The organism is Pseudomonas sp. RIT-To-2, from assembly GCF_029623465.1.
Classification (GTDB): domain Bacteria; phylum Pseudomonadota; class Gammaproteobacteria; order Pseudomonadales; family Pseudomonadaceae; genus Aquipseudomonas; species Aquipseudomonas silvicola.
Window position 1 is genome coordinate 229,660 of the sequence record NZ_JAPYKM010000004.1, and the last position, 45,308, is coordinate 274,967.

Annotated in this window: 37 protein-coding genes and 2 pseudogenes (1 of these 39 running past the window's edge); 21 read left to right on the forward strand and 18 right to left on the reverse strand. The window is 65.0% G+C overall.

Annotated elements, in window-relative coordinates; all coding sequences use genetic code 11:
• Both QBK88_RS05750 and QBK88_RS05755 read left to right on the forward strand, forming a co-directional pair.
• Positions 1 to 413, forward strand: partial view of a cellulase family glycosylhydrolase gene (locus tag QBK88_RS05750; RefSeq protein WP_277961323.1) — the end only. 712 nt of this gene lie to the left of the window's left edge; the window shows 413 of its 1,125 coding nt (coding positions 713–1,125); its start codon lies beyond the left edge, outside the window; the stop codon is at positions 411 to 413.
• Between the two features lie 116 nt (positions 414 to 529).
• Positions 530 to 1,549: a branched-chain amino acid aminotransferase gene (locus QBK88_RS05755; protein ID WP_268141937.1), complete on the forward strand. Its 1,020-nt coding sequence runs from the start codon at positions 530 to 532 to the stop codon at positions 1,547 to 1,549.
• An 89-nt stretch (positions 1,550 to 1,638) separates the two neighbouring features.
• Here the strand turns inward: QBK88_RS05755 and QBK88_RS05760 are convergent, their stop codons facing one another.
• Positions 1,639 to 3,804: a TonB-dependent siderophore receptor gene (locus QBK88_RS05760; RefSeq protein WP_277961286.1), complete on the reverse strand. Its 2,166-nt coding sequence runs from the start codon at positions 3,802 to 3,804 to the stop codon at positions 1,639 to 1,641.
• Between the two features lie 242 nt (positions 3,805 to 4,046).
• Here QBK88_RS05760 and QBK88_RS05765 point away from each other — a divergent pair, with 242 nt between their 5' ends.
• Positions 4,047 to 4,448, forward strand: coding sequence for a hypothetical protein (locus tag QBK88_RS05765; RefSeq protein ID WP_277961287.1), 402 nt, complete (start codon positions 4,047 to 4,049; stop codon positions 4,446 to 4,448).
• Positions 4,449 to 4,496: 48 nt separating this feature from the next.
• Here the strand turns inward: QBK88_RS05765 and QBK88_RS05770 are convergent, their stop codons facing one another.
• Positions 4,497 to 5,498 carry an aldo/keto reductase gene (locus QBK88_RS05770; protein ID WP_277961288.1) on the reverse strand — a complete coding sequence of 334 codons (1,002 nt, stop codon included), beginning with the start codon at positions 5,496 to 5,498 and terminating at the stop codon, positions 4,497 to 4,499.
• Between the two features lie 135 nt (positions 5,499 to 5,633).
• Positions 5,634 to 6,941, reverse strand: coding sequence for an MFS transporter (locus QBK88_RS05775; protein WP_277961289.1), 1,308 nt, complete (start codon positions 6,939 to 6,941; stop codon positions 5,634 to 5,636).
• Positions 6,942 to 7,095: 154 nt separating this feature from the next.
• Here QBK88_RS05775 and QBK88_RS05780 point away from each other — a divergent pair, with 154 nt between their 5' ends.
• The gene (locus tag QBK88_RS05780; protein WP_277961290.1) at positions 7,096 to 8,199 is read left to right on the forward strand and encodes a sugar diacid recognition domain-containing protein; all 1,104 of its coding nucleotides are present in this window, start codon (positions 7,096 to 7,098) and stop codon (positions 8,197 to 8,199) included.
• 92 nt (positions 8,200 to 8,291) lie between these two features.
• Positions 8,292 to 9,428 carry a glycerate kinase family protein gene (locus QBK88_RS05785; RefSeq protein ID WP_277961291.1) on the forward strand — a complete coding sequence of 379 codons (1,137 nt, stop codon included), beginning with the start codon at positions 8,292 to 8,294 and terminating at the stop codon, positions 9,426 to 9,428.
• Here QBK88_RS05785 and QBK88_RS05790 read toward each other — a convergent pair.
• Positions 9,372 to 10,691 carry a hypothetical protein gene (locus tag QBK88_RS05790; RefSeq protein ID WP_277961292.1) on the reverse strand — a complete coding sequence of 440 codons (1,320 nt, stop codon included), beginning with the start codon at positions 10,689 to 10,691 and terminating at the stop codon, positions 9,372 to 9,374. The genes QBK88_RS05785 and QBK88_RS05790 overlap by 57 nt on opposite strands.
• A gap of 303 nt (positions 10,692 to 10,994) precedes the next feature.
• Between QBK88_RS05790 and QBK88_RS05795 the strand changes: the two genes are divergently transcribed.
• From QBK88_RS05795 to QBK88_RS05805, 3 genes are all read left to right on the forward strand, one after another.
• Complete coding sequence (locus QBK88_RS05795) at positions 10,995 to 13,388, forward strand: glucose/quinate/shikimate family membrane-bound PQQ-dependent dehydrogenase (RefSeq protein ID WP_277961293.1); 2,394 nt, start codon at positions 10,995 to 10,997, stop codon at positions 13,386 to 13,388.
• A 291-nt stretch (positions 13,389 to 13,679) separates the two neighbouring features.
• Positions 13,680 to 13,916, forward strand: a complete 237-nt coding sequence (locus QBK88_RS05800; protein WP_268141948.1) for a DUF2790 domain-containing protein — start codon at positions 13,680 to 13,682, stop codon at positions 13,914 to 13,916.
• 45 nt (positions 13,917 to 13,961) lie between these two features.
• Positions 13,962 to 14,846 (forward strand): LysR family transcriptional regulator, encoded by an 885-nt coding sequence (locus QBK88_RS05805; RefSeq protein ID WP_277961294.1) that lies wholly within the window; start codon positions 13,962 to 13,964, stop codon positions 14,844 to 14,846.
• A gap of 43 nt (positions 14,847 to 14,889) precedes the next feature.
• Here QBK88_RS05805 and QBK88_RS05810 read toward each other — a convergent pair whose 3' ends face one another.
• A complete protein-coding gene (locus QBK88_RS05810; protein WP_277961295.1) occupies positions 14,890 to 16,089 on the reverse strand; it encodes an MFS transporter in 1,200 nt (399 codons plus the stop codon).
• A gap of 115 nt (positions 16,090 to 16,204) precedes the next feature.
• On the opposite strand from QBK88_RS05810, the gene QBK88_RS05815 reads away from it, so the two are divergent.
• Positions 16,205 to 17,107 carry a LysR family transcriptional regulator gene (locus tag QBK88_RS05815; protein ID WP_277961296.1) on the forward strand — a complete coding sequence of 301 codons (903 nt, stop codon included), beginning with the start codon at positions 16,205 to 16,207 and terminating at the stop codon, positions 17,105 to 17,107.
• 96 nt (positions 17,108 to 17,203) lie between these two features.
• Here the strand turns inward: QBK88_RS05815 and QBK88_RS05820 are convergent, their stop codons facing one another.
• Complete coding sequence (locus QBK88_RS05820; RefSeq protein ID WP_176571014.1) at positions 17,204 to 17,509, reverse strand: hypothetical protein; 306 nt, start codon at positions 17,507 to 17,509, stop codon at positions 17,204 to 17,206.
• A 99-nt stretch (positions 17,510 to 17,608) separates the two neighbouring features.
• Entirely contained in the window at positions 17,609 to 18,448 is an 840-nt protein-coding gene (gene yghU, locus QBK88_RS05825; protein WP_277961297.1) for a glutathione-dependent disulfide-bond oxidoreductase, read from the reverse strand.
• Positions 18,449 to 18,701: 253 nt separating this feature from the next.
• Here yghU and QBK88_RS30830 point away from each other — a divergent pair.
• A pseudogene (locus tag QBK88_RS30830) lies at positions 18,702 to 19,382 on the forward strand (PAS domain-containing protein); the annotation flags it as partial.
• A 111-nt stretch (positions 19,383 to 19,493) separates the two neighbouring features.
• Positions 19,494 to 19,928, forward strand: a pseudogene (locus QBK88_RS30835) (methyl-accepting chemotaxis protein); the annotation flags it as partial.
• A 105-nt stretch (positions 19,929 to 20,033) separates the two neighbouring features.
• Here QBK88_RS30835 and QBK88_RS05835 read toward each other — a convergent pair.
• The 3 genes from QBK88_RS05835 to QBK88_RS05845 are packed head-to-tail and all read right to left on the reverse strand — an operon-like array spanning position 20,034 to position 24,175.
• Complete coding sequence (locus tag QBK88_RS05835; protein ID WP_277961298.1) at positions 20,034 to 21,044, reverse strand: substrate-binding domain-containing protein; 1,011 nt, start codon at positions 21,042 to 21,044, stop codon at positions 20,034 to 20,036.
• Entirely contained in the window at positions 21,041 to 22,075 is a 1,035-nt protein-coding gene (locus QBK88_RS05840) for a substrate-binding domain-containing protein (protein ID WP_277961299.1), read from the reverse strand. Before QBK88_RS05840 ends, QBK88_RS05835 begins: the two co-directional genes overlap by 4 nt.
• Before the next feature lie 15 nt (positions 22,076 to 22,090).
• Entirely contained in the window at positions 22,091 to 24,175 is a 2,085-nt protein-coding gene (locus QBK88_RS05845; protein WP_277961325.1) for a TonB-dependent siderophore receptor, read from the reverse strand.
• A gap of 307 nt (positions 24,176 to 24,482) precedes the next feature.
• Between QBK88_RS05845 and QBK88_RS05850 the strand changes: the two genes are divergently transcribed.
• On the forward strand, positions 24,483 to 24,713 hold the full coding sequence (locus tag QBK88_RS05850; RefSeq protein ID WP_277961300.1) for a hypothetical protein: 231 nt from the start codon (positions 24,483 to 24,485) through the stop codon (positions 24,711 to 24,713).
• Between the two features lie 8 nt (positions 24,714 to 24,721).
• On the opposite strand, the gene QBK88_RS05855 is transcribed toward QBK88_RS05850, so the two are convergent.
• From QBK88_RS05855 to QBK88_RS05880, 6 genes are all read right to left on the reverse strand, one after another.
• On the reverse strand, positions 24,722 to 25,348 hold the full coding sequence (locus tag QBK88_RS05855; RefSeq protein WP_277961301.1) for a glutathione S-transferase: 627 nt from the start codon (positions 25,346 to 25,348) through the stop codon (positions 24,722 to 24,724).
• Positions 25,349 to 25,427: 79 nt separating this feature from the next.
• Positions 25,428 to 26,174 (reverse strand): substrate-binding periplasmic protein, encoded by a 747-nt coding sequence (locus QBK88_RS05860; RefSeq protein ID WP_277961302.1) that lies wholly within the window; start codon positions 26,172 to 26,174, stop codon positions 25,428 to 25,430.
• Between the two features lie 52 nt (positions 26,175 to 26,226).
• Positions 26,227 to 28,626 (reverse strand): TonB-dependent receptor, encoded by a 2,400-nt coding sequence (locus tag QBK88_RS05865; protein ID WP_277961303.1) that lies wholly within the window; start codon positions 28,624 to 28,626, stop codon positions 26,227 to 26,229.
• A gap of 67 nt (positions 28,627 to 28,693) precedes the next feature.
• Positions 28,694 to 29,707 (reverse strand): FecR domain-containing protein, encoded by a 1,014-nt coding sequence (locus tag QBK88_RS05870; RefSeq protein ID WP_277961304.1) that lies wholly within the window; start codon positions 29,705 to 29,707, stop codon positions 28,694 to 28,696.
• A complete protein-coding gene (locus QBK88_RS05875) occupies positions 29,704 to 30,252 on the reverse strand; it encodes an RNA polymerase sigma factor (protein WP_445764892.1) in 549 nt (182 codons plus the stop codon). Before QBK88_RS05875 ends, QBK88_RS05870 begins: the two co-directional genes overlap by 4 nt.
• Positions 30,253 to 30,402: 150 nt before the next feature.
• The gene (locus tag QBK88_RS05880) at positions 30,403 to 32,760 is read right to left on the reverse strand and encodes an EAL domain-containing protein (RefSeq protein WP_277961306.1); all 2,358 of its coding nucleotides are present in this window, start codon (positions 32,758 to 32,760) and stop codon (positions 30,403 to 30,405) included.
• A 580-nt stretch (positions 32,761 to 33,340) separates the two neighbouring features.
• Here QBK88_RS05880 and QBK88_RS05885 point away from each other — a divergent pair.
• Together QBK88_RS05885 and QBK88_RS05890 are read left to right on the forward strand one after the other, a co-directional pair.
• Complete coding sequence (locus QBK88_RS05885) at positions 33,341 to 33,484, forward strand: PSPA7_2676 family Cys-rich small protein (RefSeq protein WP_277961307.1); 144 nt, start codon at positions 33,341 to 33,343, stop codon at positions 33,482 to 33,484.
• A 173-nt stretch (positions 33,485 to 33,657) separates the two neighbouring features.
• Complete coding sequence (locus tag QBK88_RS05890) at positions 33,658 to 35,025, forward strand: MFS transporter (protein WP_277961308.1); 1,368 nt, start codon at positions 33,658 to 33,660, stop codon at positions 35,023 to 35,025.
• Positions 35,026 to 35,040: 15 nt separating this feature from the next.
• On the opposite strand, the gene QBK88_RS05895 is transcribed toward QBK88_RS05890, so the two are convergent.
• Positions 35,041 to 35,343 (reverse strand): cupredoxin domain-containing protein, encoded by a 303-nt coding sequence (locus QBK88_RS05895; protein WP_277961309.1) that lies wholly within the window; start codon positions 35,341 to 35,343, stop codon positions 35,041 to 35,043.
• The gene (locus QBK88_RS05900) at positions 35,340 to 36,317 is read right to left on the reverse strand and encodes a metallophosphoesterase (protein WP_277961310.1); all 978 of its coding nucleotides are present in this window, start codon (positions 36,315 to 36,317) and stop codon (positions 35,340 to 35,342) included. The genes QBK88_RS05895 and QBK88_RS05900 overlap by 4 nt, the downstream gene beginning before the upstream one ends.
• Positions 36,318 to 36,468: 151 nt before the next feature.
• Here QBK88_RS05900 and QBK88_RS05905 point away from each other — a divergent pair, with 151 nt between their 5' ends.
• From QBK88_RS05905 to fdhE, 7 genes are all read left to right on the forward strand, one after another.
• Positions 36,469 to 36,975: a sigma-70 family RNA polymerase sigma factor gene (locus tag QBK88_RS05905; protein WP_277961311.1), complete on the forward strand. Its 507-nt coding sequence runs from the start codon at positions 36,469 to 36,471 to the stop codon at positions 36,973 to 36,975.
• The gene (locus QBK88_RS05910) at positions 36,972 to 37,745 is read left to right on the forward strand and encodes an anti-sigma factor family protein (RefSeq protein WP_277961312.1); all 774 of its coding nucleotides are present in this window, start codon (positions 36,972 to 36,974) and stop codon (positions 37,743 to 37,745) included. Before QBK88_RS05905 ends, QBK88_RS05910 begins: the two co-directional genes overlap by 4 nt.
• Before the next feature lie 108 nt (positions 37,746 to 37,853).
• Positions 37,854 to 38,069 carry a cold shock domain-containing protein gene (locus tag QBK88_RS05915; protein ID WP_277961313.1) on the forward strand — a complete coding sequence of 72 codons (216 nt, stop codon included), beginning with the start codon at positions 37,854 to 37,856 and terminating at the stop codon, positions 38,067 to 38,069.
• A 270-nt stretch (positions 38,070 to 38,339) separates the two neighbouring features.
• A complete protein-coding gene (gene fdnG / locus QBK88_RS05920; RefSeq protein WP_277961314.1) occupies positions 38,340 to 41,405 on the forward strand; it encodes a formate dehydrogenase-N subunit alpha in 3,066 nt (1,021 codons plus the stop codon).
• Positions 41,406 to 42,341 (forward strand): formate dehydrogenase subunit beta, encoded by a 936-nt coding sequence (gene fdxH / locus QBK88_RS05925; protein ID WP_277961315.1) that lies wholly within the window; start codon positions 41,406 to 41,408, stop codon positions 42,339 to 42,341. It begins immediately after the preceding gene.
• Positions 42,338 to 42,991 (forward strand): formate dehydrogenase subunit gamma, encoded by a 654-nt coding sequence (locus QBK88_RS05930; RefSeq protein WP_277961316.1) that lies wholly within the window; start codon positions 42,338 to 42,340, stop codon positions 42,989 to 42,991. Before fdxH ends, QBK88_RS05930 begins: the two co-directional genes overlap by 4 nt.
• Complete coding sequence (gene fdhE, locus QBK88_RS05935; protein WP_277961317.1) at positions 42,988 to 43,914, forward strand: formate dehydrogenase accessory protein FdhE; 927 nt, start codon at positions 42,988 to 42,990, stop codon at positions 43,912 to 43,914. Before QBK88_RS05930 ends, fdhE begins: the two co-directional genes overlap by 4 nt.
• The last annotated feature ends 1,394 nt before the right edge of the window (positions 43,915 to 45,308 follow it).

Consider the following 45,308-nt stretch of genomic DNA (forward strand, 5'->3'; position numbering starts at 1 on the left):
GCGCCACGCCGCTGGGCTATCCAGGCGCCGTGCCCTTCGGCGGCCAGGCGCAGCACTGGGGCGCCGCTCGGGTGGCGGACTACCTGCGGCTGCCGCTGGCCTGGGCCGAACGGGTCGGCGTGCCTCGCCAGCGCCTGGTGGTGGGGGAGTTCGGTTGCATGCGCCGCTTGCCGGGTTGCCGGCAATACCTGGACGACGTGCTGGCCGCCCTGGGCCGCCAAGGCTTGCACTGGGCTTTCTACAGTTTCCGTGAGGATAACTGGGATGGCATGGACTATGAGTTGGGCACCGCCAAGGTGCCATGGCGCTACTGGCAGGCCATCGAGCGCGGGGAACCCGATCCGTTGCCCCGCCAGGCTACCCCGCTGTTCGAGCCCATCCGGCATCGACTGGCCCCCGCGGGCCCCGAGTAGAAGTCAGCTGGCCGGCCCGGCTCGTGCGTCAGATCGCTTGCCGCAAGCCCGCCGGGGCCGTATCTTTGTCGCCTGATCAACGAATTGAATCCTTGCGATCATCTGTAGAGGGCATCATGAGCGGCGCTGGCATAAACTGGGACAACCTGGGTTTCGACTACATCAAGACAGATCTGCGCTTTCTGTCGGTATGGCGCGATGGCGCCTGGCAGGAAGGCACGCTGACTGAAGACAACGTCCTGCACATTGCCGAAGGCTCGACGGCGATTCACTACGGCCAGCAGTGCTTCGAAGGCTTGAAGGCCTACCGTTGCAAGGACGGCTCGATCAACCTGTTCCGTCCCGACCAGAACGCCGCGCGCATGCAGCGAAGCTGCTCGCGCCTGCTGATGCCGCATGTGCCTACCGAGATGTTCATCGAGGCCTGCAAGCAGGTGGTGCGTGCCAACGAGAAGTTCATCCCGCCTTACGGCACCGGTGGCGCGCTGTACCTGCGCCCGTTCGTGATCGGCGTGGGTGACAACATTGGCGTGCGTACCGCCCCCGAGTTCATCTTCTCGGTGTTCGCAGTCCCGGTCGGCGCCTACTTCAAGGGTGGCCTGAAGCCGCACAACTTCTCCATTTCCACCTATGACCGCGCGGCCCCGCAAGGTACCGGCGCGGCCAAGGTCGGTGGCAACTATGCCGCCAGCCTGCTGCCAGGCGCCGATGCCAAGCAGCACAACTTCGCCGACTGCATTTACCTGGACCCGCTCACCCACTCCAAGATCGAAGAGGTGGGCTCGGCCAACTTCTTCGCCATCACCGAGAACAACGAGTTCGTCACGCCAAAATCGCCGTCGGTTCTACCGGGTATCACCCGTCTGTCGCTGATGGAACTGGCTGAAAGCCGCCTGGGCCTGAAAGTGGTCGAGGGCGACGTGTTCGTCGACCAGCTGGACCAGTTCAAGGAAGCGGGCGCGTGCGGCACTGCTGCCGTGATCTCGCCGATCGGCGGTATCCAGTACAACGACAACCTGCACGTGTTCCACAGCCTGGAAAGCGTTGGCCCGGTGACCGTCAAGCTCTACAACGAGCTGACCGGTATTCAGTTCGGCGACGTCGAAGCCCCCGCAGGCTGGATCGTCAAGGCCTGAAGCCTGTAGCAGTGGCCGCAAGGCCGCGTCCCGGGCTGGCGCTGGGTGGCAGGTTCACCCAGTGTGCCCGGAACGCGGCCTGAAGCCTGCTACAGCTTGTAGCTGACCGACACCGTGAAATTGCGCGGGTCGCCGTACAGCGCCTGGTTGTAGAAGCCGATCATGCTGTAGTACTTCTTGTCGAACAGGTTATCCAGGTTAAAGCCCAGCTCCACCTGCTTTGTCAGGTCGTAGCGGGCCATGAGCGAGGTCAGCGCGTAGGCGCCTTGCTCTACCTCGACCGTACTCTGCCCCCTGGTAGCGTTCTGATAGAAACTGCTCTGCCAACGGGTACCGCCCCCCACCGTCAAACGGTTCAGTGCCCCGGGTAGCCGGTAGGTGGTGAACAGCTTTGCCGTGGTGCGTGGCAAGGCACTGCTCAACCGTGAGCCGTCGCCCTGGCTGGCGGTGTAGTGGGAGTAGCCGAACATCAGGTTCCAATCCTGGGCCAATTCACCCTGCAGATCGAAATCGAAGCCCTGGGACTTGGTGCCGCTTGCGGCATAGTAGGCTTGCGCGCCGGTGACCGGTACGTAGTGGCCGGTATCGCTCTGCGCCACATTGTCCAGGCGCACATCGAATACTGACAGCGATGCATTGACCCGCCCGTCCAGGTAACTGGCCTTTAGCCCTACTTCTCGGTTCTTGCCCGTGGTGGGCTCCAGGATCTTGCCGCTGCTGTCGCTGTAGCTTTGCGGTTTGAAAATCTCGGTGTAGCTGGCGTAAGCCGAATAGGTATCGTCGAGGGCGTAGATCACCCCGGCGTATGGCGTGAAGCGCCCGCGGGTCTTGTAGGCGAACGGGGTGCCGGCGCTGTCCTGGCTGATTTCGTATTCACTCACCCGGCCTCCGATGATGACCTTCAGCGGGTCGGTCACGGACAGGCGCACCGCCCCATAGGCGCCGCGTTGCTTGATCAGGGAATCGGTGGCGCTCCAGGTGGCGGCACCGAAGTCCGGCATGGGGAATTCGCCGTTGGGCTCCAGCACGCCGCCTGGGTACACGAAGCCGGTGCCCAGGGCGTGCTCCTTGCGGCGTGAATCCATGTAGCCGATCACCGCCTCGTGCTCACGGCCCAGCAGGCTGAAGGGACCGCTGGCCATCAGGTCGACGCTGTTCTGACGGTCGGTGTCCTTCTCGGCCAGGGCCAGCGGGTACAAGCCGGCACTGGTGTAGCCGAGCGTGGAGAGCAACCGCTCATCGCTGGTGGTCTGGCTATGCTCCAGGGCCAGGCGCACCTTCCAGTCATTGTCGAAACGGTGTTCGAGGTTGGCGAAGGCGGTCTGCAGGCGCGTGTCCCAGCGGCTCCAGTCTGCCGCCAGCGAGGCCGAGCGCGAGTAGTGGGTCTTGGAGCCGTCGCTATTGAACAGTGGCATGCCGCCCCAGGTGACGCCCGTAGGGGTATTGTCCTGGTCTTCGTAGCCGACGCTGAGCGTGGTCTCGTCAGTGAGGTCGGCGTCGACCACACCGTAGTACGCCTGCTTTTTCCCCTGGTAGCGGTCCAGGTACGAGTGGCCGATCTGCTCCACGGCCACGAAGCGCCCGCGCACCCGGCCGTCTGGGGTCAAGGGCGTGGACAGGTCCACGGTACTGCGGTAGTTGTCCCACGAACCGCCACTGACACTGGCCTTGAGCGAGAAGTCCGGGGTGGGGTGCTTGCGCACCAGGTTGATCGAGGCCGACGGGTTGCCGGCTCCGGTCAGCAGCCCGGTGGCGCCGCGCACCACTTCGACGCGGTCGTACAGGGCCGTGTCCAGGAAGCTGGTGCCGGGTTCGAAGGTGGTGGGGATGCCGTCGAACTGAAAACTGTTGATCTGAAAGCCGCGGGCGTAGAAATAGGCTCGGCCGGTGTCGAAGGTCTGCGTCGACAGCCCCGTGGTGCGTGCGACCACCTGGTCCACCGAATTGAGCTGCTGGTCGTCCATTTCCTGGCGGGTGATCACGGTCACGCTCTGTGGCGTCTCCTTGAGCGACAGCGGCAGGCGCGTGGCAGCGGCGGTCTGACCCGTGGTGTAGGCGTGGGTGCCTTCGGTGGTCGTCGTCCCCGCAACGCTCTGGGCGTCAATGGTGGTGCTGGGCAGGTCCAGGGCGGTAGCGGTAGTGGTCGAACTGGCCAGTTCCTCGGCTGCTCGGGTGGGCAGGGGGGCCGCGAGGGCCACGAACAGGGCAATGGACAATGGGGTGAGCCCATGGGGGCAGGGCGCGGACAAGCGCATCTTCAGTTCCTTCAGCGACGGTGGGAGAACACAGGAGAGGGTCAGGGTGCCCGTCGGCCGGGCGCCGTTTCACGAAGCCGTTCCGCGGAGGATGGTGGCGTGATGATGTTGCGACGCATTCTCATTGTGATCGTCCTGCAGGTAAATGCCGCCCCGCGCACTTATGAAGTGCATCGCCTGCACTTCCGCTGCGCTGCGCTGCGCGGCTACCCTGCCCGTGACACAAGACAAGGAGTACTCACATGTCACTCGACGCTACCCGCTTCGCCGTTCATGACGTCAGCCGCTTTCCGCTGGTTTATTTCCGTGAACAGGCGGTGACGCCTGGTTACGCCAGCCAGTGGGAAACGGAAACCACCGCGCTGGTGGAGAATGGCCGGCCCTTCGTGCTGATCTACGACCAGTTGCGCCAGGAAGAAACGGCCGAAGACCGCCGTCAGCGCGGTGTCTGGCTCAAGCACAACAAGATTCCGCTGGCCACGGTGTGCAAGGCGATGATCAGCATCGAACCTGACGAGCAGCAGCGCGCCGAGGCTCGGGCGCGCGGGGAAATGGCGGTCAAGGCCTTCGGCATCGCGCACCTGGCCGTGGCTTCGGAACAGGAAGCCGTGCGCCAGGCCCTGCCCCTGGTATGCCTGACCTGAACCTGCCCTGGCTAGCTGCAGGCGCTGGTTTGCCAGCGCCTGCAGGGGTCAGGCGCGGCCGCTGACGAAGTGGCCCGGGTCGTTGTAGCCCGGTGTCGACGGGTGCCCCGGTGCCACCAGGCTGTCGATGAAGGCCTCGTCTTCAGCCGTGATATTCACCTGCAGCGCACCGCCGTAAGTGTCCCACTGCGCCTCGGTACGTGGCCCGACGATGGCCGAGCTGACGCGGGGGTTGTTGAGCACCCAGGCGATGGCGAACTCGACGATGCCCACGCCCTTGTCCTCCGTGTACGCCTGGATCTGCCGGGCGATGTGCAGGGATTCGTCGCGCCATTCGGTTTCCAGAATGCGCTTGTCCTGGCGCCCGGCGCGGCTGCCGGCGTCGGGGGCGGCGCCTGGGGTGTACTTGCCACTGAGCACGCCGCGGGCCAGGGGGCTGAACGGCACCACGCCCAGGCCGTGGTAGGCCGCGGCGGTCAGTTGCTCGGTCTCGACTTGGCGGTTGACGATGTTGTACAGCGGCTGGCTGGCCACCGGCTTGTCCACGCCCAGGCGCTGGGCCACGTTGACGATTTCGGCCAGGCGCCAGCCGCGGAAGTTGGACACGCCCCAGTGGCGGATCTTGCCCTGGCGCAGCAGGTCGCCGATGGCGCTGACGGTCACCTCCAACGGCGTATTGAGGTCATCGCGGTGCAGGTAGTACAGGTCGATGTAGTCAGTGCCCAGGCGGGTCAGGCTGGCTTCCACACCGTTGAAGATATGCTTGCGGCTCAGGCCGCTGCGGTTGGGCACGCCGTCGGCGGGACCGAAGCCGACCTTGGTGGCGACAATCCACTCATGGCGGTGGCGGGCCACGGCTTCGCCGACGATTTCCTCGCTGCGCCCGCCGTTGTAGACGTCGGCAGTGTCGATGAAATTGATCCCCTGGTCCCAGGCCTTGTCGATGATGCGCAGGGCATCCTCGGTGGTCGTCTGCTCGCCGAACATCATGCTGCCCAGGGTCAGGGCGGAAACCTTCAGGCCACTGTGGCCCAATGCGCGGTAAATCATCGGTGACATCCCTTTGCGGTGGAAAACCTCAAAGGTACGCCGGGTGGCCCCGGCCCCGCCACTGTTGATTTGGGCTGCCGGCCTCGGAAGCTCGCTGGGTGCCGGCGAGTTTCCGAGGCGCCGAACGCCCTTGGGTCAGGCGCGCTTGCCAGCGACCTTCCAGGCCACCGCGCTACCGACCACGATCAACCCTGCCAGCGCATACAGCGCCGCGTCGGTGGAGCCGGTCTGGTCCTTGATGAAGCCGACGATGTAGGGGCTCAGGAAGCCGGCCATCTGCCCCACCGAGTTGATGATCGCCAGACCGCCCGCGGCAACGCCTGCGCTCAGGCGCGCGGTGGGCAGTGGCCAGAACATCGGCAGGCCGGTGAGGGCGCCCATGGTGGCGATGCTCAAGCCGACGATGGCAATGGCCGGGGTGGCGGCGAAGTTCACCGCGATCACCAGACCTGCGGCGCCCATCAGCATCGGCACCACCAGGTGCCAGCGGCGCTCGTTGCGCAGGTCCGCCGACCGGCCCACCAGCAGCATGAAGATGCCCGCCAGCAGGTACGGAATGGCGCTCAGCCAGCCAATCACCAGGGCGTCGCTGAACCCCAGGTTCTTGATGATCGACGGCAACCAGAAATTGATGGCGTACACGCCGCTCTGGATGCAGAAGTAGATCAGCCCCAGCACCCAGATCAGCGGCGTGGCGAACACCGCGCCCAGGGTTTCACGCGGTTGCACCGGCTTGCTGCGTGCGTCGTCGGCCAGGTCTGTTTCCACCACCTGGCGCTGTTCGGCGCTCAGCCAGGTGGCCTTGGCGAAACTGTCGCTGAGCAGGAAATAGGCCAGGGCCCCCAGCACCATGGTCGGGATGCCCTGGATCAGGAACATCCACTGCCAGGCGGCCAGGCCGTGCTGGCCTACGGCGAAGTGGTTCAGGATCCAGCCGGAAAACGGGCTGCCCAGCAGGCCCGACACCGGAATGGCAGACATGAACAGGGCCATGATGCGGCCACGTCTGGCATCGGGGAACCACTGCGAAAGGTACAGCACGATGCCCGGGAAGAAGCCCGCTTCGGCGGCGCCGGTGAGCAGGCGCAGCGCGTAGAATTCCATGGGCGTGGTGACGAACAGCAGGCAGGTGGACAGGCCACCCCAGGCCAGCATCATCACCGCGATCCAGCGCCGCGGGCCGAAACGGGTCAGCGCCAGGTTGCTGGGCAGGCCGCACAGCACGTAGCCGATGAAGAAGATCCCCGCCCCAAGGCCATAGGTGGTTTCGCTGAACTTCAGGGCGTCGAGCATCTGCAACTTGGCGAAACCGACGTTCACGCGGTCCAGGTAGTTGAACAGGTAGCAGACGAAGATGAAGGGGATCAGGCGCAGGGTGATGCGCCGGTACACAGCGTCCCTGACGCTGGAAGTGCCATGGTCAAGGGCGGTTGGGGTAGACATGCAATTTCTCTCTGTTTTTATGTTATTCGCGGCTATCGTGAGCCACCCTTGAGTGTCTGTGACGAAGCAGGCACTGTCTTTGTGTGTTTGCACAGGCATCGAGCGCCCCGACTGTGCAATTCTACAGACGCGTTTATCAGGATTTCTCCAGACCATGTTTGAACTTGATCACGACCTTGCGCAAGACATTGTCGACCGCGCGATGGCCATTCTGCCCTGCAACGTCAACGTCATGGACAGCCAGGGGCTGATTCTGGGCAGCGGCGAGCCGGAACGCATCAACACTCGCCACGAAGGCGCCCAACTGGTATTGGCCAACGGCCGGGTGGTGGAGCTCGACGCCCAGGCCGCACAGTGCCTGAAGGGCGTGCAGCCGGGGGTAAACCTGCCGCTGCTGCTGGACGGCCGCCTGATCGGCGTGCTGGGCCTGACCGGTGACCCGGCGCAGTTGCGCACGTTTGGCGAACTGGTGCGCATGACCGCCGAGATGCTGGTGGGCCAACGCCGCCTGCAAGTGGAACAGCACTGGCGGCGCCAGCGTTGTGACGACCTGCTGGCGTTGCTGCTGGAAGGCGACGATTCGCCCCGGCTGCTCGACGAGGCCCGGCAGATGGGCCTCAAACCGCAGTTGCCGCGCACCCCCTGGCTGTTCGAACTGCAGCCAGGGCAGGGGTGCGAGGCCATGGCTGCCTGGCTGACGGGCCGCTATCCGGACAGTTGGTGCCTGAGCCCGGCCGCCGGTTCACTGCTGTGGTGCCGGCCCGCCAGCGTGGTAGTGGATGAACAACGCTTGCTGGACAAGCTCGGCGCCCAGGGCTGGGCAGTCGACCGCGTGGCGCTGGGGCAGCCCGCCGACGACCTGGCCACCGTGCGCCGCGGCTATCGCGGCGTGCGCGACCTGCTGGCCTACGGCCGCGACATTCTGCCCGGCCAGCGCTGCCTGTACCTGTCGCGCCTGCGCCTGCCCGCCATGCTCTGGCGTCACCGGGGTGATGACAGCCTTGAAGAATGGCTGGGGCCGCTGCACAGGGTCATGGCCAAGGACGGTGGCGGCCAGTTGCTGACCACCTTGCGCGCCTGGTGCGAACACGACGGCCAGAGCCAGGCCTGTGCCGATGCCCTGGGTATCCACCGCAACAGCCTGCGCTACCGCATGGAACGCATCGCCGAACTGAGCGGCATTGACCCCAACCGTCTGGAAGGCATGCTGACGCTGTACCTGGGGGTGCAGCTGTTGCCAGCCGATTTGTCGAAATGAACAACAAAGCGCCGTTGCCCTTGTGCAGGGGCCTGGCGCAGAGCGGCCGGGCAACTGGCAGCATGGCCGTACAAGAAACTGGAGTAACCGTCATGAAAATCGTCATCGCCCCCGACTCGTTCAAGGATAGCCTCAGCGCCGCCGGCGTCGCCGCCGCCATTGCCGAAGGCCTGGCCCAGGCACTGCCCCAGGCCCAGTTGCTGCAATGCCCCATGGCCGATGGAGGCGAGGGCACCATGGAGGCGATTCTGGCGGCCTGTGACGGCGAACTGCGCACCGAAACCGTCGAGGGGCCGCTGGGTTCGGCGGTGCAGGCACGCTGGGGCTGGCTGGCCGACAGCGCCACGGCCATCATCGAAATGGCTGAAGCCAGTGGCTTGCAGTTGGTGCCATTAGCCCGGCGGGACGCCTGCGCCAGCAGCACCTTCGGCACCGGTGAGCTGATTCGCGCCGCCCTCGACGCTGGCGCGCGGCGGGTTATCCTGGCCATTGGCGGCAGCGCCACCAACGACGCCGGCACCGGCATGCTCCGCGCCTTGGGCCTGGACCTGCGTGACGCAGGCGGCGCGGTCCTGGCCATGGGTGGCCTGGCCCTGGCACAGCTGCATCGGGTGGACCCCGAAGGCCTGGACCCGCGCCTGGCCGAGGTCACTTTCGAAGTGGCCGCCGACGTCGACAACCCGCTATGCGGCCCTCACGGCGCGTCCCATGTATTCGGCCCCCAGAAGGGCGCGAACCCCGAGCAGGTGTTGCACCTGGACGCTGCACTGGGGCGCTTCGCCGACCACGCTGCCAGCGTTTTGGGCCGCGACTTGCGCGATGACCCGGGCGCCGGTGCGGCAGGTGGCATGGGCTTCGCCGCCAAGGCCTTCTTGAATGCCACCTTCCGCCCCGGGGTGGAAGTGGTGGCCGAACTGGTGGGCTTGGCCAAGGCGGTGGAGGGCGCCGACCTGGTGATCACCGGCGAAGGGCGTTTCGATGCGCAGACCCTGCGTGGCAAGACGCCGTTCGGTGTGGCCCGCGTGGCCCAGGCCGCGCAGGTGCCGGTGGTGGTGATCGCCGGTACCCTGGGCGACGGCTATGAGCAGATGTACGACCACGGTGTCGACGCCGCCTTCGCCCTAGCCAGCGGCCCGATGACCCTGGAGCACGCTTGCCGGAACGCCGCGCCGCTACTGCGCGATCGGGCGCGTGACATTGCGCGGGTGTGGGGGCTGGGCCGGGGGTGACCCCAGGTAGCGGTGAGCGGTGAAATAAACGCCGCTACCTTGCTGATTCTGCACAACGACGATGCATTTCAGGTCATTCTGAACGGCAAAGCCACGCCCCAGGTACGTGTCTGGAATCAGCCAATAGCCGTCCTCGCCAAAGGTGTCGTCGGGTTGTCCGTTTGGCAGCAAGCGTGACATCAGGATTTGCGCATTAAGGTTGCCACCCGCAAACCGCGAGACATTGGACAGGCACCAGAGGTAGTTGTCGGTCGGTGTCGAGGCTATGGCACCGAATCCGGCCCCGAAGTCGCCTTCGTAATGACGGTAGGTGGTGGTGAACCCCGCATCGTCGACGCCGTTGGCGTCATAGCCCCTCACGAACTCGTCCCAGCGCTGTTTGCCACTGAGCAAGCGTCGGCCGATGACCCTGATCGTGTCGCCTGCCGTCACGAACAAACCCGTCAGCTCGGACTGTGTACCGTCCTCGATCAACAGGAAACCTCGGTCGCCGAAGGTGCTGTCGATGGCGCCGCCTGCCGTGAGCAGGGCCAACGCTCCCTGCTGGTTCACTTGCCCGGCAACGAGGATTGTGCCGTCCGAGCGTTTGTCAAAGGCGTTGATGCGCATGAAAACGTCAGGTGCGTAGGCGACCCGCGTATAGCCCGTCTGCTGGAATGCCAGATCCAGCTCACCTAGTGCGGTGACTTGAATCATGTAGTCGCGCTCGGCCGAACTCTGCATGTCCCGATGTCGGAACGCAAGCAGAATGGAGCGATGGGCAGCGGGTGTCGGCGGGGTCGGGGGCGGTGTTGCCGGGACGGCAGATGGGTTGAAATTCGGCAGTTGTGTGATGAGCAGTTGCCCACCGTTAAACCAGACATCAGGCGTTCCATCCGGCAAGTACCCGACCAATAACGGAATCATCTCAAAGGTTTTGCTATTCCCGTACAGCAGGCCGACGACGATATTGCCGCTCTCGAGCTGTTGCAGTGATTCGATCGCCACTGCCTCATCTGCAATGACGTAGCCATTGTGGTTGCCAAAGGATCGGTCCAACGTCCCGTCGGTAGTGAGCTTCATCAGCAGTGGCGTTATGAGTGATGGGTTGCCACTGGGTACTGGCAGAGCGGCACCTACCAGTACGCCTCCGTCTTGAAGTACCAGGCAAGGGCCTGCAGCAAGGAGTTGCATGCCGGCTGGCAGCAGGCGCTGCAAATCGACGATACCTCCTGCGAAAGAGGGGTCCAGGTCTGCGTTGCGGGGTGCATTGGAAAGGTTCATGGGGCGTGCCTCGTGAAGGTTCAGAGGCACCAGTATTTTCCTCGCGGGGAGTTCGCGAACCTGTCAATTCTGACAGTACAGGTGGTGGGCTCCCTTTGTATTAGACCTTGGTGCGATGCAATGTCGCACCGGTGTATGACATCGTATCTGTGTTGTTACGCCTTCAATCGACCTTTTGCGTCGCGTGTCTGTCAGACCTTGCGCTGACTTCATACCTATAAAAACCCCGGCCGTCGCAACGCTGAACCCGGTATAGACCGGACGGTCGTCGCGCGCCTTTCATCATCCTGGAGAAAACGCACTATGAGCACAGACCGTGCTTCCACGCCGCGTCGCCTGCTGCCGAGCCTGCTCGGCGTAGTGATGCTGCTGATGGGCCTGACCCTGTTGGCCGGCGGCGTCAAGCTGGCCACCTTGGGCGGCTCGCTGTATTACCTGTTGAGTGGCATCGGCATCGCCGTGACCGGCGTGTTGCTGCTGGCCGGGCGCCGCGCCGCCTTGGCGCTGTATGCGCTGGTGCTGTTCGCCAGCACCCTGTGGTCGCTATGGGAAGTGGGCCTGGACTGGTGGCAACTGGTGCCGCGCCTGGCCCTGTGGTTCGTGCTGGGCCTGGTGCTGTTGCTGCCCTGGTTCCGCAAGCCCCTGCTGGCAGGTGTGCCTTATGCCTTGGGCACCGGTAGCCTGAGCGTGGCCGTGGTTCTGGCCGGCGCCGCTGCCATTGCCAGCCAGTTCACCCACCCAGGTGAAATCAAGGGCCAATTGGACCGCGATACCGCTGGCACCACCAGCACGGCCCCGGCCATGCCTGACGGCGACTGGCAGGCCTATGGCCGTACCGCCTTCGGTGATCGCTACTCGCCGCTGGCTCAGATCACCCCGGCCAACGCCGACAAGCTGCAACCGGCCTGGACCTACCGCACCGGTGATATCCCCGGCCCGAACGACCCGGGCGAAACCACGGCGGAAAACACTCCGCTGAAGGTCAACGGCATGCTCTACGTGTGCACACCGCACAGCAAGGTCATCGCCCTGGACCCGGACACCGGCAAGGAGATCTGGCGCTACGACCCGCAGATCAGTACCCAGAACGCCGCCAACTTCAAAGGCTGGGCGCACATGACCTGCCGTGGCGTGTCGTACCATGATGACGCGGCCTACGCTGACACCGCGCAGAGCCCGGCCGCCGCGCCGAACGCCTGCCCGCGCCGGTTGTTCCTGCCCACCGCCGACACCCGCCTGATCGCCCTCGATGCCGACACCGGCAAGGTCTGCGAAGGCTTCGGCGACAAGGGCCAGATCGACCTGCGCGCTAACATCGGTACCTTCGCCGCCGGCGGTTACTACTCCACCTCGCCACCGGCCGTGACCAAGGACCTGGTGGTCATCGGCGGCCACGTCACCGACAACGTCTCCACCGACGAACCGTCGGGCGTGGTGCGTGCCTACGACGTGCACGACGGCCACCTGGTGTGGAACTGGGACAGCGGCAACCCCGACGACACCACCCCTATCGCCCCAGGCAAGCACTACACCCGCAACTCGCCGAACATGTGGTCGCTGATCAGTTTCGACGAGAAACTGGGCTTGATGTACCTGCCCATGGGCAACCAGATGCCCGACCAGTGGGGCGGCAACCGCACCGAGGCGTCGGAGAAATACAGCGCTGGCGTCACCGCCCTGGACATCGCCACCGGCCACGTGCGCTGGACCTACCAGTTCACCCACCATGACCTGTGGGACATGGACGTGGGCGGCCAGCCCAGCCTGATGGACATCAAGACCGCCGACGGCATCAAGCCGGCCGTGATCGCGTCCACCAAGCAGGGCAGCGTCTACGTGCTGGACCGCACCAACGGCCAGCCCATCGTGCCCATCGACGAAGTGCCCGTGCCGGGTGGCGCGGTCACTGGCGACCACACGGCGCCTACCCAGCCCAAGTCGCAGCTCAACTTCATGCCACCGGTAATGACCGAGCGTGACATGTGGGGCGTGACCCCGTTCGACCAGATGCTGTGCCGCATCGACTTCAAGCAACTGCGCTACGACGGCGCGTTCACGCCGCCGTCGCTGCAAGGCTCGCTGGTCTACCCGGGCAACTTCGGGGTGTTCGACTGGGGCGGCGTATCGGTTGACCCGGAGCGCCAGATCATGTTCGTGAACCCCAACTACATGGCGTTTGTCGACAAGCTGGTACCCGCCTCGGACGTGGAAGGCGGCCCTGCTCGCAAGAGCGAGACCGAAGGCGTCCAGGCCAACAAGGGCGCACCGTATGGTGTGATCATGAACGCCTTCCTGTCGCCCATGGGCCTGCCGTGCCAGGCGCCGGCCTGGGGCTATGTCGCCGCCGTGGACATGACCACCCACCAGGTGATCTGGAAGCACAAGAACGGCACGGTGCGTGACAACTCGCCGGTACCGCTGCCGCTGACCATGGGCGTGCCCGCGTTGGGCGGCACCTTCATGACCAAGGGCGGCGTGGCTTTCCTCAGCGCCACTCTGGACCAGTACCTGCGTGCCTATGACGTGCGCAACGGCAAACAGTTGTGGGAAGCCCGCCTGCCTGCCGGCGCGCAGACCACGCCGATGACCTACACCGGCAAGGACGGCCGCCAGTACGTGCTGGTGGTCGCCGGTGGTCATGGTTCGTTGGGCACCAAGCAGGGTGACTACGTGATGGCGTTCGCGCTGCCCAAGTGATGCGATGGCGCTGATGCTCAGCATCAGGCACACCGCGTTGTCCGCTTCCCGAGCTTGCGCGCGGTCCCACAAGGGTCCGCCGCATGGCCTTGGTTCACCCTGTGGGACCGGGCGAAGCTCGGGAAGGGGGCAACTCGTACTGGCTGACACACCAAGTCGCCTCGTTCGCCAGCAAGCGGTGCTGCTACCGGCTGAACAGGGTTTTCGGTATGAGTGCTGACGAATTCGGTCATGGTTGCGCGCGCGAGGGGTCCTTAACCTGTGGGTACTCAACTACCACAGGACAACGCCATGAGACTCACCCTGACTTTCGCCGCCCTGGCCCTCGGTTTCGCTGCCGCCAGTGCCCACGCCGACCCCGCCCAAACCTATACCTACGGCCAGAAACTCGACATCGCGCGGGTCATCGACGCCGGTGACATCCCCGACGTGTGCACCGTGGTCCCGGTGACCATGGTCTACGAAGACAGCCAGGGCCAGCGCCACTCGCTGGTGTACCGGGTCATGGGCAAAGGCTGCTCCAACTGAGCGGTTCCGCTATCCTAGGTCCAAGCCCCCTGGACCGAGCCCTTCATGAATTTGCGCCAGTTGTTGTACTTCAAGACCATCGTCGAGCGTAAATCCATCGCTGCCGCCTCCGAGGCACTGCACATCGCCCAGCCGCCACTGAGCCAGCACCTCAAGACCCTGGAAGCCGATTACGGCGTGCAGTTGTTCGAGCGCCAGGGCCGCGGCCTGCTGGTCACCGACGCCGGCCAGCACCTGTACCGGCGCGCCTGCGAACTGCTGAACCTGGCCGATGAAATCGACGCCGAGATGCGCGGCCTGGCCCAGGGTGTCAGTGGCAAGGTCAGCATCGGCACGGTCACTTCAGGGGTCAGCTGCGTGTCCCGCGTCATGGCCGACCTCAAGCAGCAATTGCCGCAAATCGTCTTCTCCATCTACCACGCCGAGCCCGCCGCCCTGGAGGACATGCTCCAGGCCCGCCAGCTGGATTTCGCCATCAGCCAATGGCCGGTGACCAACCCTCTGCTGCATACCGTTGCCCTGCAGCCCCTGGCGTTGATGGCCGTGGAGGCGCTGCCCGGGCGCCTGCCCGAGGGCAACGAGTGCACGCTGGCCGAACTGGCCCGGGTGCCCCTGATCGTGGTGCGTCGGCGCCAGGGCCATGGGTTTTACGAGCGCGTGCAACAAGCCTTCGCCGCAGCCGGGTTGCGGCCTGAAGTGGCGTTCGAGTGTTCGGACATTGCCGCCGCGCTGGCGCTGGCCTCGGCGGGGGCAGGGGTGGCGTTGCTACCGGTGTGGCCCGGCGAGCCGGTGCAGGCCGGACTGTGCCAGCGGCGCGTCAGTGACCTGCCCAGCGAAGAGCGCCTGGTGCTGGCCTGGCTCGCCGAGCGCGACCGCCTGCCGGCGGTGGCCCAGGCGGTGAAAGCCTTCGAACAGCTGATTGCCGAATGACCCAGGTGGTGGCGTGCAGTGAGGGTTTCACAGGGGGGTAGGTTCACCCGGCGCTTGCGGTCGCCGCCACGGGAAAACCACCCCGGCGGGCCGACCACACGACCCAGAACGTCGCCAGCAACAGCGCCAGGACCGCAGGCGCGAAAGTGGTGGTACCGAAGCGGTCCAGCAACACCCCGCCGACAATGCCGCCGCCCGCGATCGCCAGGTTCCACGCCGTGACCAGCATGGCCTGGGCCACATCCATGGCGTCGCCGGCCGCATTGGCCAGGGCGGTCTGGAACAGGGTGGCAGCGCCACCGAACGCCAGGCCCCAGCACACCACCGCGGCGTACACCGCCAGCGGCTGGCTGCCGGCGATGCCAATCAGCAGCGCCGCCAGGCCGAACAACAAGGTGCTGACCAGGGTCAGGCGGCGCAGGTGGCGGTCGATCAGCGCCCCAATCACCCAGATACTCAGCACCGACGTCACGCCGAACACCAGCAGCACCAGGTCAGTGCGCTCGGCCAGGTGCGCGGTGGCCAGGAACGGTGCGATGTAGGTGTACAGGATGTTGTGGGCCAGCACGAACGCCAGCACCACGAACAGCACCGGCCGTACGCCGGGCAGGCTGAACACTTGGCGGGTGGTCAGGCGTTTGCCTCCGGGTTGCCCGGCGAAATCCGGCAGCCCCACGCGTACCCATGCCATCAGGACCAGCGTCAGCACGCTGATCAGGCCAAAGCACAGGCGCCACCCCAGCACGTTGCCCAGCAGTGTGCCCGCCGGTACCCCCAGCGACAATGCCAGGGGGGTGCCGACCATGGCGACTGCAATGGCACGGCCTTTCTGTTCGTCGGGCACCATGCGTGCCGCATAGCCCGCGATCAGCGCCCACAGCAGGCCCGCCGAGACACCGGCTATCAGCCGCGCCACCAGCGTCAGGGTGTAGCTGGTGGAGCACGCGGTCACCGTATTGGCCACCGCAAAACCGGCGATCGCCGCCAGCAGCAGGGGCCGGCGTCGCACACCCTGGGTAGCGGTAGCCAGGGGAATGGCCGCCAGCATCGAGCCGAGCGCATAGGCAGTGATCATCTGCCCGATCCAGGTAGGCGCCACGTTCATGCCGGCGGCCATCTGCGGCAGCAGGCCGGCAGGCAAGGCTTCGGTGAGAATGGTGATGAACCCGGCCATGGCCAGGGCCAGCAAGGCGCCAAGGGGCAAGGGGCGAGCAGGGGTGACAGTTGAAGGGCGCGCAGTCATGGGGAACATCCAGGTTCAGAGGAATGCCGCACACGGTAGAAAGTTCCAGGCCTGAGACAAAGTAGGGTAGTGTTCCGTGCTTTGCGGACCGTTCGTTCCGCAATGGAGGAGTGCCATGGATCGCCTCGGCAATTTCGCCGTCTTTGTACAGGTCGCTGAAACCCGCAGTTTTGTCGCCACCGGCCGCATTCTGGGGATATCCGCGTCAGCGGTGGGCAAGAGTATCAGCCGGCTGGAGCAGAGCCTGGGCGCGCGCCTGTTTCACCGCAGCACCCGCAGCGTGGCCCTCACGGTCGAAGGCGAGATGTTCCTGGAGCGCTGCCGACGCATCCTTGCCGAGTTCGACAGCGCCGAACAGGAGCTCGCCCAGGCGTCGGCTGCCCCCCGGGGGCGGCTGCGCGTGAGCCTGCCCATGGTCAGCCCTTTGATGTTGCCGGTGCTGGCGCAATTCATGGTCGCCTACCCCGACATCGAGCTGGACCTGGACTTCAGTGACCGCCTGGTGGATGTCATCGACGAAGGCTTCGATGCCGTGATTCGCACAGGCGAACCCAGCGACTCGCGACTGTCCGCGCGCCGGTTGGGGATGTTCCGACTGTTGCTGGTGGCGTCCCCTGCTTACCTGGCGCAGCGGGGCACCCCCAGGGTGCCCACGGATCTGCTCAGGCATGCGTGCCTGCATTACCGCTTCCCCAGCAGCGGCAAGCTGGAGACCTGGGTGTTGCGCCGCGAGGACGGCGAAGCGGAATTGCAGCTGCCCGTGGCGATGATCTGCAACAACATCGAGACACGCGTGTGCTTTGCCTTGCGTGGGCTGGGCATCGCCTACCTGCCAGACTTTGCCATTCGCGAGGAACTGGCGGCAGGCACCTTGCAACCTGTCTTGCAGGAATATGTATTACATACCAACGTATTCCATGTGCTGTGGCCGGGCAGCCGTCACCCGTCGCCGAAGGTGCGCGCACTGGTGGACTACCTGTGCGCGCATGTATTCCCGCAACCCTCCACCCCTGTGTAGCAGCGGACCCGGCCGCGTCACAGGCGCTGTGTTGCACCAGGCGTACCGCAAGCACCGTGGACGCGGCCAGGTCCGCTGCAGCGCGCCCGGGGCGGCTTACCAGCGGCCGTAGCCCCGGTCATACCCGCGGTGGTAGCCCGCATCGTAGTAGCGCGGTGGCGGTGGCGGCGCGTAGCGGCGGTATTCGTAGGCGACCGGCTGGTAGTACACGGGGCGCGGGGCCGGTTGGTAGTAGTGAGGGTGATGGTGCTCATGGCCGCCGCTGATGACGGTGGCCAGTACCGCGCCCACCGCGGCTCCGGCGATGACAGGCACGATCACGTCGCGCTGGTCGGCGGAGGCGGTGCCGGCGGCGATCAGGCAGCCGGACAGGATCAGGGCTTTGGTCATCTTCGAAATCATGGTGTCTCCTTTGGCGAAAAGTGTGGGTTCGCCATGGACACATGAAACACCAGATCCGTGTAAACGCAGGTCTAGGGTTGGTAAAGGTTCGGTAAAGCGTCAGTCCAGATCCGCGGCCTGGTGGCGCTCTGGTACCTGCGATGCCTCATCTCCCCAGGTGCGGTTGACCCGCGTACCGCGCAGCACGGCCGGGCGCTGGGCGATGCTCTGGGCCCAGCGCTGCACATGGGTGTAGTCCTGCACGCTGAGGAACTCGGCCGCTGAATACAGCTTGCCCAGCGCCAGTTGCCCGTACCACGACCACACCGCGATATCGGCGATGCTGTAGTCATCGCCAGCCAGGTATTCGCTGTGCGCCAGGCGCTGGTCGAGCACGTCCAGTTGGCGTTTGGCTTCCATGGTAAAGCGGTTGATGGGGTATTCCATCTTCTCCGGCGCATAAGCATAGAAGTGCCCGAAACCGCCACCCAGGTAGGGCGCCGCGCCCATCTGCCAGAACAGCCAGTTGAGGGTCTCGGTGCGAGTGGTGAGGTCGGTGGCCAGGAAGGCGCCGAACTTTTCCGCCAGGTACACCAGGATCGAACCGGACTCGAACACACGCACTGCCGGTTCGACGCTGCGGTCCAGCAGGGCTGGGATCTTGGAGTTGGGGTTGATGTCGACGAAGCCGCTGGAGAACTGGTCGCCCTCGTTGATGCGGATCAGCCAGGCGTCATACTCGGCGCCGCTGTGCCCCAGGGCCAACAACTCTTCGAGCAGGATGGTGACCTTGATGCCGTTCGGCGTCGCCAGGGAATACAGCTGCAAGGGGTGTGTGCCGACCGGCAGTTCCTTGTCGTGGGTAGGGCCGGCGACAGGGCGGTTGATGTTGGCGAATTGGCCACCCGACGGTGCTTCGTGGGTCCAGACCTTGGGTGGGACGTACGGGGTCTTGCTCATGGAATCAAACCTCCTGGTCAACGATGCCTCGCACCTTAACACGGTGCACCGGCCATGGGCGGCGCCATGGCCATTGCCAGGGATTCAAGCCGGGCGTAACGATGCCGATAGCAGTGCCACGAACCTGCCCCTTATCAAGCCTTTTCGAGACACGGTCCCCATGATGTTTAACAAGCGGTTGAAGCACGCGTTGTCCGTTGCCAATGAACAGTTGTCGTCGTTGCAGCAGGTCCAGGACAGTCTCGACACCGAGATGCTGGCACTGACCCTGGACCCCCAGGGCCGGATCCTCTACGCCAACCGCAATTTCGAGCGGGAAATGGGCTACCGCGCCGAACAGGTGATCGGCCGGGCGCTGGTCGACCTGGTACCGTCCCAGGCCACTGGTTCCGAGCACTTCAAACGCATGAAGCAGGCGATCCAGAACGGTGCCCACTGGGCAGGAGCCCTGCAACTGAGCCGAGGTGACAACGTCGAAGCGTGGCTGCGGGCCATTGTCCAGCCGGTGCGCGACAGCGCCGGCCGCGTGATGCATTGCTCGGTCTTTGCCAATGACCTGACCCGCACCATCGTCACCTCTCGCGAACACCAGAACCTCATCGAAGCCTTGCAGCGTTCCACCGCCGTGATCGAGTTCAGCCTCGACGGCGTGGTGCTGGCAGCCAACGAGCGGTTCCTTGGCGCCATGGGCTACCGGCTCGATCAGGTCATGGGCAAGCACCACCGGCTGTTCTGCGACCCCGATGAATTCAACAGCCCCCGGTACCAGGCCTTCTGGGACACCCTGCGTCGAGGCGAGTACGTGGCCAGCCGCTTCAAGCGCGTGGACAGCGCCGGCCGCACGGTATGGCTGGAGGCCTCCTACAACCCCATCACCGACGTGCATGACCGCTTGTACAAGGTGGTCAAATTCGCCACCGTCATCACCGAGCAGGTCAACCGTGAGCTGGCCGTGGCCGACGCGGCCGACATCGCCTATACCACTTCCGAGGACACTGACGCGGCCGCGCGCCGGGGCAGCAGCGTGGTGCAGGAAACCGTGGAAGTGATGCGGCAACTGGCGGCCCAGATGGAGAAAGCCGCCGAGGGCATCGCCGCCCTGGACAAGCAGTCCCAGGTGATCGGCACCATCATCAACAGCATCAGCAGCATTGCCGACCAGACCAACCTGCTGGCTTTGAACGCGGCCATCGAGGCAGCCCGCGCGGGCGAGCAGGGGCGCGGCTTTGCGGTAGTGGCCGATGAAGTGCGGCAACTGGCCTCGCGTACCAGCAAGGCGACCGAGGAGATCGTGGCGGTGGTATCGCAGAACCAGACATTGGCCGAAGAGGCCGTGCAGGTGATCGAGCAAGGCAAACGCCAGGCCGAACAGGGGCTGGGGCTGGCGGCGCAGTCGGGGGCGGTGATCGCCGAGATCCAGGAAGGCGCGCAGAAAGTGGTGGATGCGGTGGGGCAGTTCAGCAACCAGTTGAGCCATTGATCTCGGCGGCGCATGCTCCTCGAACGGTGCCCGGCCCCTCTGGCGACCACGCGCACCGTGCAGGACCGGGCGAAGCTCGGGAAAAGAGCACCGCCGAGCTGGAGGTTACAGACTGTCCAGCTTGCGTCGCTCCTGGGCCAGGTCCTGCGCACTCAACGGCACATAGCCTTCGGTACTCGCGGTTTGCGTCCGCACCAAGGCCTGGCCTTCATCGCTTAGCGCCGCCGCCAGGTAGGCCTTGATAAAAGGCTCCAGGCGCTGGCCCGGCGCCGCATTGACGAACAGGTGCAGGTACGACGAAAGCGGGTACGCCCCGGCGGCCACGTCCTCCAGCGCAGGCCCCCGTGCCGCCTCGCCAGGCTTGGCGGCCAGGGGCACGATGCGCAGCCCCGGCGCCAGTGTGCCGCTGTTGGCCCAGCCGACCAGCCCGATGCCGTGGCTATCGGTGGCCACGGCCTTGAGCACCGCGCCCACGCTGTCCAGCGCTTCATAATGGGGGCTGAACGGTTTGCCGCCAAAGCGATCCATGCGCTGGTTGGTGGCAAACCCACCCTCGTCGCGCAGGCCGTAGACGTGGATGCGCCGCCAGGCCCAATCACCTTTCAGGCCCAACTGTCCCCAGGTATTGATATCGCCCCCCGGCTGGCCAGCGGTGACCACCTTGGCTAGCTGGTTCAAGTCCAGGCTCGCCAGCGGGTTGTCCGGGTGCACGTACACCGCAGGCGGGGTCTTGCCATTGGCGCGTGGCCCATACCCCGAATAACCGATGCGGATGTCCAGGGGGGCACGCTCGAACACCTGCTCGAAGCCGTGCAGGTCACCCAGCCAGGGCTCGCGCGACAATGGCGCGATGGCGGTGGCGCCGGCCGTCAGGGCGGGCAGGCCCACCGACGAGCCCTGGGCGGTGACGGCAAAGCGAAAGCCGGGATGCTGGCGCACGAACAGCGCGTTGAGCTGCTCGATCAGCGGCTGCATGCCGTCGTTGCCGATGATGGCGATGGCGCCGTCGGCGGTCAGATAACTGGCGTGTGCGGGCGGTGTCAAGCTGTCGGCCTGGGCCCAGGCCATGGGCAGGCACAGGCCCAGCCAGGCCATGGATTTGAGCAGTGGCATCATCGCGGGGCAACCTCGTCGAGTTTGTTCAGTTCCGCCCGGGCCTGGGTAGCGCTGAGGGGAAAGTAGCCCTTGGGCTGGCTGGCGATGATCTGCTGGCCCTGGCGCGACAGGACGAAGCGCAGGTACTCGCGTACCACCGGATCGACGGCCTTGCCAGGCTCGCGGCGCAGGTACAGGTACAGGAATCGCCCATAGGGGTAGCGACCTTCGCGGACTTCAGCCTCGGTACCGGTGGTCACGGCCCCATGCTCGTCCACCAGCGGCAGCGCCTTGATATGGGCGTCGCTCAGGCCGATGGCCGCTACCGCCAGGCCGGCCGGGTCGGCGGCCAGGCGCGCCAGAATCGCCTCGGTGTTGCCGTAGGCCTCGTAGCCCGGTGTCAGGGGGCGGCCCTGCAGGTGGTTGGCCTGCAGGTAGGTACCGAAACCGGTGAACTCCGGTGTGCCGTAGGGGTGTATGCGCCGCTCCCGCCAGTCGCCGCCCAGGCCCAGTTGGCCCCAGGTGGACAGGTCGCCGTCCGGGTTGCCGACGGTCAATGCGCGGCTGACCTGAGCAGCGCTGACCTGGGCCAGCGGGTTGGCGCGGTTGACGTACACCGCCAGTGACGTGGCCAGGTGTTGGGAGGTGTCGTTCGCCGCCAGGGCAATGCGGATCTCCAGGGGCGCGGTCCCGACGATCTTGCTGTAGGCCTTGACCTCCAGCGGGTTGATCTCGCGGCCCATCGCACCGAATAGCGTCACCCCGTGGGTGAGCAGCGGCACGGCGCTGGTGGTGCCTTTGGATTCGTCCTGAAAATGCCAGCCGGGGTGGCTTTCGAGCAGGGCGGCATTGAAGCGCTCGACGATGTAGCGCACGTGCTCGGCGCCACCGATGCGAATGGCACCATCGGGCGTCAGGTACGGTGCGCCGGGCGCCGGTTGCACTGCTTGCGGGCTGTAGGCCGGCAGTTGCGGATCAAGGCTGGCGGCCGTGGCCTGGCCGGCGAGCATCGCCGCGGCCAGGCTCAGTGCCTGTGTGAGGGAAGGGGGCATGATCGGTCCTTGGGGTCAGAAGGCCAGGGTGGCCTTGGCAATCACCTGGCGTGGCTCGCCGATGACAATGGCGGGGGAACCCAGGCCGCTGCTGGAGACGTAATAGGTCTCGTCGAACAGGTTCTTGACGTTCAGTTGCAGGGTCAGGTCTTTCTGGTCAAGCTTCATCTTGTAGGCCACGAATGCGTCGGCGACCTTCGCCGAAGGCAGCCAGTACTCGGTACCGGTGCCGTCGTTGGCGCCCCATTTGCTCATGTAGCGGCCCCCGAAGCCGGCGCGCAGGTCGCCGATACCGACGTGGCCGAAGTCGCGGGTCAGGTAGAGCGCGGCGGTGTTCTTCGACACGCCGTCCAGGGGCGTGCCCTGGAGGATGGGGTCCTTGGTCCACTCGGTGTCGGTGTAGGCGTAGCTGCCGGTCACGCTCCAGAATTCGTTGAGCTGGCCGCTGACGTCCAGTTCCACTCCGCGCGAGCGCGCTTCGCCGCCCAGCCGCGTGCAGGTCTCGGTGCCGCAGGTGGCGCTGGTCTGCACATTTTTCTTGGTGATGGTGAACGCCGCCAGGCTGGCGGTGAGGTAGTCGTTCTGGAATTTGGTGCCGATCTCGTAGGCCCGGCCTTCCTCGGGCGCCAGGTCGCCGATGACGGTGGCAATGGAGGTGTTGGGGCGGAATGATTCGGTGTAGCTGCCATACACCGACCAGTCGGGCTGGATCATGTACACCAGGCCCAGGCGTGGCACGGCCTTGCTGCGGTCGACGTCGGCGCCCACCACGAACGGGCGGCCCTTGCCGGTGTATTCGGTGAACGACTCGTAGCGCAGGCCGGCCTGGAGTATCCATTGGTCATTCAGGTGAATGGCGTCCTGCAGGAAGAAGGCGTGGGTGTGCAGCAGGTCGGTCTGGTCGCTGTTGGCGGCGCTGACGCGGCTGGGCACCGGCACTTGCCCGTACACGGGGTCGTTGTAGTTGAAGTTGGTGTCGTTGACGTTGCGGATCAGGTCGCCCAGGGTGCGGTCGTTGTGCATGTAGTCCACGCCCACCAGGACTTCGTGGCGCATGCCGGCGAATTCCAGGTTGCCCAGGGCGCTGACGGTGGCGGTGTGGGCTACCTGCAGGGCGTCGCGGGTGGCGTCGCCACGGCGGGTGACCTTGCCGGTAGTGAAGTTGGCGGAGATATAACGTGACTGGTGGTCGTTGTAGTAGTTGCGGCTGTAGCCGTAGCCGGCCTTCAGGGTCCAGTCGTCGTTGAGGCGGTGCTCGGCGGTCAGGTTGAAGGCGTCGGAACGGCCAGTGGTGATGTTGAAGTGTTCATCCAGGCGGCGGTTGCGCGGAATGTCCAGGACCTTGCCGGTGGTGGTGTTGATCTGTGTGCCACGGTCGAAGGGCACCGAGTACTCCATGTGTTCGTAGGCCGCGGTAATGGTGGTGTCGTCACCGAACCAGCTCAACGATGGCGCCACCACTTCCTGGTCGGTGCTGCCAAAATTGCGCCAGTAGTCGTACTGCTGCTTGTCGTAGATCAGGCGGTACGCCAGGTTGGTATCGCCCACCGGGCCGGTGGTATCGAACTGGCCACCGCCACCGCCGTAGCTGGTGCCCCACCCGGAAATCGACGTGGCCTGGGTCAGTTGCGGCTTTTTGGTGACCACGTTGATCACGCCGCCCGGGTCCTGCACGCCGTAGAGCATGGAGGCGGGGCCCTTGAGCACTTCGACGCGCTCGGTGGTGGGGGTGAAGTTGCGCGCCTGCACCGATTGCATGCCGTCGCGCATGATCGAGTTGTCGCGGTTGGTACCAAAGCCACGCTTGATGATCGCGTCCTGGGTGCCCCCCAGGGTGTTGCCTTGCTTGACGCCGCTGACCGCGTTGATGGCTTCGTCCAGGCTCTGCGGCGCGCGGTCCTCGATCACCCGGTGAGTGACCACGTTGACGGAGGCGGGCACTTCGATCAGCGGCGTTTCGGTGCGGGTGGCCACGGTGGAGGCCACGGCCTGGTAGCTGGTCTGGCTTTTCTCGGTGGTGGTGGGGGTGGTGCTGTCGATGGTCGTGGCGCCAAGCTCCACGCTGTCAGCCGCCCACAGCGGCTGCGCCAGGCTGAGCATCAGCACGCCGCTGGCACAGGCGCTTCGGTAGCGCGGGTGGATGGGGAGGAAGAAGGTGTTCGCCGAGTGCCTGGAGGTCATGCCGATGCTCTGTGCTGGGTGAAGTGAATGCGAATAGGATTGCCTTTCATTCACTACACGAGCGCCGAGCCAGAACACCTCACTAGAAAATGAAAATTATTTTCATTGGGGCGTCGGTGCTGGACGAACCGCACGAACCGACTGACAGCAGCGGTTGCTGGTATTGTCACCGTTAGCGGCGACAACGCTGCACGGCACACCGAGCCATTCGGAAAAAGGGATACTCATGCACCTCTACACCCTGCAATACCGCTTCAACGGCGAGCCCCGTACCCACGCGCTGGAACTGCAGCAGCCCGAGTTGCTGCCCCATGAAGCGGCGATGCACCTGTTGCAGCTGCATTTTGGCGACGCGGAAAACAGCCTGTTCATGCCCACCGCGGACGCAACGCCCGGGCAGATCCTGGAACAGGCTGAAACCGCAGGGGTGACCCAGATAAGCGTTACAGTCCCCTGAGCGGCGGTTCACTTGGCAAAGGCATACTCCCCACCTTGCTCCACCGCCTTGCGATACGCCGGCCGCGCCTGGAACCGTTGCACCCAGGCGGCCAGGTTCGGGTAGGCCGGCAGCTTGCCCTGGGCCTTGGCGACTTCGCCGATGAAGCTCATCTGTATGTCGGCGCCGCTGAGTTCGTCACCCACCAGGTAGGGTGTCAGGCCCAGGGCCTGGTCCAGGTAGCCCAGGTAGTTGGCCACCTCGGCTTCGATGCGCGGGTGCAGTGGCGCGCCGGCTTCGCCCAGGCGCCCCACGTACAGGTTGAGCATCAGCGGCAGCATGGCCGAGCCTTCGGCGAAGTGCAGCCATTGCACATACTCGTCGTAGGTGGCAGTAGCCGGGTCCGGCTGCAGCTGGCCTGCGCCGTGACGGCGGATCAGGTAGTCGATGATGGCGCCGGATTCGATCAGCACATGGGGGCCGTCCTCGATCACCGGCGACTTGCCCAGCGGGTTGATGGCCTTGAGTTCCGGCGGCGCCAGATTGGTGTTCGGGTCGCGCTGGTAGCGCTTGATTTCATAGGGCACGTCCAGCTCTTCCAGCAGCCAGAGAATGCGCTGTGAGCGCGAGTTGTTGAGGTGGTGGACGGTGATCATGGAAACTCCGCTGGCAGGTGAGGTGTTCAGAACAGACCGCTGGGCCGGCATGAAGTGCCTTGCCCTGTGGAACCGGGGGCTATTGCTCGTACCGGTGCTGGATACGTTCCAGCTCGCCAGAGCGGCGCAATTGCTCCAGGGCACGGGACCAGGCGGCGACCAGCCGGTCGTCCGCGTCACGGCTGAACGCGATGTACAGCGATGAGCGATAGAGCTCGACCGGTACCTGGCGCAAGGTGCCCGGCGCGATGCTCAGTTGGCGGCTGTAGTAGGCGACGCCTGCCGCGGTGTCGCCAACGATGATACCGGTGCGCCCGGCCAGCAGCATGCGGTACAACTGCAGGTTTTCGGCGGCGCTTTTGTCGACGTTGGTGAAACCCTGTGCCTGCAGCGTCTGGGGAATCAGCCCGGCCTGGCGGGTGGTGATCTGCGGGGCGCGCAGCAGTTGCTCGCGGGTATTGACCGCAGGGTCCGCGTCGGCCAGTTGGTAGGGGTAGATGGACTCTTCCACGATCGGGCCCACCCACTTGTACAGCGGGTCGCGGTCGGCAGTGCGGAACATCGAGTACATGATGGTCCTGGGGTGCGTCTTCAGGGCATACGTGCTGCGCATGCTGGGCAACATTTGCATCGGGAAGTCGTCCCCGGTCAGCGCCATGATCGCCCTGACGATGTCGGTGGTCATGCCGGTGAGGCGGTTGTTTTCCACGTAGTTGTAGGGTGCCCACTCTTCGGTCACGACCTGGTACGGCGCGGGAGCGGCGGCTGCCTGAAAAGGGTTGAGCAACAGGCACAGCAGTGCTGCCAATAATGTCGAGTCGTTCACGGGTCCTGCCTGATGGGCGTGCACAGTCACTATAGACCGTCTTCAGGCCGCGTCAGAAGCCCAGCGTGGTGCTGAGCACCAGTTGGCGCGGGTCACCCATCGACACGAAGTACTGGCTGACGCTGGATGGGTAGTAATGACGGTCGAACAGGTTGTTGACGTTCAATTGCACGCGCAAGTCATGCTCGCCCAGGTGCGTGTCGTAGCGGGCGAAGGCGTCGGTGACCGTGTAGGCCGGCAACTGGAAGCTGTTGGCCGGGTCGCCGGCGCGCTCGCCCACATAGCGCGGGCCGCCGCCGATGCGCAGGCGGTCGCTGCCCAGCAGGCCACCCAGGTCGTGGGTCAGGTACAGAGAGCCGCTATGGCGCGGCACATTCTGCAGGGGTTTGCCGGCCAGCTCCGGGTCGCGGGTGACCCAGGCGTCGGTGTAGGCATAAGCGGCCATCAATTGCCAGCCTTCGGCCACCTGGCCGCTGGCCTCCAGTTCCAGGCCCCGGGAGCGCACGGCGCCGGCGTTGCGGCTGACCGGCAGGTCGTCGACCGTCTCGCTGACCAGCACATTGCGCTTGCGGATGTCATACAGCGCGATGCTGGCCGACAGGCCATCAGGCACCTCGTATTTGAGCCCGGTCTCCCAGGCCTTGGCCTGTTCCGGGAGAATGCTGGCGTCGATGATCTGTTCGCTGGCGGCGTTGAGCGGGGCGATGCTGGAGTTGGGCTTGAACGACTCGCTGTAGCTGCCGTACCACGACCAGTTCGGTGCGAAACGGTAGACCAGCCCGGCGCTGGGCACCCAGGCCTCGCCGTTGATGTCCGTGTTGGCGTGGAAGGGCCGCCCGCGGCCGGCGTACTGGTCGTACACCAGAAAACGCGCGCCCAGGGTGGCGATCCACTGCTCGTTGAGGTGAAGGGTATCGCGCAGGTAGAAAGCGCTGGTGCGCAGGCGGTCCAACTGGTCGCTGGCACTGGCCGACGCAAGGGTGGGCGCTACCTCCTGGCCATACACCGGGTTTGTGTAACTGAAGGTGGTCAGGCTGGCCTGGCGCAACAGGTCACCGCGAAAATACAGCCGGTGCTCTTCGCTCATGCCCACCAGCACTTCATGCTCCAGCCCCAACCACTGGCGGCTGCCGGACAGTTCCAGTTCACCTTGCTGGGCGCGGCTGACCGAGCCCAGGGTGCCGTCCATGCTGCGGGTGAGGGTGCCCTTGGCGGGGTTCACGGCGGTGATCCGCACCTGGTACGCGTCGTAGGTTTCTTCGTTGTAGCTATAGGCGCCGTGCAAGGTCCAGTCGTTGTCCAGCAGGTGCTTGAAGCTCAGCCGCGCCAGCTCGGAGCGGCCGGTCATGTCGTTGAACGGCTCGTCCAGGCGCCACGTGTACGGAATGTCCAGCGGGTGGCCGGTCGCCGGGTTGATGGCCGTGCCGCGGTCGAACGGGGTGACGAACGTGCGGTGCTCGTAGCTCAGTTGCACCTCGCTCTGTTCGCCGTACCAGGCCAGTGAGGGCGCCACCAGGGTTTCGCGGTGCACGCCGAAGTTGCGCCAGTAGTCTTCATCCTGATGGTCGAGGATCAGCCGGTAGGCCAGGCCGCTGTCGCCCAGCGGCCCAGTGCTGTCCAGGGTTACCGCGCTGCCGTCGCGGCCATGGGCGAAGCTCGATGCCTTGGTCTGCAGTTCATCATGGGCGCTGAGCTGCGGGGTCTTGGTGACCACGTTGATGACCCCGCCCGGGTCCTGGATGCCGTAGAGCAGGGCAGTGGGGCCCTTGAGCACTTCGACACTGTCGGTGGTGGCGTTGAAGTTGCGGCCCTGGACCACCGGCATGCCATCGCGCAGGATCGAGCCGTCGCGGTTGTCGCCGAAACCGCGCTTGATCAGGGTGTCCTGGGTGCTGCCCAGGGTGTTGCCCTGGGTCAGGCCGCTGACATTGCGCAGGGCGTCATCCAGGTTGCGCGGCTGCTGGTCGCGCAGCACGGCGTTGTTGACCCGGCTGATGGACTGCGGCTGTTCCAGCCACGGCGCGGTGCTGTGATTGATGTGGCTGACAGGGTCGGGCTGGTAGCTGGGGCCGCGCTCGCCATCGATGTTCAAGGGTTGCAGGACAATACGGTCGTCGCTGCCGGCCAGCGTTGCCAGGGCCAGTGTGGTGGGGCTGGTGCGACGAAAGCCCAGTGGGGTGCCGACCAACAGGCGCCCCAGGGCCTGTTCCACGGTGAACTGCCCGGCGACGGCCGGGGCCTGGACCTGGTAGGGCAGGTCCTCGGCGTAAACGATATTCTGACCCGTCTGACGGCTGAGGGCCGCCAGGGCGTCGGGCAGCGGCTGGGCCTTGAGCGCTATGGCGTAGCGGGGCACGGCAGCCACGGCGGCGTCGGCCAAGGCCAACGGGGGCAGTGCCAGGGGGCCGCTCAAGGCTGCTGCCAGCAAGGAGAGTCGCAACCGGCAGCGCATCGGGCGTGGGCTCGGGTTAATTCAAGAGGATGCGAATATATCTCATTTGCTTTGCCGCCGCACCCTTTTAACGAATCACCACGGTGCCGCCGGGCAGAACATGCTGCGAATAGCCCAGCAGCCCCTGGAACGCCGCGAGCATGGCTGCAGGGTCGTTGCTGGCGAAATCGCCGCTGACCGTACGTGCGCCCAGTTCGTCATTGAGCAGCAGGATGCGCGCCGGGTAGTAGCGCTGCACCACAGCCAGGGCGTCGGCCAGTGGCTGACGGCGGAAGCTGATCTGGCCCTGACGCCAGCCGAAGGCCTGCTGCGGGTTGATGCTTTGCAGCGGTCCGACCTGGCCCTGGCGGAAGTTGACCCGCTGTGCGGCGGTCAGCAGCACGGGTGCCGGCGCGCCCGTGGGCTGCACCGCGACCTTGCCTTCTTCCACGCTGACCTGGGTCGCCACCGCTTCGCGGCGCACTTCGAAATGGGTGCCCAACACCCGGACTTCGCCGTCGCCGGCATGCACCACGAATGGCTGGCCGTTATGGCTGACATGAAAATACGCCGCGCCGCGCCGCAGGTGCACGCTGCGGCCCGCGGCAGACAGCGACACGTCAAGCGCGCTGTTGCCGTCCAATTGCACTTCACTACCGTCCGCCAAGGTGATATCGCGCAGTTGCCCAGGGGCACTGTGGTAATCGGCCTGCTGGTCTTCCAGCCAGCGTTCGGGTTGCCACAGCAGCGCCAGCACCCCGGCCAGAGCCACGGTGGCCGCCATGGCCAGTGACACCACACTGCGAGGGGCCGGGCGCCGGGGTGGCCGAGCGCGCAGCAGCAAGGCCTGCAGGGCGGCATCTTCCTCCTGGGCCAGCCGTGCGGCGCCGGGGGCTGTCAGTTGCCACAGGCGTCGGGCGCTGGCGTAGGCATCGGCGTTGGCCGGGTCCTGGCGCAGCCAGCGCTGCAGTTCGGCCTGCTCGAGGGTCGGCAGGCGCATCTCGTCCAGCAGGGGGTTGTCGGGCTCGGCGGCCAGGCGGGTCACCCACAGCAGCGCGATGTCTTCGCTCGCGCGGTGGGCAGGGGGGCTGACCAGGTTCATGTCGGGGCCTTCACGGTGGGCGCGTCGACGCTACTCTTGCAGGCTTGCAAGGCGCGCATCATATGTTTTTCCACGGCACTGGCGGAGATCCCCAGCGCCCGGGCGATATCGGCGTAGCTCTGGCCATGGATACGGTTGAGCAGGAACACATGGCGGGTGCGTTCTGGCAAGGCGCGCAGGGCCGCCTCTACCTGGTGCAACTCATGGGTGGCCTGGTGGCCGTCTTCCAGCGCCGTGGGCGCCCCGACCATTTGCTCGGGCAGCAGTGCCGATTCGGTGCGCAGGCGGCTGCGCTGGCTGCGGATATGGTCGATGGCCAGGTTGCGGGCGCTGCGCATCATGTACTGGCTCAGGTCCTGCACCTGCACGTCCTTGCGCCGCCACAGGCGTATGAACAGTTCCTGACACAAGTCCGCGGCGGTAGCCCGGCAGGCAACCCAGCGGCTCAACTGTTTTTCCACGCGCCCCTGCTGCTGCAGGAACACGTGCAACATGTCCTGTGGTCCGCAGGGTTCATCCGGCTCGGGGAGGGTGGGTTTGGGCATGGGCGCGGTGGGTCAGGGAAAACGCGCATGATAAGCGCTTGCAACGGCGGATGCCATGGGAAACCGGTGGGCCTCATGGATGAGGCCATGAAGCCACGGTTCCCATGGCGTTGATGGCCCCACCCTGCGGTTATTTGAAAGGCAGGTCCGCTACCGGCAGTCTGCCCGCTCGGCCAACCAGGCCTCGAACTGGGCCGCGGGCATGGGTTGGGCAATCAGGTAGCCTTGGCCCACGTCACACCCAGCCTGGCGCACGAACTCATATTGCTCGTCGGTTTCGATGCCTTCGGCGGTCACGCGGAACTTGAGTGCGTGGCCCAGTTGGATGATTGCCCGGGTAATGGCCATGTGGGTAGCGGAGTGCGGCAGTTCCTGAATGAAGGCGCGGTCGATCTTGAGGTTATCCACGGGCAGCAGGTGCAGGTACGCCAGGGAGGAGTAACCGGTGCCGAAGTCATCCACCGCCGTGGTCACCCCCATTGCCTGCAGGCGCCCAAGCACGCTGCGCGCCAGTTGCCGGCTTTCCAGGAACAGGCTTTCGGTCACTTCCACTTCCAGCAGCCGCGCCGGCAACTGGTAACGTTGCAGGACGCGGCTGACCGAGCCGGCGAAGTCACTGCGCTCGATCTGCGGCACCGCGACATTGATCGCTACGTGGCCGTCGAAGCTGCCGCGGTCACGCCAAGCCCGCAGTTGCCCACACACCTGGTCCAGCAGCCATTCGCCCATGGGCACGATCAACCCGGTACGCTCGGCCAGGGGAATGAAATCGGCCGGGGCGATCAGTCCGGCCTGCGGGTCGCGCCAGCGCATCAGGGCCTCGGCGCCCACTACCTGGCCGTCGGCCATGGCCAGTTTGGGTTGGTACCAGACCTCCAGCTCCTGGTGCTCCAGGGCACGGCGCAACGCATGCTCAAGGGTCACGCGCTCCTGCATGTGCTGGGTCATGTGCTGCTGGTAGAAGCGATAGTCGTTGCGCCCCGCCTCCTTGGCCGCGTACATGGCCGTGTCCGCGTGGCGCAACAAGGTATCGGCGCAGCCACCGTCGGTGGGGTACAGGGCGATGCCGATGCTGGCCGTGATCAGCGCCCGGCTGCCGTCCAGCTCGAAGGGGGCCTGCAGGCAGGCAAGCAGGGCTTGCAGGCGGCTGATCACTTCCTCCAGGTGGCGGTTGATCGGCAGCACGAAGGCGAACTCGTCGCCCCCCAACCGCGCGATCATGTCGTCGGGCCGCAGGGCGCGTTGCAAGCGCACGGTCGCTTCCTGCAGCAAGAGGTCACCGGTGGGGTGGCCCAGGGTGTCGTTGACCGTCTTGAAGCCGTCCAGGTCCAGTACCAATACCGCCAGTTGCCGCCCGTGGGTGGCGGCCAGGTGAATTTCCTGGCCCAGGCGCTGGTGAAACAGCACGCGGTTGGCCAGCCCGGTGATGGCGTCGTAGTGGGCCAGGCGTTCCAGCGCGGCCTGGGTCTGTTTCAGGCGGGTGATGTCGTTGGAAATGCCCAGTACCCCCAGCAGCTTGCCGTCGGGGGTGCGCAGCGGGCACTTGGTGGTCAGGTACGTACGGGCCAAGCCCTGGGGGTCATGGTGGATGTCTTCGAAGCGGCGCGCCTGGCCGGCGACCAGCACGGTCGAATCGTCAAGGTTCTGCTGATGGGCATCGGCCGGAATCATGAAATCGTCCCGGCGCTGTCCCACCAGCTCGGCGCTGACGTGGCCTACGGCATGCTCGTACAATTGGTTGCACAGCGCCAGTCGGCCCTGTGTGTCGAACATGTAGATCAACGACGGTGCGTTGTCGACGATGGCCTGCAGCAGGGTTTTCTGACGCAGCAGCTCGGCCTTGGCTTCGCGGCGCTGAGAAATGTCGCGTACCACGGCGAAGGTCACCGGTTCGCCGTCCAGATCCAGCACGCTCAAGGTCACTTCCGAGGGAAAGCAGCTGCCGTCCAGCCGGCGGTGCATCCACTCGAACCGCTGCACGCCCTTGGCGTTGGCCGCCGCCATCACCGCTTCGGCACGCTCCACTGACGGCGTGCCGTCTTCCTGCTCGGGGGGCGACAAGTCCAAAGGGCTGACGTTCTTGAAGGCCGACGCATCGCTGAACCCGAACGCCGCCAGCATGGCGGCGTTGGCCTGGCTGCTGAAACCATGCTGGTCGAGGATCCATACCGCGTCGGGGGAGCGCTCGAACAGGCTGCGAAAGCGGTCTTCGCTGCGCGCCAGCGAAGCACGCACCGCCGCGTGCTCCTGGATCTGACCCTTGAGCTCCAGGTTGCGCCGCCTGACCAGGCGTTGGCTGATACTCAGTTGCACGGCAAGCATGGCCAGCACTACCAGCACGCCCACGCACAACGCCACCAGCGGGGACTGGGACGCAGGTCCCCAGAGCTCCAGCGGGGTGATGGCCAGCAGGCCGACCAACAAAGCCACCGTCGCCAGGAGGTAGCGGGTGCCCGGGCAACGCAGATAAGCGCGCCAGCGGCCTTGAGGGGGGGATTTCTCTATCATGGATGCCGATCTACCGAGTCATTTGGCGACTCCCTGTCCAGCGCGCAGGCTCCCTTGATCCTTGATATCGGAAGTCCGCGTGCAAAGTTGAGGGCCTGGGTAAAAAAGGGTTCTTCACGGAATCCCGGGGAAGCTGTGGTGCCTTCAAAGATCTGTAGTGAACAAACAGAGCGCACCAGGTGGTGTCACTGGGATAACTGGCCCGAAACAGATGTGGGACCGGCGGGGGGCCGAGCCCTTGGCCGGGAAGCGCCGCCCGCGCGGCGCGTTCGCGAGCAAGCTTTGCTCCCACATCTGTTTCGGGCCAATGTTGTCTGTGACATCACCGCGACCGCCTTGTTGGCATCAACCCGGATCTGCAGTGAACCAACAAAGCAGACCAGGCAATGCCACAGGCATAACTGGCCCGAAACACCATCCTGCAGGCTGCAACGCGCAACGCCCCCCGAGCGTGCAAAATGCACGGTCCGGGGCGCGTTAACCTGTTGATTCTGTGTGCCGTAGAGGGGGGCCGCGATTGGCCCGAACCCTGCACCGTCATTACCAGGAACAGTCGGGGGTTCACCCCGCGGAGGTCACCGTGAGTATCATCTGCCTGATCAAAGGGTGTGAGTGGGCGCTGTGTGCCCCGCAAATGCTGGGCTCGACCCAGGTGACCTGCGAGCGCTGCGCACGTTGTGGCGCGCAGCGCTATCACAGGGTGGGCACTTCATTGCCCCTGTAGCTTCCCTGGCTGCGTCACCCATGCCGGGCAGTATCTGGTACCCCGCCGGTACCGCTGACGCGGTCAGCTGGCGATCATGAAAACTCGGTCAGTTTCGTGCTTTTGACAGGCAATCTGGGCGCCACGGGTTTACGCTCCACTGCTTTCCTGCCCGAACTCGGATACCCCTGCGCATGCTTGCTCCCACTGACGGTCTGCCCAGCCAGAACCGCATTCCTGCTGTCTTCGCCTTGTCCCTGGCCGTTGGCATGGCCACGTTGGATACGGCCATCGTCAACACCGCTTTGCCCACCTTGGCTAGCGGCATCGGCACCGACTCTGCCTCGGTGATCTGGGTGGTCAATGCCTATCAGCTCGCCATGGTCGCCACCATTCTACCGTTTGCCTCGCTGGGTGAGGTGCTGGGGCATCGTCGGGTGTATCTGGGCGGATTGATTGTTTTCCTGTTGTCTTCACTGGTATGCGGGCTGGCGTGGTCGCTGCCGTCCCTGGCTATCGCGAGGGTGGTGCAGGGCCTGGGAGCCGCGGCGATCATGAGCGTCAACACGGCGCTGCTGCGCTTTATCTACCCGGCCAACATGCTGGGGCGGGGCATGGGCTACAACTCGTTGGTGGTGGGGCTGGCCTTTACCCTGGGGCCCACCGCGGCGTCGGCGATCCTGTCGGTGGCCAGTTGGCACTGGCTGTTTCTGATCAACGTTCCCCTGGGCGTGTTGGCCGTGGTGCTCGCCTACCGCAACCTGCCCGATATCGAACGGGCTGGCCACGATTTCGACCGTGTGGCCGCCATGCTGTGCGCCGGGCTGTTCGGTTGCCTGGTATTGGGCCTGGGGACCACGGTGCACGGCGAAAATGGCCTGCTTACTGCCGCCGAACTGGTGGTAGCGCTGGTGTGCGGGGCCTTGCTCATCCGTCGTCAGGCTGGGCACCCGGCGCCGATGCTGGCGCTGGACCTGTTTCGCAGGCCGCTGTTCGCTCTGTCCTCGGCCACCGCCATCTGTGCCTTCAGCACCCAAGGCCTGGCGTTCGTGGCGCTGCCGTTTCTGCTGCAAAGCGTGCTGGGCCACAGCCAGGTGGCCACGGGCTTTCTGATGACGCCGTGGCCAGCGGTGGTCGCGTTGACCGCGCTGGTGGCCGGGCGCCTGGCCGACCGCTTCTCGCCGGGTTTGCTGGGGGGCATCGGCCTGTTGGCATTGAGCTTGGGCATGGCGTCGCTGGCGCTGCTGGGCAGTGGGGCCTCGGCGTTCGACATCGGTTGGCGGATGGCCCTCTGTGGTGCCGGTTTTGGCTTCTTCCAGTCACCCAACCTCAAGGCTTTGATGACCAGCGCCCCGGCTCACCGCAGCGGCGGTGCCAGCGGCATCGTCGCGACGTCGCGTTTGCTGGGGCAGACACTGGGGGCTTCGTTGGTGGCCCTGTGTTTCCATGCCTCATTGACCAGTGGGCCGCAATGGGCGCTGTGGCTCGGATGCGTATTCGCCCTGGCGGGGAGCGTGGCCAGTGGTGCGCGGGTGTTGCAGGTGGGGGGTGGGTTTCGCTGAAGCGCCCCCAGCGCCTCACCGCGGCACCACGTGCACCGTGCCGACCATCTGCGGGTGCAAGGTGCAGAAGTACTGGAACGTACCCGGTGTGGTGAAGGTGAAGGAGAACCGGTCATCGGTGTCCAGCGCCGCCGACCGGAACAGGTGCGCGCTTTGCGCGATGGTATGGGGAATGGGGTCGTGGTTTACCCACGTCACCGTGGTGCCGACGGGTACGTCCAGTGGCTGCGGAGCGAACATGAAGCCCGTGATGTCAATGCGCACCTCGTCAGCTTGGGCCGCGCTGGCCAACAGCAGGCACAACCACCAGGCCTTCATGACGTCACCAGTGTGGCGTCGATCAGTGCCAGCGGGTGGTCGCCCTGGGTCGCCCGCACTTCGGTCAGCCCCAGGTAATTGCGCAACTGGTCGGCGGCCACCGTCATCGGCCCCGGGTTCGGCGCCGCGCCGGGTGCTGGCTGCGGATACGCAGTGCCCCGCGCGGTATGGAAGGTGATATGGCCTTCCACCTTCTGGATCACCTGGTGGATATGGCCGTTGAGCACGGTCACCGAGCCGTAGTCACGCAGCAGGGCAATGGCCTGGGCGCCATCCTCGGTGCCCCAGCCCCAGGGCTGATAAATGGTCCACAGCGGAATATGGGTATACACCACCACCGGGGTGCTCTTGCTGACCGCACGCAGGTCGTCGGCCAGCCAAGTCAGTTGCTCGCTGCCCAGGGTGGCCTCATGCCCGGCCTGAAAATTGAACACGTTGACCAGGGCGATGAAGTGTACGCCGTGATCGTCGAAGCTGTACCAGCCATTGCCCTGGGTGCCCTTGCCGTAGCGCTGCAGGTACAGCTTGCCGCCGCCTTCGTCCAGGGTGTCATGCTCGCCGGGCACGTAATGCACCCTGGCGGGCAGGGCCTTGAACGCCTGGTCAGCCAGGTCGAACTCGTCCGGCCGCGACAGGTGGGTGATGTCGCCGGTGTGCAGAATCAATGCAGGGCGCACGGGCAGGGCGATGACCTTGTCGATGGCCACCTGCAAGGTTTTCAACGGCTCGGGGTTAGCCTCCTTGTTGAAACCGATGTGCGAGTCACTCAGTTGCACGAACTGAAAAGGGCTTGCCACGGCCGCTGGGTCGTGGGGTTGGCCGTTGCTGTCCAGGGCGAAGGCACGGGGAATGCCGCCGCTCAGCGCCCATAGCACCCCGGCACCGGCCCAGGCCGAGCATTTGAGCAGGTGGCGGCGCGCGGGGTCATGGCTGGGGTCGGCTAAGCTGTCGGTGCGGGGGTGAGTGGTGTTCATCGCAGAGCTCCATCGCAAGCGTCAGCCGGGCTGGCTGACGGTTATGGAAACGGGGCGAGGGCAGGGTTTATTCCGGCGATTATTTTTATTTTTTCGGGAATAAAACCGTGCTGTTCGGGGTTACGTATCACAGGTCAGGTCGAGAGCCGCCATGACGCGATTCGAGGCATTGTTCGCACCGCATCTGCAGGCTGCCTACACCCTCGCGCGCTGGTTGACCGCCAGCGACTCGGCGGCCCACGACGTGGTGCAGGAAAGTGCCTACCGCGCATTCAAGTACCTGAACAGTTTCGACGGCGAGAACCCACGCGCCTGGTTCCTGAGCATCGTGCGCAACGAGAGCATGAACTGGCTGCGCCTGGCCGCGCACTCGCCGTGGCTGACCATGGGGGAGGACATCAGCGACGATGACCTGGCCCTGGGGCACCAGCAAACCCCGGAATTCCTGGCCTTGCAGGCTGAGGACATGGCGTTGTTGCAACAGGCTCTGCAGGCATTGGCGCCGGGTTATCGGGAGGTGATTGTGTTGAAGGACCTGGAAGGCCTGCCGTACAAGGACATTGCCCAAGTGACCGGTGTGCCGCTGGGCACGGTAATGTCGCGCCTGTCGCGGGCCCGGGCAGCGCTGCGGGTTCAATTGCAGGCACTGCGGCCATGACTGTCATCGACCACGCCACCTGCCTCGGGTTGCTGGATGCCTACCTGGACCGTGAGCTGGACCCGGCTCGGCGCGCCGCCGTGCAGGCCCACCTGGAACAATGCGCCGCCTGCACCGCCCAGTTCCAGGGCCTGCAGCGTTGGCTGGCCAGTGTGAGCAGCACGGCGCCGCGCTTTGCGCTGCCCAATAGCCTCACACACCTCATGCATGAACTTGACGCGCCCCCTGCGCCCAGGCGCGTCTGGCCCTGGCGCCACTGGTTGGCGCCGCTGGGTTCGGCAGCGCTGCTGGCCATGGCGCTTCTGCTGTACGTGCATAGCCCAGAGGTTTCACCGCAGCTGGTTGATGAGGCAGTTTCCAGCCATGTGCGCTCGTTGATGGGCCAGCACCTCAATGACGTAGCGTCTTCGGACAGGCACACGGTCAAGCCCTGGTTCACCGGCAAGCTGGACTTCTCACCGCCGGTCACGGACTTCGCGGGCGCCGGTTTTCCCTTGCTGGGCGGCCGGCTCGACTACCTGCAACACCAGGCGGCCGCCGCCTTGACCTATGGCCACGGCAAGCACCTGATCAACGTCTTCGTGCTGCCCACCGAGCAGCCGGACAGCCCCCGGCAGCGCATGGACAGTCGCGGGTACAACCTGGTCAGTTGGCGTCAGGGGCATATGCAGTTCGTCGCGGTATCGGACGTTGAGGCGGGGGAACTGGAGCGGCTGGCGCGACTGCTCAGCCCGGACAGCCCCACCGGCCAGGAAGCTACTCACCAGTAGCTGTCAGTTCTACCAGTTGCGCGTGGGGGGTGGTTGGCGCCTAGTACCAGGGTGGGCGCCGGGCAAAGGTCGGGCGTTTGTCTTCTATGTAGCACCGAGGTGTTGATCATGTCGGATGAGAGACAAGAGGGTTCGGTGATGTGGTTCAACAAGGAGAAGGAGCATGGCTGGATTAGTTGCGAGGGGGTGGGTGAGCCCCTGTTCATGCCGCAATCGGCGATCGTGGGTTATCCCAGCCAGCAACTCACGGATGGGCAGCTCGTCACGTTCACGGTAAAAAACGTAAATAATCACCTGCAGGCTGACGATGTGAGACCCAAGTGACAGAGCGGCGGTGGAACAGATGAAAGCAGACGCCGTGGAAGGGTACAACGATGCCAAGGGCTTCGGCTTTATCCGCTGGTAAGCAGCCACCGCAGCCTATCAGGTGTACCGCGATGCCGCCGCACCCGCAGGCGTACACAACGCACAGGCAATCTGGCCATTTCCTGACTACAGTTAAGTAAGCTTCCGCCCCAGGCGGCGGCCCAACCGTGATCCGCCCACGTGCCCGCGGCGATGTCCCGCAGGCTGTTACCTGATCAGGAGTGCACGATGGACCTCAACCGTCGTCAGTTCTTCAAGGCCGCCGGCATCGGCCTGGCCGGCGCCAGCATCGGCGCGCTGGGCATGGCCCCGGCGCCGGCGTTCGCCGAGCAGGTGCGCCACTTCAAGCTGGCCCACACCCGCGAGACGCGCAACACCTGCCCCTATTGCTCGGTCGGCTGCGGCCTGATCCTGTATGGGCAGGGCGATGGCGCCAAGAACGTCGCCCAGAACATCATTCACATCGAAGGCGACGCCGACCACCCCGTCAACCGCGGCACCCTGTGCCCCAAGGGCGCCGGCCTGCTGGACTTCATCCACAGCCCCAACCGGCTGCAATACCCCCAGGTGCGCAAGCCTGGCAGCAACGAGTGGACCCGCATCGGCTGGGACGAAGCCCTGGACCGTGTGGCTGAACTGATGAAGGCCGACCGCGACGCCCATTTCATCGAGAAAAACGAAAAGGGCCAGACCGTGAACCGCTGGACCACCACCGGTTTTCTCGCGGCCTCCGCGGCGTCCAACGAAGCCGGTTACCTGACCCACAAGGTGGTGCGCAGCCTGGGCATGCTGGGGTTCGATAACCAAGCGCGTGTCTGACACGGCCCGACGGTGGCAAGTCTTGCCCCGACGTACGGCCGTGGCGCCATGACCAACACCTGGACAGACATTGGCAACGCCAACCTGATCCTGGTAATGGGCGGCAACGCAGCAGAAGCCCACCCGTGCGGCTTCAAATGGGTGACCGAAGCCAAGGCCCACAACCAGGCCCGGCTGATCGTCGTCGACCCCAGGTTTACCCGCACCGCGTCCGTGGCGGACTACTACGCGCCCATTCGAACCGGCAGCGACATCGCGTTCATGGGCGGGCTGATCAACTTCCTGTTGACCGAGGACAAGATCCAGCACGAATACGTGCGCAACTACACCGACGTGTCGTTCATCGTCAAAGCCGGTTTCGGCTTCGAAGATGGCCTGTTCACTGGCTACGACGCGGCCAAGCGCACCTACACCGACAAGTCTACCTGGGGCTATGAACTGGGCGACGACGGCTTTGCGAAGGTCGACCCGACCCTGCAAGACCCGCGCTGCGTGTACCAGTTGATGAAGCACCACTACAGCCGCTACACCCTGGAGCTGGCCAGCCAGATCTGCGGCATGCCCGTGGACGCCATGCGCAAAATCTGGGACGAGATCGCCACCTGCGCCGCGCCCGGCAAGACCATGACCATCCTCTATGCCCTGGGCTGGACCCAACACTCCATCGGCTCGCAGATCATCCGCAGCGCCGCCATGGTGCAGCTGCTGCTGGGCAACGTGGGGATGCCGGGTGGGGGCGTCAATGCCTTGCGCGGACACTCGAACATCCAGGGCCTGACCGACCTGGGCCTGCTGTCCAACGCTTTGCCTGGCTACCTGACCCTGGGCACGGACAACGAACAGGACTACAGTGCGTTCATCACCAAGCGCACTCAAGTGCCGCTGCGCCCTGGGCAATTGTCCTATTGGCAGAACTACAGCAAGTTCCACGTCAGCCTGATGAAGGCCTGGTACGGAGCCAACGCCACCGCCGATAACCACTGGGGCTACGACTGGTTGCCCAAGCTGGACATCCCCAACTACGACATCCTCAAGATGTTCGACCTGATGGGGCAGGGCAAGGTCAACGGTTACGTGTGCCAGGGCTTCAACCCCATCGCCGCGCTGCCGGACAAGAACCGGGTGATGAAAGCCCTGGCCAAGCTCAAGTGGCTGGTGGTGATGGACCCTCTCGCCACCGAAACCTCGCAGTTCTGGGAGCACGTGGGGCCCTACAACGATGTGGACACGGCGGCCATCCAGACCGAAGTGATCCGCCTGCCCACCACCTGCTTTGCCGAGGAAGACGGCTCGCTGGTCAACAGCAGCCGCTGGCTGCAATGGCACTGGAAGGGCGCTGACGGCCCGGGCGAGGCGCGCACCGACGTGGCGATCATGAGTGGGCTGTACAGCCGGCTCAAGGCGCTGTACCAGGCCAAGGGCGGCGCCTATGCCGAGCCGATCATGAAACTGGCCTGGCCCTACAAGGTGCCGGACGAACCCTCGCCCGAGGAACTGGCCAAGGAACTCAATGGCTTTGCCGTCACCGACTTTACCGACGGCGCCGGCGCGGCGGTGAAGGGCGGTTCGCAACTGGCCGGTTTTGGCCAGCTGCGGGATGATGGCACCACGGCGTCGGGTTGCTGGATTTTCTGCGGCAGCTGGACCGAGCAGGGCAACCAGATGGCCCGGCGTGACAACAGCGACCCCTACGGCATGAAACAGCACCTGGGCTGGGCCTGGGCCTGGCCGCTGAACCGGCGCATCCTCTACAACCGCGCTTCCGCCGACCCCCAAGGTAAACCGTGGGACGAGAAGAAGCGCCTGGTGTGGTGGACCGGCAAAGCCTGGGGCGGGACCGACGTGCCCGACTACAAGGCCGACGTGCCACCGGAAGCGGGCATGAACCCGTTCATCATGAACCCCGAAGGCGTGGCGCGGTTCTTCGCTGTCGACAAGATGAACGAAGGCCCGTTCCCCGAGCACTATGAGCCCTTCGAAACACCCATTGGCGTCAACCCGTTGCATCCCAACAACAAGCAGGTGGTCAGCAACCCGGCGGCGCGCATCTTCGATTCGGTGTGGGAGTCGCTCGGCCAGGCCAAGGACTTTCCCTATGCGGGCACCAGCTACCGGCTCACCGAGCACTTCCACTTCTGGAGCAAGCACTGCCGCCTCAACGCCATTGCCCAGCCCGAGCAGTTCGTGGAAATAGGCGAGGTGCTGGCGGCCGAGAAGGGCATCGTTGCGGGCGACCGGGTGCGGGTGACCTGCAAACGCGGGTTCATCGAGGCTGTGGCGGTGGTCACCAAACGCATCCGGCCGCTGCAGGTCAACGGCCAGACGGTGCACCAGATCGGTATCCCGCTGCACTGGGGGTTCACCGGTGTCACGCGCCACGGCTACCTGACCAATACATTGGTGCCGTTCCTGGGTGACGGCAATTCCCAGACCCCGGAATCCAAGTCGTTCCTGGTCAACGTGGAGAAGCTCTAGATGGCCATTCAAGACATCACCGCCCGTTCGGCCACCACCACCGTGCCCTCGTCGGTGCGCCAGCTGCAAGAAGTCGCCAAGCTGATCGACACCACCAAGTGCATCGGCTGCAAGGCCTGCCAGGTGGCGTGCTCGGAATGGAACGAGCTGCGCGACGAGGTCGGCCACAACCATGGCACCTACGACAACCCCCAGGACCTCACCGCCGAGACCTGGACGCTGATGCGCTTCACCGAGCATGAAAACACCGACAGCGGCAACCTGGAGTGGCTGATCCGCAAGGACGGCTGCATGCACTGTGCCGACCCCGGCTGCCTGAAGGCCTGCCCCAGCCCCGGGGCCATCATCAAGCACGCCAACGGCATCGTCGACTTCAACCAGGACCACTGCATCGGCTGCGGTTACTGCATCACCGGTTGCCCGTTCAACATCCCGCGCATCTCCCAGAAAGACCACAAGGCCTACAAGTGCACCCTGTGCTCCGACCGGGTGGCGGTGGGCCTGGAGCCGGCCTGCGTGAAGACCTGCCCCACGGGCGCCATCGTGTTCGGCACCAAGGCCGACATGAAGGAGCACGCCGCCGAACGCATCGTCGACCTCAAGAGCCGGGGGTTTGAGCAGGCCGGTCTATACGACCCCGATGGCGTCGGCGGCACCCACGTGATGTACGTGCTGCACCACGCCGACCAGCCCAGCCTGTACGCGGGCCTGCCCAACCAGCCCACCATCAGCCCGCTGGTGGGCCTGTGGAAAGGCGTGACCAAACCCCTGGCGCTGCTGGCCATGGGCGCGGCGGTGCTGGCCGGGTTCTTCCACTATGTGCGCGTGGGCCCGCAACTGACCGAGGAAGATGAAGAGCCCCACCTCGATCCTGCCGTGCATACGGTCGACCCGGCCGTACATACCTACGATCCCCGCGAGGGTAAGCAGCCATGATGCCCAGACAGATCCTGCGCTACACCGCCAACCAGCGCACCAACCACTGGCTGGTGGCGATCCTGTTTTTCATGGCCGGGTTGTCGGGGCTGGCGCTGTTTCACCCGGCGCTGTTCTGGCTCAGCCACCTGTTCGGCGGCGGGCCGTGGACACGTATCCTGCACCCGTTCATGGGCGTGGCCATGTTCCTGCTGTTCATGGGCCTGGTGGTGCGCTTCTGGCGCGCCAACTATTTCATTCACAACGACAGGCTATGGCTCAAGCGCATCGACCGGGTCATGCTCAACCAGGAGGAGGGCGTGCCCCCCATTGGCAAGTACAACCCGGGCCAGAAGCTGCTGTTCTGGACCTTGCTGGCGTGCATGCTGGTGTTGCTGCTCAGTGGCGTGGTGATCTGGCGGGTGTATTTCAGCCAGTGGTTCGGCATTACCACGATCCGCCTGGCGGTGCTGGCCCACGCTGCGGCGGCGTTCGTGCTGTTGACCAGCATTATCGTGCATATCTACGCCGGTATCTGGATCAAGGGTTCGGTGGACGCCATGTTGCACGGCTGGGTCAGCCGCGCCTGGGCGCGCAAGCACCATGCGCTCTGGTATCGTGACGTCACGGGCGACAAACGCCCTGAGCACCCGAACAGGATCAAACCGTGAGAGACATCCTAGAACCTCAACAGATAGCCGCCTCGGCCAGTACACCGCCGTACCTTGACCTACCCCCCGCGACGCTCTTTGCCCAACGTGCCGAGCGGCTGCGCGCTCTGGCGCCGGGCCATCAACTGCAGGCCTTCCTGTACCTGGTGGCCGACCTGTGCGATGTGCAGCAAAGCCTGTTGGATCAGCCCCCGGCCGCGCCCATGCCGGCCCCTGACCGCCTGGTGCTGTGCCAGCAGCACGGCCTGCCACCCTTGGCATTCGACAGTCTTGTGCGTGAAGGGGCGTGGCAGCCTTGGCTGGATGCGTTTCTGGACCGCTATGCAACGGCCGGTACCCCCAAGGTGCAGCAAGCGCTGCACAGGTTGAGAACAGCCCCCGCCGACCAGCGTCTGGTGTGGGCCCTGGCGCAGCTGAGCGGCAATTACGCTGCGCTGCCTGCCAACATCGTACCGTTCCTGGGCGCGGCCTTGCAGGCCGCCTGGACCCATTGGCTACTCCACCTGCCCAACCCCGCCTTGAAACCCGGCGCCAGCCTGAGCCAATGCCCCGGGTGCGGCTCGCCGGCCATGGCCGGGGTCATCCGCCAGCGTGGCGCCCACAACGGCTTGCGCTACCTGGTGTGTTCGCTGTGTGCCTGCCAGTGGCATGTGGTACGGGTCAAGTGCGTGTACTGCGAAGAGAGCAAGGGCCTTGATTACGTCAGCCTGGTCACTGACCGTCATCCGCCGGAACAGGCACCGTTGCGCGCGGAAACCTGCCACCTGTGCCAGCTGTTTCTGAAGTTGCTGTACCTGGAGCATGACAGTGGTGCCGAAGCGCTGTCGGCTGACCTGGCCAGCCTGGCGCTGGACATGTGCCTGGACGATGACGGCTTCAACCGGCTGGCGCCGAATTTGATGTTGTCGCCGGGACGGGGGTGAGCGCGAACGGCCTGGTTTGGCAGGGGTTGAACACACAAAGCCCGCTGTGACCAGACCGACCTCTGGAGACGACCAATGCAGTTTTGCGGGCAGTTGCATTGGCCGTCCCACGTTTAGTCGATTCCGTGCAGGGCAGTCAGGAGACCACAAAATTTACACTGTTTGCGAGTCTCCATACTACAGTGTTTAACCTTGTGGCCCCAAAGTTGCCTGAAATCAGCGGCTGCGCATTCAGCGTTCCCCCGGTGATGGCGCCGGTTTTAACGAACTCTATGTAACCCAATACGTTAAGGTCGTAATTCCCGGCTGATGTTTATAGCATGTGGGGAGGAATCTAGACGCCCTTCATAATAGTGCCTGATGCAATGCCAGGTATGCCGTTGGCGCACACAGTCGCGCCCAGGGGGCTGGCTGGAGACCAAGCAAATATGGAAGTTGGAGCTAGCTGGATTGACGGTGATGTAAACGCTTGGACTCGGCCTCACAGGAGCGGACGCCGTGATCTGTGCGCCAACGGCTAACCCCGCGGGGAGGCGAACTTGGGATGGTACTGAACAGTCGAAGTGGCCCGTCGACGACACTCCCAGGTTCGACGTCTGTGACGCGAGTTTCCGGGCCACGGATCTGCAGTGAGCAAATAAGGTGGACCAGGTGATCTCAGCCATCCCTGGCCCGAAGCCTGTGGGAGCACAACTTGCTGGCGAAGGGCACAACGCGGTTCATCAGGTACACCGCGTTGCCATTTTCGCTAGCAAGCTAAGCTCCCACCCCAAGGCCGACGCAGGCTGTAGGAGCACAGCTTGCTGGCGAAGGGCACAACGCGGCCCATCAGGTACACCGCGTTGCGTTTTTTGCTAGCAAGCTACGCTCCCACCCCAAGGCCGACGCAGCCTGTAGGAGCACAGCTTGCTGGCGAAGGGCACAACGCGTCCCATCGGGTACACCGCGCTGCCATTTTCGCTAGCAAGCTAAGCTCCCACACCAAGGCCGGCGCAGCCTGTAGGAGCACAGCTTGCTGGCGAAGGGCACAACGCGGTTCATCAGGTACACCGCGCTGCCTTTTTCGCTAGCAAGCTAAGCTCCCACCCACCAGGCCGACGCAGGCTGTAGGAGCACAGCTTGCTGGCGAAGGGCACAACGCGGTCCATCAGGTATACCGCGTTGCGTTTTTCGCTAGCAAGCTACGCTCCCACCAGGACACCAAGGAGCAGCAGGCCGACGCAGCCTGTAGGAGCACAGCTTGCTGGCGAAGGGCACAACGCGGTTCATCAGGTACACCGCGTTGCGTTTTTCGCTAGCAAGCTACGCTCCCACCCCCGCGCCGACGCAGGCTGTGGGAGCACAGCTTGCTGGCGAAGGGTACGGCACGGTACATCAGGTACGGCGCGGCGATT

Bases quoted from the DNA above. Each gene is read 5' to 3' on its own strand.
- QBK88_RS05755 (WP_268141937.1), top strand. From the start codon at position 530: ATGAGCGGCGCTGGCATAAACTGGGACAACCTGGGTTTCGACTACATC.
- QBK88_RS05760 (WP_277961286.1), bottom strand. From the start codon at position 3,804: ATGCGCTTGTCCGCGCCCTGCCCCCATGGGCTCACCCCATTGTCCATT.
- QBK88_RS05765 (WP_277961287.1), top strand. From the start codon at position 4,047: ATGTCACTCGACGCTACCCGCTTCGCCGTTCATGACGTCAGCCGCTTT.
- QBK88_RS05770 (WP_277961288.1), bottom strand. From the start codon at position 5,498: ATGATTTACCGCGCATTGGGCCACAGTGGCCTGAAGGTTTCCGCCCTG.
- QBK88_RS05775 (WP_277961289.1), bottom strand. From the start codon at position 6,941: ATGTCTACCCCAACCGCCCTTGACCATGGCACTTCCAGCGTCAGGGAC.
- QBK88_RS05780 (WP_277961290.1), top strand. From the start codon at position 7,096: ATGTTTGAACTTGATCACGACCTTGCGCAAGACATTGTCGACCGCGCG.
- QBK88_RS05785 (WP_277961291.1), top strand. From the start codon at position 8,292: ATGAAAATCGTCATCGCCCCCGACTCGTTCAAGGATAGCCTCAGCGCC.
- QBK88_RS05790 (WP_277961292.1), bottom strand. From the start codon at position 10,691: ATGAACCTTTCCAATGCACCCCGCAACGCAGACCTGGACCCCTCTTTC.
- QBK88_RS05795 (WP_277961293.1), top strand. From the start codon at position 10,995: ATGAGCACAGACCGTGCTTCCACGCCGCGTCGCCTGCTGCCGAGCCTG.
- QBK88_RS05800 (WP_268141948.1), top strand. From the start codon at position 13,680: ATGAGACTCACCCTGACTTTCGCCGCCCTGGCCCTCGGTTTCGCTGCC.
- QBK88_RS05805 (WP_277961294.1), top strand. From the start codon at position 13,962: ATGAATTTGCGCCAGTTGTTGTACTTCAAGACCATCGTCGAGCGTAAA.
- QBK88_RS05810 (WP_277961295.1), bottom strand. From the start codon at position 16,089: ATGACTGCGCGCCCTTCAACTGTCACCCCTGCTCGCCCCTTGCCCCTT.
- QBK88_RS05815 (WP_277961296.1), top strand. From the start codon at position 16,205: ATGGATCGCCTCGGCAATTTCGCCGTCTTTGTACAGGTCGCTGAAACC.
- QBK88_RS05820 (WP_176571014.1), bottom strand. From the start codon at position 17,509: ATGATTTCGAAGATGACCAAAGCCCTGATCCTGTCCGGCTGCCTGATC.
- yghU (WP_277961297.1), bottom strand. From the start codon at position 18,448: ATGAGCAAGACCCCGTACGTCCCACCCAAGGTCTGGACCCACGAAGCA.
- QBK88_RS05835 (WP_277961298.1), bottom strand. From the start codon at position 21,044: ATGATGCCACTGCTCAAATCCATGGCCTGGCTGGGCCTGTGCCTGCCC.
- QBK88_RS05840 (WP_277961299.1), bottom strand. From the start codon at position 22,075: ATGCCCCCTTCCCTCACACAGGCACTGAGCCTGGCCGCGGCGATGCTC.
- QBK88_RS05845 (WP_277961325.1), bottom strand. From the start codon at position 24,175: ATGCTCAGCCTGGCGCAGCCGCTGTGGGCGGCTGACAGCGTGGAGCTT.
- QBK88_RS05850 (WP_277961300.1), top strand. From the start codon at position 24,483: ATGCACCTCTACACCCTGCAATACCGCTTCAACGGCGAGCCCCGTACC.
- QBK88_RS05855 (WP_277961301.1), bottom strand. From the start codon at position 25,348: ATGATCACCGTCCACCACCTCAACAACTCGCGCTCACAGCGCATTCTC.
- QBK88_RS05865 (WP_277961303.1), bottom strand. From the start codon at position 28,626: ATGCGCTGCCGGTTGCGACTCTCCTTGCTGGCAGCAGCCTTGAGCGGC.
- QBK88_RS05870 (WP_277961304.1), bottom strand. From the start codon at position 29,707: ATGAACCTGGTCAGCCCCCCTGCCCACCGCGCGAGCGAAGACATCGCG.
- QBK88_RS05875 (WP_445764892.1), bottom strand. From the start codon at position 30,252: ATGCCCAAACCCACCCTCCCCGAGCCGGATGAACCCTGCGGACCACAG.
- QBK88_RS05880 (WP_277961306.1), bottom strand. From the start codon at position 32,760: ATGATAGAGAAATCCCCCCCTCAAGGCCGCTGGCGCGCTTATCTGCGT.
- QBK88_RS05890 (WP_277961308.1), top strand. From the start codon at position 33,658: ATGCTTGCTCCCACTGACGGTCTGCCCAGCCAGAACCGCATTCCTGCT.
- QBK88_RS05895 (WP_277961309.1), bottom strand. From the start codon at position 35,343: ATGAAGGCCTGGTGGTTGTGCCTGCTGTTGGCCAGCGCGGCCCAAGCT.
- QBK88_RS05900 (WP_277961310.1), bottom strand. From the start codon at position 36,317: ATGAACACCACTCACCCCCGCACCGACAGCTTAGCCGACCCCAGCCAT.
- QBK88_RS05905 (WP_277961311.1), top strand. From the start codon at position 36,469: ATGACGCGATTCGAGGCATTGTTCGCACCGCATCTGCAGGCTGCCTAC.
- QBK88_RS05910 (WP_277961312.1), top strand. From the start codon at position 36,972: ATGACTGTCATCGACCACGCCACCTGCCTCGGGTTGCTGGATGCCTAC.
- QBK88_RS05915 (WP_277961313.1), top strand. From the start codon at position 37,854: ATGTCGGATGAGAGACAAGAGGGTTCGGTGATGTGGTTCAACAAGGAG.
- fdxH (WP_277961315.1), top strand. From the start codon at position 41,406: ATGGCCATTCAAGACATCACCGCCCGTTCGGCCACCACCACCGTGCCC.
- QBK88_RS05930 (WP_277961316.1), top strand. From the start codon at position 42,338: ATGATGCCCAGACAGATCCTGCGCTACACCGCCAACCAGCGCACCAAC.